Source organism: Mesorhizobium sp. M0816 (assembly GCF_040320005.1).
In the GTDB taxonomy this organism is placed as follows: Bacteria; Pseudomonadota; Alphaproteobacteria; order Rhizobiales; family Rhizobiaceae; genus Mesorhizobium.
In genome coordinates this window covers 1-57,435 of record NZ_JAMYOT010000020.1, presented here as the reverse complement: position 1 = coordinate 57,435, position 57,435 = coordinate 1, and the positions used below count along the sequence as shown (strand labels likewise).

The window sequence follows — 57,435 nt, the reverse complement described above, 5'->3', positions numbered from 1 at the left end:
TGGCGCCTTCTATCTCGGTGATGCCATCGCCGGCTGGATACCGATGCCGCTGGTGGTTATTGGTGTCGTCCTGCTCGGCTGGTTCTGGCTCAAAGGCACACGCTTCGGGACGGCTCTCTATGCGATCGGCAGCGATCCGGATGCGGCCACATCGGTCGGCGTGCGCGTCGTTCTCGTGCGCTTCCTGGTCTACGTCGTAGCCGGCGGCTGCTACGGGCTTGCCGGCGTCTTCATCAGTGCCCAGACCGGCAGCGGCGATCCGCTCGTCGGCAACCCGTTGTTGCTGTCGATGTTCGCGGCGGTCGTTGTCGGCGGTACAAGGCTGGGCGGCGGTCAAGGCGGGCCGGTTGGCACTGTCTTTGGCGCCTACATACTGATGATGGTCGTCAACATCCTGCTCGTACTCAACGTCTCGGCCTATTATTCGACGATCGCCGAGGGCACAATCCTGATCCTTGCCGTGCTTGCCGGCTCGCTGTCGCATGGCTCCGTGCTCGCCCGCCAACTGCGTGCGCTACGGGCGCGGTTGGCCGCATGGCGCGCCGGAATGCTGCCCTCGCAGATCGATCGCACCGACCGGCGGCTGAGAATCGCGCGTGGCAGCACCGACGATCAGCAGGCGCCGCAGCCGGCCTTCCATATCCGCAATGCCGAGACGCTGCGTTATGCGCTGCCGGCCTATGTCTGCCTGGCCATCGTCGTGATCGTCACCCAGATCTGGCTCGGACGCGCCATTGTCAACGTCACCTACTGGAACTCGCTGTTCGTGCTGTCGAGCTTCCTCGCCATCCTGGCGCTTGGGCAAGGTAGCGTAATCCTCACCGGCGGGCTCGACCTGTCGGTGCCGTGGATGATCGGTCTCTCGGGCATCCTGCTTGCCGGCATGGTCAACGGCTCGGATGCTGCACTTGCCTATGCGCTGCCGGCGGTGCTGCTCATCGCTTGCCTGATCGGTCTTGCCAACGGCATCGGCATCGTCTTCCTCGGCATTTCGCCGATCGTGATGACGCTGGCCACCAACGGCATTCTGCAAGGCGTCGCGCTGCTCTACTCGCAGGGTACGCCGGCCGGCTTCTCCTCGCCGATGCTGCGCTGGTTCATGACCGGGAAGGTATTCGTTGTGACGCCGGTGGTGCTGTTCATGATCGCCTTCGTCGTCTTTGCCGTGCTGCTGCTCGGCCGCACCGCTTTCGGCCGCCGGGTTTATGGCATCGGCAACAGCCTGCGCGCCGCCCAGCTCTCCGGCATCGCGGTCGGGCGCACGCTCATCCTCGTCTATGTGCTGTCGGCGGTCTGCGCGGGGCTCGTCGGCATCATGCTGACCGGCTTTTCCGGCCAGGCCAGCCTCGGCATGGGTGACGACTATCTGCTGCCCTCGATCGCCGTAGTCGTCGTCGGTGGTGCGCTGATTACCGGCGGGCGCGGGCACTATCTCGGCATGCTGGGGGGCGTGCTGCTTTTGACCGCGTTGCAGATGCTGCTCGCCGGCACGACGCTGCCTTACGCGACGCGGGCGATCCTGTTTGGGCTGGTGGTGCTCGGTGCCGTCATGGCGCTGCGCGAAAGGCGGATTCAGTGAAAGGAATGGAATAATGAGCTCAAGCGCACCGGCATCGGCGGACGAATTCCTGACCGGGCTCAAAGGCCAGCGCGTGCTGGTGACGGCGGGTGCCGGCGGCATCGGCTTTGCCATTGCAGAGACGCTGTCGAGGCTCGGCGCGCGTGTCGTGATCTGCGATATTTCCGACGAAGCATTGGCTGCCGCTCCGAATAAGATAGCGCTTGCCGCCGCGGTCAAGGCCGACGTCTCGCGCGACGACGATGTCGACCGGCTGTTCGAGACCGTCAAGGAGAAGCTCGGCGGGCTCGACGCCCTGATCAACAATGCCGGCATTGCCGGGCCGACCGGCGGGGTCGATGAGATCGATCCGGCAGACTGGCGGCGCTGCATAGACATTTGCCTGACCGGCCAGTTCCTGTGCGCGCGGCGTGCCGTGCCGCTGATCAAGGCGGCGGGCGGGGGCTCGATCGTCTCAATGTCTTCCGCCGCCGGCCGCCATGGCTACGCGTTCCGCACGCCGTATTCGGCTGCCAAGTTCGGCGTTGTCGGCCTGACCCAGAGTCTTGCCAAGGAACTCGGACCCCATGGGATCAGGGTCAACGCCATCTTGCCCGGCATCATCGAAGGGCCGCGCATCGACAAGGTCATTGCCGACCGGGCAAAGCAGCTCGGCGTTTCAAACGAGGAGATGACGCAGCGTTATCTGCAAAACATCTCGCTGCGCCGCATGACCAGCCCATACGATGTTGCCGCGATGGTCGCCTTCCTGCTTTCCGATGCGGGCGTCAATATTTCTGGCCAGTCGCTCGGCGTCGATGGCAACGTCGAGACACTCTGAGGGGGAGATCATGGCGAAGGTAGCAATTGTCGGAAGCGGCTTCATCGGGCGAGCGTGGGCGATCAGCTTCGCTCGTGCAGGCCATGATGTGCGCATGTGGGACCAGGCGCCGGCCGCGGCCAGCGGTGCGCGCGACTATATCGCTGGCGTGCTCGGCGACCTTGCCGCCAACGATTTGCTGCGGGGACAGGCGGTCGATGCCGTGCTTGGCCGCATCACCATTGTGGAGGAGCTTGGCGAGGCCCTGGCCGATGCCGTCCACGTCCAGGAGAACACGCCGGAAAACCTCGAGGTGAAGCGGGAAGTGTTCTCCCGGATCGACGCAATTGCCGGTCCGCAGGCGGTGATCGCCAGTTCCACCTCGGCGCTGTTGCCGTCGAAATTCACCGATCATCTTGAGGGGCGCCATCGCTGCCTCGTCGTGCACCCGATCAATCCGCCCTATCTCATCCCGGCGGCGGAAGTCGTGCCGGCGCCATGGACCTCCGCCGAAACGGTGGAAAGGACCCGCGCCTTTCTTGTCGAGGCGGGCCACGCGCCGCTGGTGATGAAGCGCGAACTCGACGGCTTCATCATGAACCGCCTGCAAGGCGCGCTGTTGGAGGAGGCGTTCCGGCTCGTCGCCGACGGCTATGCCAGGGTCGAGGACGTCGACACGGGCCTGCGCGACGGGCTGGCGCTGCGCTGGTCGTTCATGGGTCCGTTCGAAACGATCGACCTCAACGCGCCTGGTGGTGTGCGCGACTATGTGGAGCGCTATCAGGCGATCTATTCCAACATCTTCCCGCAGATGCTGCGTCGGGTCGACTGGGCCGGCGAGGTCATGGAAACGGTCGAGGCCGAGCGCCGCAAGCGGCTGCCGCGAGAAGAACTCAGCGAACGGCAGGTCTGGCGCGACCGCCGGCTGATGGCGCTGGCGGCGCACAAGAAAAAGTCGGATCAGGAGTTTGGACGATGACGCAAACAAGCCGCAAGCCCGGCGCCCAGCAACCCAGCGGCAAGGTCATCATCACCTGCGCGGTGACGGGGGCGATCCACACGCCAACCATGTCGCCCTATCTGCCGATCACGCCGGACCAGATCGCCCGCGAGGCGATCGCGGCGGCCGAGGCTGGTGCGGCAATCCTGCATCTGCATGCCCGCGACCCCGAGACCGGCAAGCCCGACCAGACGCCAGAGGCGTTCGCGCGTTTCCTGCCACGCGTCAAGCAAGGTACCAATGCCGCCATCAACATCACCACCGGCGGCAGCCCCTACATGAAGGTCGAGGAGCGTGTGCGTCCCGCCGCCCAGTTCAAACCGGAAGTCGCCTCGCTCAACATGGGGTCGATCAATTTCGGGCTCTATCACCTCGCCGACAAATACGAGACCTTCAAGTTCGACTGGGAAAGGCCGCATCTGGAAGCGACGCGTGATCTCGTCTTCCGCAACTCGTTCAAGGACATCGAATACATATTGGCGACCTGCTACGACAATGGGACGCGCTTCGAGTTCGAGTGCTACGACATCGCCCATCTGTATAACCTCTCCCACTTCGCTGATCGCGGACTGGTGAAACCGCCGTTCTTCGTGCAGTCCGTGTTCGGCCTGCTCGGCGGCATCGGCGCGCACCCGGAAGACGTTGCCCATATGAAGCGCACCGCCGACCGGCTGTTCGGCGATCAGTTTCGCTGGTCGGTGCTGGGTGCGGGCGCCAGCCAGTTGCGCATAGCCGCGCAATCGGCAGCGCTTGGCGGCAATATCCGCGTTGGGCTCGAAGACAGTCTGTGGGCCGGCAAGGGCAGGCTTGCCAAGTCAAATGCCGAGCAGGTGGTGCTTGCCCGCAAGATCATCGAAGGCCTCGGCATGGAAGTGGCAACGCCCGAAGAGGCGCGCGAAATCCTGTCATTGAAGGGCGGCGACCAGGTCGCGTTCTGACCGGTTTCTGCAAGGTTCGAACAGAGGAGGACGGCATGAAGATCGAAGTCGTGGTGGACGTGAAGACCACGCTGGGCGAGGGACCGCTGTGGGACGTTGAACAGGAGCGCCTCTACTGGATCGACAGTTTCGACGGGCGTGTGTTTCGAGCGACCGCCGACGGGAGCGAGATCCGTTGCTGGGACGTGCCGATGAAGATCGGTTCGATGGCATTGCGCAAGGACGGCGGTGGCGCGGTGGTATCGCTGCAGCGCGGTTTCCATCTGCTTGATTTCGCCACCGGCGAGGTGACGCCGATTCACGATCCGGAGCCGGACAGGCCGATGAACCGGCTCAATGACGGCAAGGTCGATCGGCGCGGCCGCTTCTTCGCCGGCTCAATGGACACGATGGAAGAGGGACCCTCCGGCGGGCTCTACCGGCTCGATCCGGATTTCTCCGTTACCAGAATAGATTCCGGCATCATCTGCTCGAACGGTCCGTGCTGGAGCCCGGACGACCGCACCTTCTATTTCGCCGACACCTGGACCGGCGAGATCTGGGCCTACGACTATAATATCGAAACGGGTGCCGCCAACAACCGGCGCACCTTCACCCGCGTCGATACCAGCCGGGGAGGGGCGGCTGACGGCTCGACCGTCGATGCGGAAGGATTCCTGTGGAACGCGCTGGTCTATGACGGCAGGCTGGTGCGTTACGCGCCCGACGGCAGCGTTGATCGCATCATCGACATGCCCGTCAAGAAGATCACCAGCGTCATGTTCGGCGGGCCGAAGCTCGACACCCTGTACGTCACTTCGATGGCCAAGCCGCCGCTGCCGCGCTTTCCAAGCGACGGTGTCTTGCGCGGCAGCCTTTTTGCCATCACCGGCCTGGGTGCAACGGGAGTTCCGGAGCCAAGATTTGCCGCATAAATCGGTGTTTAATGGCGATCATTCTCCCCGCCTCTTGGCGCCACCCCAACCTCCCGCCGCAGGGCAACCGGCGCTGGAAGCTCGTGCCGTGCGGTTCTGGCGTGGGGTCGTGTCAGGAACTAAGAGCACCAATGGCGGCAGCACGGCAGGCGCTGCGCGAGCCATCACCAGTCCCGTGTTGAGGCATGTGGGTTTCCGCCATCAACCGCTTCGTCATCGACCACAAGCTGCACGGATAGCGGTCTCGTCCAGTTCAACGCGATCGAGTGGCTCGGCACCGATCGCGACAAAGATTGCAGTTTTCATTCTCAAATTTCCTCTGATCAGGTTCGGCAACATGCCGGACTTGAGCATTGGATCAGGCGACGGACGCGAATGCGGAAAGGCCGCGTGCAATATTTTTCGACCGATTTGTTGCGGTGGATGCGGCGTCCATTCTCGGCGTCGCAAAGTCCATCGATGACGGAGAGATGGCTAGGCCGGGTCGTTCGGCGCCGCGCAAATCGTCGAGGGCGCCGCATAGGCGCCCCGCATCTGCTCATTTCTCGGCGGCGATCGCAGCGGTCGACCAGGCGCGCGCCGTCGCCGCGATGACTGCGAGCGTTGCCGTGGTTCCGTCCGCCTCGCCTTTTTCAAAGTCGCCTTCACTCCGCGCCATGGCATTGGTTACATGCGCGAAGCAGACGACCGACCGTTTCATCGCGGTTGCAAACGCATACAGGGCGGCAGCCTCCATTTCCACGGCAAACGCGCCCAGCTCCCGTGCAGACGCAATCGCGATCTCGGTTTCGCGATAGGGCGCATCCGTCGTCCAGGTCGCACCGCGATGGACAGTGACGCCGGAAAGACCCGACAAAGCCCTCTCGATGCGAGCGAGAAGCCCTGCGTCGGGGGCTTCGGCGAAGGTCGCTGGCGGAAGATAGTGGTAGCTCGTGCCCTCGTCGCGCAGGGCGCGATCGATCAGCACGAAGTAGGGCGTCGCTCCGTTGTCGGTGACCTGGCCAGCGGACGTAACGCTGACGAGCAGGCGGCAGCCCGACGCAAAAAGCTGCTCGGCCACGAGCACTGCAAAGGGAGCGCCCACCGCGCAGCCGATGATGCCGATCTCGCCGATGTCGTCGAGATCGAAGGCAAGAAGCTCGGTGTGGTAGCAGGCCCACCCCTCATGGATTCGTCCCGTGCCCGTTCGTCTGAGGTGCCGCACCACGTCGCCATCGGGATCGAGGACACACACTGGAGGAACGGCGATGAGCGGCAGTCCCTTCTGTCGACGCGCTTCGCGCAGCAGAGCCTCCGGCCGGAACACGGAGGGAGACGCATGGTCGTTGCCGTTCACGATCGGCCACGCCGCGCCCTCTCTTCCCGTTTCGCCTGCTTTTCGATCCATGGGACTAGCGCGTGTGTCTCGTTTCAGCCAACCGCTTCGACCGGCAGCCCTGCAGCCTTCCATTCGGGATAGCCGTCCTCAAGCCGACGGACGAGATAACCCCGCTCTCGCAAGGCGGCGACCGCTTCGAACGAGAGAACGCAATAAGGGCCGCGGCAATAGGCGATCACTTCCCGATCTGCCGGAAGCTCGCCCAGGCGGCGCTCCAGCTCGGCCAGCGGGATGTTGAGGGCGCCCGGGAGATGTCCGACCGCAAACTCGTCCTCCGGCCGCACGTCGAGAACCGTGACCGCCCCGTCATGCAGCCTCGAGACCAGGTCTTCGCGCGACACCGGCTCCAGCGCATCGCGCGCACGAAAGTAGTCGGCCATCACGCGGTCGACCTCGGCCACGTTTCGCTCGCCGACACGGCCGAGCGCCTTGATCAGTGCCACCACCTCGGCATCACCGGCGAGGTTGTAGAGCACATGCTTGCCGCGGCGCGCCGTCTCGACGAGGCGCGCGCGCCGCAGGATCTGCAGGTGGCGCGACGTGTTGGCGAAGCTCAGGCGGGTTCGCGCGGAGAGTTCCTCGACGCTGCGCACCCCTTGCGCCAGGTGCTCCAGAAGCTCGAGCCGGTGGGCATGGCCGAGCGCCTGCGCCACCTCGGCGAGGCTTTCGTAGATCGCTTGTTTCGGTCCGATGCTTGACACGGCAGCTCCTCAGTGGAACAGTCAGCGGAATGATTGAATGTTTCTAACCCTTCGCAGCAGGGAGTGCAACCCCATGATCCTTCGCCAATTCCTCCACACAGATCCGGTCGGCATCTCCTATCTTTTCGGCTGTGGCGGCAAGTCGGCCGCAGCCGTCGTCGATCCAGTCGGCGACATCAAGCCTTACCTGCGCGCAGCTGAAGACGCCGGCATGCGCATTCATTTCGTCATCGACACGCATGTTCACGCCGACCATCTCTCCGCCGGCCGCGCGCTCGCCGAGGCTACCGGTGCGGAGTACGTGCTGTCGACCGAGGCGGACGTCTCGTTCCCGTTCAGAGGAGTACGCGACGGCGACGTCCTCCCGCTCGGCAACGTGAGCGCGACGGTCATGCATACGCCCGGGCACACGCCTGAGCACATCTGCCTGCTCGTGATCGACCGCACGCGGGCCGCCGAGCCCTGGTTTGTGTTGACCGGCCACACTCTGATGGTCGGCGATCTCGGCCGCACCGAGCTAGCGGTCAGCGCCGAAGAAGGTGCCAAAGACCTCTTCCGGAGCGCCGGCCGCCTCAAGGCTCTTCCCGACCATGTCGAAGTCCTTTCTGGGGCCTATGCCGGCTCGGTCTGCGGCCGGCGTTTGAGCGGCAAGCCCTGGTCCACCATCGGCTTCGAGAAGCGCCATAACGAGGCCTTCGGAATCGAGGACGAGGCCGAGTTCATCTGCTTCATGCTCGCCGAGATTCCGCCGGCCCCGCCGCAGGCCGCGCAGATCAGGACCGCCAATTCCAGCCACACGGCTGCCGCGGCCTGACCGATGAGAGTGGCAAAATCGGATTCTCGGTCGGCGAGCTCGGCAGTCAGGCTGGGCCTTAGAGAGAACTGGCCGCAGTTCGCGCTGCTCATCCTGATCAACGCCTTCGTCGGCGGCATGGTCGGGATCGAGCGCACCGTTGTGCCGCTCATCGGCGCCGAGGAGTTCCACATCACCTCGACGACGCTCGTCGTCTCCTTCATCATCAGCTTCGGCCTGGTGAAGGCCTTTGCCAATCTCGTCTCCGGGCAACTCGCCGATATCTGGGGCCGCAAGCGCGTTCTCGTCCTCGGCTGGCTTGTTGGCCTGCCGGTTCCCTTCATGATTATCTGGGCGCCGAACTGGGAATGGGTCATCGCCGCCAACGCGCTTCTCGGCATCAACCAGGGGCTTGCCTGGTCGATGACGGTGATCATGAAGGTCGATCTCGTCGGACCGAAGTCGCGCGGCTTGGCCGTCGGCCTCAATGAGTTCGCCGGCTATCTCGCCGTCGGCGTGACCGCGTTTCTGACTGGCTATGTCGCCTCGCGATATGGCTTGCGCCCGGCGCCGATCTATTTCGGCATCGGCTATGCAATGCTGGGAGCCGCGTTGTCGATCCTGCTGGTGCGCGATACGCGAGACCATGTCCGGCTGGAGGCCTCCTCGCACACGCAGAAGGCTGCGCCGATCCGTTTCCGGGAAGTCTTCGCGCTCACGTCGTTCAAGGACCGTAATCTCTTCGCCGCCTCGCAGGCCGGCCTCGTCAACAACCTTAATGACGGCATGAGCTGGGGTATCTTCCCGCTGTTCTTCGCCTCCTTCGGCCTCGGCGTCGAGCGCATCGGCATTTTGAAGGCGATCTATCCCGCGACGTGGGGCATCTTGCAGATCGCAACCGGCCCGTTGAGCGACCGTTGGGGCCGCAAGGGCCTGATCGTCGCCGGCATGTGGGTGCAAGCCGCGGGCCTATTCCTCACGGCCGCAACGCGCCAGTTCGAGTGGTGGCTCGTCGGCAGCCTCCTTCTTGGCCTCGGCACCGCCATGGTCTATCCGAGCTTGATCGCCGCCGTCTCCGACGCCTCGCATCCGACCTGGCGCGCCCGCTCGCTGAGCGTCTACCGCTTCTGGCGCGACCTCGGCTACGCGATCGGCGCGCTCTCCGCCGGGCTCATCGCCGATCGCTTCGGTTTTTCGTGGGCGATCGCTTCGATTGCCGCCCTGACATTTCTCTCGGGGTTGGTCGTGGCCGTCGCGATGCGCGAACCCGCTCTCTCTCGCGCGTCTTCGATGCCGCATCCATCCTCGAGGCGGGCAACCTGACGATGATTGCAGATCGAAGTCCGACTGGCCGAGCAGTTGATCCGGCGCAAATTCGCCGCGCTGCTTTTGACCTAGACTGCGGTTCAAATCGCGACCGCGACTTGCCGGTTTTTGCGTTTGGAAGCCGCAGCCGCAAGCGGGTTGGAACGGCTTCCGCTGAGCTCTGCACAAGAAGGAGGTTCCCATGACGTTGACTGCACTATCACGCGCGACTGCGTTAGCTGCCACCATCGCCACCGGCATGACGGCCGCAGACGCCGGGCAAACAACCGCCGTCGACCCGCACCACCCCGATTCGAGGACTGCACAGGCCACCCCACCTGCTGAGCCTGGAGATGCGGCGGGACAGGACCAAGGAGCACAGCCCGCTCAGCCCGGCGGGATGCCTCCTGGAATGATGGGCCAAGGCATGATGGGTCAAGGGATGATGGGAGGCATGCCAATGATGCGCATGCACGGGCACATGATGAAGATCATGTTCGCCATTGCCGACACGAACGGCGACGGCGGGCTTTCCTTCGAGGAGATTACGACCATCCAAAAGCGAATCTTCGACAAGGTCGACGCAGACAAGGACGGCAAAGTGACGCCCGAGGAGGTTCAGACCTTCATGCGGGAGTAGCCGCACGTCGGGCGCGGGCGAGCTTCGCGGCCGCGCCGCCCATCCAATGCTGATCCATGATGAAGGTTCTGGTTCCGATATTCGTCGCTGCGGGCGCGGTCCTCGCGCCAAATGCTCTGTGGGCTCAGGCACTTTCGGACGCCGAACGATACGCACGGGGGGCCTCATATGATGGGGTGGGGTGGAGGCTGGCCCATGATTTTCGGGCCGCTGTTCATGATCCTCTTTCTCGCTGTGCTGATCGCGGCCGGGTCCCTCTCGTCCGCTGGGTCGGCGGCCCGTGAAGACAACGGCGCCACCGCATCACACGCTGCCGGCCGCACGCCGCTCGACATTCTCAAAGAGCGCTTTGCGCGCGGCGAGATCGACAAATAGAGTTCGAGGAGCGGCGCCGCGTTCTCGGCGAATGGGGCGGGCTCGTCGCACGGCTGATGGTTGCGGAAGTCGCCTTTTGATGGAGGCGCATTCGAAGAACCGAAGAAAGGGACACCTGTGCAGATCCGGTTCATCCTGAATGACCCGCCCTATGGCACCGAGCGGTGTTACAACGGCCTGCGCCTGGCTCTTGCTCTCATCAAGAACGAGCGCGGAACCGGAGTCACAGTGTTCCTGATGGCCGACGCCGTGGTGGCCGCAAAGGCGGGTCAGAAGACTGCCGACGGCTACTACAATGTCGAGTGCATGCTGAAGGGGGCAATTGCCGGCAAGGGGCAGATCTTGCTGTGTGGCACTTGCATGGACGCGCGCGGCCTGACTGAAGCCGATGTCATGGCTGATGCAAGCCGCAGTACAATGAATGAACTCGCGGCCGCCATCATCGCCGCCGACAAAGTACTGGTGTTCTGATCCGATGGCTCAGATCTATCTCGACTACAACGCCAGCACGCCGATCGATCCCGCGGTGGCAACGGCAATGCAACCCTTCCTCGACGAAGCCTTTGGCAATCCGTCCAGCGGCCATTGGGCGAGCACGCCGGCAAAGGCCGCACTGGAGCGCGCCCGCGGCCAGGTCGCCACGCTGCTCGGCGCGGCGCCCGACGAGATCGTGTTCACAAGCGGCGGCGGTGAGCCAATTACCTTGCCATCAAGGGCACGTTCTTCGCGCTCAAGCACGAGGGCGAGCACATCATCACCACCGCCGGTCGAGCACCCCGCCGTTCTCGCCCCCCTGTCGGTTTCTCGAGCGCCTTGGCGCGACGGTGACCTATCTGCCCGTCGGCTCGACGGGTGGGGTCGATCCCGAAGCCGTGCGCCGTGCCATCACCCCGCGCACCGTCCTGATAAGCGTGATGCACGCCAACAACGAGGTCGGCACGATCCAGCCGATCGAGGACATCAGCGCCATCGCCCGGGAGCACGACATCCGCGTTCATACGGACGCCGCGCAATCGGTCGGCAAAATTCCGATTAGGGTCGATGCACCCGGCGTCGATCTGCTCACGATCGCCGGTCATAAGCTTTACGCACCGAAGGGTGTGGGCGCCCTCTATGTCCGCCGAGGTGTCGAGTTGGAGCCCCTGATCCACGGCGCCGGCCACGAGCAAGGCCGGCGCGCCGGCACCGAGAGCGCACTGCTCGCTGTCGGCCTCGGCGCGGCCTGCATCTTGGCGCAGGACCTCGCGCCAATGGAACGCGTCCAGGCTCTGCGCGATCGCGCAGAAAAATACAACCGCCTTGCGGCGCTTAAAGCCCGCTTCGATCCTTCAAATCTCTTCCGGCTGAACCAGAATATTGAACCGACGCCTTCACTCGTTGCGCTTCGGTAAGTCTGCTTCCCACCCAATTGATACCTAGAACGCTCGATCGCGGTATAATCCCAGCCCATGCGCCGACCGGCTCGGTCGCGCCACTTCCTGACTTTCACGACAACAGCCGACAAGGTCGTGTTGCACTCCTGCAGATCTTCACGATCGGCAGATGGTGCGGGCGGGGTTTGATGAGCAGGCTTTTCGACGGGACATGATCCTCGTTTGTGTCGAGGCCCGCAAGCGGCCGCGCGCAAGGATGCACCACGAGTTCTGACGGTCATCGACGAATTCCTCGACTTCGTGCATGTCAAACCTCACTTGGCAGGCGATGCCCGAAGAGGCAGCACCAAGCTGCGCAGCACGTCTCTGCCATATCTCGTCATCGGCTCACGAGAAGTTTCGCCAAGGAATCGGTCGAGCGCCGCCTTTCGGGAATCGCGGTCGAGAGCGGAGGTTAGTCTAGTTCAAATCGTAGACCGAACGAAGAAGACCGGTGGCCTCGTCCCGAGAGAGCGGCACATCGAACGCCTTGGGGTCCAGAGTATCGTCGGCTTGAGCAAGTTCGAGGAATTTTCGCAGATCCTCGCGGATCGGGTCGGCTAGCTTGATTGAGGCGTCTCTGCGCAACAACTGGACCAGGCGGAAGACATCGTTGCGATGTTTCTTGATGTTCTTGCCATCGATCTTCTCGCCTGCCTCTGCGCGTTTGGTCAGATCGAGAAAGGCGCGGGACTTGAACGGAATGAGCAGTGTTTCGTCTATGACCGTGACGCCATCCACCTTGCGTTTCGCGGCCTGCAGCGCCTCGTAGTAACCCTCGTCGAGGAGGATCGCCGAGAGACTGACGATGTCCTCTTCGACGGGGATGGGCGTGAGCGCTGCGTCCTCCGGAAGCTCGAGAGCCCCCGGCTTGCGCGAAAAGAGTTCGATCATGAACGGGAAGCTTTGGTTTTTCGGCTTGTGGAAGCGATAGAATTCCTTCTTGCCATCGCTGCGCTCCCGCGCCTGATAGCCGCCTGCATCAAGAAACGCCTGGAAAGCCGCGCCGAATGCGGGATCGACCACCTCGACACAGAGCACCATGTCGATGTCTTTGGTCGCTCTGAACGGAAGACCGGCCGCATCGAAGAGCAGGTCGCACGCGGCCCGCCGATGATCGCGTAGTGATCCTCATGTTGGGCGAAATGCTCCCGGAACTTCTCGATGCCGGTTACCATGCGATGTTCTCCAACAGATGTTCTGCCGCCATGGAGACACGCTCGTCACGGTGGTCCCTGAAGTGCGCATAAAGTGACAGCGGGTCCACGGTGTCGGTATCAGACAAGGCGGCAGGGTCGTACGACCATGTTTCGATGACGAGATCGGCTTGATCGCGGGAGGTTTCAACGAAGCCGGAGGCTTGCGCGATGGCTTTCCAGTTGCCGGCGGCGACGGCGTAGGTAATTATCGACGGCCGGGACAAATCGGTCAGCGCGGCAAGCGCCCATTCGCCCCCCTGCTTGAGCGGTGCCTGGGAGTGATCGCCTCGGACGAATTTCACCGCGCGTACCGGGCTGCGGAGGAGATCGCGCGCTGCCTCGAACAGCTGGCGTCCTTCCGCCTTGAATCGGATGTGTCTTTCCTTGCCGTGCTTTTCGGTGCGTGCGAGGCCCGATGCAGCCAGATCGTCGAAAGCACGACCGATCGACATTGCCGAGTAGCGCAGTCGCGCGGCAATGAGCGACGGGATCATCGCCTCGTCGGCGTGCCGCAAGAGATGGTCGAACAACACAGCTTGCGCCGCCGGTGATAGACCGTCGTCATGCCGCTGTCTGGGGGCCCGAAAATGCTCACGCAAATCCATGGCGAGGTCAGGGATGTAGAGCTGGTTCCCGGGAACGACGAATGGGACGCGTTGACCGATCAGGCGTGCGCGGTTGTGTGCGCTCAGTGATGGAGCAGCGAATATGACGATTGCGTCAATCGAGTTGCGGACCAAACCGACGTGCTTGGTAATGTCGGAAGGGGTAGCGGCACTGTCCAGGGCGGCAAGGAAGACGCACCGTCTTCCCGCTATCCGCGCTTCGTAGAAATGGTAGGCCCGATCGAGGAATGAAGGAAGGTTTTGTGGGGCTGTAGATTCCTGAACCCGAACGTGGTCATGAAGCGTATCTCCGAGATAGCGCTCAAGCGTCTCGGCGAACGCTCCTTCAGTGCTGATCCGGTCACGTTCTAACATTGATCTGCACGCTAACCCTCGTTAGTGTTATTATGCAAGTGTGATGTTAGAAGCAAATCAGGCAGCAGCTCCGTCCTATGGGGATTACATGACCGCATCGATCAGGCGGGCATGCGCACCGAAGTTGCGGATGTCACGGCTTTGGCACGAACTCGAGCAACGGCGCGTAGGGCGGCCCCACCAGCGGCGGATAGCGGCGGTAGGTGTTGTAGACCGCTCCGTCCTGCATCGCGAAGACGCTCCACCCTGCGCTCACCGACACGGCCGACTGGAGGTCCGGCGCACCGACGTCGTCCCGGTAATCCTGCAGCCATTGCGGCGCCTCGCGGAGCAGCTGCCCCATGTCGAACTCGTCGCGGGCGATTCCGGACATCTCCTCCCGGTGGAATGCGAAGCCGTAGTCGAACAGGAAGTCGTCGCCGCAGGCCGACACGTAGGGCATCGTCCACCCGCGCTGTGCCTTAGTTGCCATCAGCTTCTCCAGCGGCGCCAGCGACATCGCGATGAGCGTCACGTCGCGGTCGTTCACGTGCGTGATCATGCCGCCCAGCCCATCGCCGACCGAGGTGCAGCCCGGGCACGCCATCTTCCAGTCCTCCCCGAACATCAGGTGATAGATGAGGAGCTGCGAGCGGCCATCAAACAGCTCCGGCAAGGACTTGGGCCCGTCGTCGGTGGCGAAGGCGTAGTGCTTCTCGACCGGAACCCAGGGCAACTCACGCCGCTGCTTGGTGACGCGCTGTTCGTGCGCCGCCAGCTCCTGCTCGGCCGCCAGCAGCTCCTTGCGGGCGGCCTGCCACTCCTGCTCAGTCGCGACCTTCATCCGATCTTCCTATGTTCGACCTCGTCCTTGTTGAAACCGCGCGGGAGCAGAAATCTCATCGGCACCTGGAAGTCGACGGCCTCCGCGACCCGTCCGTCCTCGAGGTGCAGGACGCACAGGGCGAATGGATGGTAGCCCGGCTCGCCCGGCGGGCACAGGTACACCGCGACGGCGGGCTGTAGGTTCGCCGCGGCGGGGACAAGGAGATGCGGCCCGGGCGCGGCGTGCTTGTCGCTGCCGCGGCGGAAGGCATCAAGGCTGTCGTACCACTGCGGACGCGGGCCAGTCAATTTGCGAGCCGCGATAGTAGCGCCGGCGCTGTCGCCGGCACTCACGCCGACGTTACAAGTTTGCACGTCGTGCATTGCACTCCAACGGTGTTGGACTGATCGATATTGACGACACCCCTCGTGCCGAAATCCAGATCGCTGACAGTCTGAACTTGCATTCAGCTTGGATCATGTTGCGCACGGTCAAGTTGCCGGTCGCCATGGCGGCAAACGCCGGTCTAGCCAGCACAATCGGAGCAAGCGCTGCGATACTTGGCGGGAAAAAGTGGTTCGATCACGCGTTCCAACGCATGGCCAAGTGGAACGAGATTCTCCGGATAGAGGAGCTGATGTTTCAAGCTCGTGCCTGGCGCCCAGTCATGATCTGGCGAACTCAGGCTCGCTCGGATCATCCGGTCACCAAAGCAGTCGCAGCGTTCGCCGCCAATCCAGCGTGGACAGGGCAGGCGGCGTCTTTGCCTGCCGATCCAGTGGTGGCAGGAGGTGGAGTGCCGCGGACTGGAGGGCGCGCCCCGTCATCTGGCGGGGAAGCGGAGCGGCCGTTCAGGCCTCTACTACTATTGTCGGCGCGCCGGGTCTGGCATGGCCGATGATGCGAGCCAAAGGATAACCTTCCGCGACGATCCTCTCGACGAGCGCCGCTGCGCGGTCGGTCTCGCAAGCAACCAGCAACCCGCCCGAAGTCTGTGGATCCGTGAGAAGATGGCGTCGCCACTCGGGCATGCCGGGAGGTAAGCTTACCGCGTCGCCATAGCTCGCCCAGTTGCGCCGCGATGCGCCGGTGACGTGGCCGTCGACCGCGAGCGAGGCAGCTTCGGAAAAGAGCGGCACGTCGTGGCTGCAAATTATCAGCGTGCACCCGGAACCGCGTGCCATCTCGAGGGCATGTCCGAGCAAGCCAAATCCGGTCACGTCGGTGACGGCGTGGACGCTCGCGTCCTGCGCCAGCTCCGATCCGATCCGGTTGAGAAGGGTGGTGGAGGCGATCATTTCGCGATAGCCGCTCTCGGAAAGCGCCTGCTTCTTGATGGCGGCGGAGTAGATGCCGACGCCGAGCCCTTTCGTCAGGATCAAGGCGTCACCCGGCCTGGTGTCAGAATTGCGTCGGATATCTCCGGGTCGGCATGTGCCGATGACTGCGAGGCCATAAATCGGCTCCGGCGAGTCGATCGAGTGGCCACCTGCAACCGGGATTCCGGCGTCGGCGCAGACAGCTTCGCCACCTTTCAGGATTTCGCGGACCATGAGCATCGGGATCTTGTCGAGAGGCATCCCGAGGATCGCCAGCGCCATGATCGGCCGGCCACCCATCGCATAGATATCGGACAGGGCGTTGGTTGCGGCAATCCGGCCGAAATCGTAGGGGTCATCTACCATAGGCATGAAGAAGTCGGTGGTCGCGATGACGCAAGTCGCGCCGTCGAGTTGCCAGACTGCCGCATCGTCGCCGGTCTCCGTGCCGACGAGAAGCTGATGATAGGGACTGGCAGCCGCCGGATTAGCGAGAAGCTGCTGCAGCACTGACGGTGCCAGCTTACAGCCGCAACCGCCGCCATGGGCGAGGCTGGTCAGGCGCACAACGGGCGCATCGGTTATTTCGGGCGAGAGGGCGATTGCCATAGTCGTCGAGCCTCCTCTGCTGGCACGCTTTAGTAGGGATCAAGGTCAACCGGAATGGAAAATACGATCGCGCCAACGCACGGCGCGTTTGGAGCACGCTTGCTCTCAGCGGATTTCGTTAAGTTAGGAAAGGCAAGCACCGTATCCGGCGTGCGAGGCATCGCCGTCATTGGGTATCGATCGAAAGGCGCCCCGACCCGCGGGAGCTGTTTCATCACCACGCTTTACTGTATGGTAATGCGTTCGTTTTCGTCAATCGCAGTCGCGGTCACGAAAAGATGACAAGAATATTCAACAATAATACACAAAGCCGATTTGCGGGCACAAGCCTGTTGCAGGAAGGCGGTTCGGAGGGGCACTTTTGCTGCACCATACGCACCTCGTTCTTTGGCATTGATTTTATTTGGTCCGAGACTAGTTAGTCGGCTTGAACCGTTGGTTCGAGTTGCCTTGTGGGGCATCGGCTTCGGGAGGAACCCATGAACATCGATCTTTCTCGACGCGCGTTCCTGCAAACAGCAGGCGCGGGTCTCGCCGGTACTACGCTTGGAGCCCTCGGCTTCGGCGATAGCGAGGCCGCACACGCGGCGGCTATACGGCCCTTCAAGCTCGCGAACACCACCGAAACACGCAACACCTGTCCATACTGCTCGGTGGCTTGCGGCATAATCTTGTATTCGAAGGGCGATCTCAGAAAGGGCGAGCCGGCCGAGATCACCCATATCGAGGGTGATACTGATCATCCGACCAATCGCGGCACCTTGTGCCCCAAAGGGTCGGCCCTGCTCGGATTTGTCAAGTCGCCGACCCGTCTGCAACATCCGATGATCCGCAAACCGGGCTCGGACAAGTTCGAGCCGATAAGCTGGGAAGACGCGCTCGGCCGCATCGCCCGCCTGATGAAGGACGATCGCGACAAGAACTTCGTCGCGACGAACAATGACGGCGTGACGGTCAACCGGTGGATCACCACCGGCTTCCTCGCCGCCTCGGCTTCGACCAATGAAACCGCGTTCGCGACCTACAAGGTGGTCCGCAGCGCGGGCATGCTGGTGTTCGACAACCAGGCACGTGTCTGACACGGCCCGACGGTGGCGAGTCTCGCCCCAACATTCGGCCGCGGCGCAATGACCAATTCCTGGACCGACATCAAAAACACGGATCTCGTCGTCATCATGGGCGGCAATGCCGCGGAAGCGCATCCTTGCGGCTTCAAATGGGTCACAGAGGCGAAGGCCAACCGCGGCGCCAAGCTCATCGTCGTCGACCCGCGCTTTACGCGCTCAGCTTCGGTGTCGGATCTTTACGCGCCGATCCGCCAGGGAACGGACATCGCCTTCCTGCTCGGGCTGATCAACTACTGCATCCAGAACGACAAGGTGCAATGGGACTATCTGAAGGCCTTCACCAACGCGACGTATGTCGTCAAGGAGGGCTTCACCTATCAGGACGGCCTCTTCTCCGGCTATAACGAGGCGAAGCGAGACTATGACAAGTCCAGTTGGGACTATGACATAGGCACGGACGGCTTTGCCGTTGTCGACGCGACATTGGCCAATCCGCGCTGCGTCTGGAATCTGCTCAAGAAGCATGTCGCGGTCTACACGCCGGAGATGGTCGAGCGCATCTGCGGCACACCGAAGGACCGGGTCCTGAAGGTGGCCGCGATGGTCGCCGAGACGTCGTCTCCGACCAAGGCGATGACCTCGATGTACGCGCTCGGCTGGACCCAGCACTCGAAGGGCTCGCAGAACATCCGCGCCATGGCGATGCTGCAGCTTGTTCTCGGCAATATTGGTATACGCGGCGGCGGCATGAACGCGCTTCGCGGTCACTCCAACATCCAGGGGCTGACCGACCTCGGGCTGATGTCGAACCTGCTGCCTGGTTATCTGACGCTGCCGACCGAGAAGGAGGTCGATCTGGCAGCCTACATGTCGACCCGAGGCTTCAAGCCGCTCCGGCCGAACCAGATGAGCTACTGGCAGAACTACAGGAAGTTCTTCGTAAGCTTCCAAAAGTCAATGTGGGGCAACGCGGCAACGCCGGAGAACGGCTTCGCCTACGACTACCTGCCGAAGCTCGACCTGCCGGGCTACGATCTGCTGCGGGCTTTCGAGCTGATGCACCAGGGCAAGATGAACGGCTATTTCTGCCAGGGCTTCAACCCGCTACAGGCAGCTCCGAACAAGAAGAAGGTGATCGAGTCCCTCTCGAAGCTCAAATACCTCGTCATCATGGATCCGTTGGACACGGAGACGGGCCGGTTCTGGGAGAACCACGGGCCGTACAACGATGTCGATCCGTCGCAGATTCAGACGGAAGTCTACCAGCTTCCCTCCACCTGCTTCGCCGAGGACGACGGCTCGCTGGTCAATTCGGGGCGCTGGCTGCAGTGGCATTGGGCCGGCGGCACGCCCCCCGGCGAGGCCAAACGCGATACCTGGATTATGGCGCAGCTCTATCTGCGCCTGAAGGAGCTCTACACCAAGGAAGGCGGCGCCTTCGCCGAGCCGATCGTCAAGCTCAACTGGCCTTATGCCGATCCCGGCGATCCGACGGCCGAGGAGCTTGCCCAGGAGATCAATGGTAGGGCGCTCGCCAGGGTAACCGACACGGCCGACCCGACAAAGGTGCTGGCCGAGGCCGGAAAGCTCTTGCCGGGCTTCGCCGCGCTGCGCGACGACGGCTCCACCTCCTGCGGCTGCTGGATCTATTCCGGCTGCTTCAACGAAAACGGCAACAACATGGCCAGGCGGGACACCACCGATCCTGACGAAACCGGCGCCTATTCCAAATGGGCGTTCTCATGGCCTGCCAACCGCCGCATTCTCTACAACAGGGCGTCGGCTGACCTCACGGGAAAGGCTTGGGATCCAAGCCGCAAGGTGATTGAATGGGACGGCACGAAATGGTCGGGCTACGATGTCCCCGACATCTTGCCAACGGCAAAGCCCGATCAAGTAGGCCCGTTCATCATGAATCCGGAGGGCGTCTCGCGCCTCTTTACCCGGGGCATGATGCGCGACGGACCATTCCCGGCGCATTACGAGCCATTCGAGTCGCCCATCGCGAACCCGATAGCTCCCAAAGTCCGCGGCAACCCCGCAGCGCGGGTGTTCGAAGGCGATATGGCCCAGTTCGCCGAATCGGCTTCGCAGGAGTTCCCCTACGCGGCGACCTCCTACCGACTGACCGAGCATTTCCACTTCTGGACCAAGCACGTCATCACCAATGCGGTGATGCAGCCGGAGTTTTTCGTGGAAATTTCGGAACAGCTTGCGGCCGAGAAGGGCATCACCAAAGGCGGCTGGGTGCGCGTCTGGTCGAAGCGCGGTTCCGTTGTGGCGAAGGCCATGGTGACCAAGCGGATCAGGCCGCTCACCTGCGATGGCAAGACCGTCCACATCGTCGGAATACCGCTGCACTGGGGCTTCACGGGAGCGGCGAAGAAAGGCTTTGGCCCGAACATGCTCACCCCCTTTGTCGGCGACGCCAACATCGAGACGCCGGAATACAAGGCGTTCCTTGTCAACATCGAGCCCATCGCCGGGCCGGTAGCGTAGGAGGAGTAAGCGATGTTTCCTCCACTTCCAAATCCTTCGACGACGGATACCGCACCGCGTTTTTCCGACAAGGACCTCATCCGCCGCTCTGCCTCGACGGTTCCCGCGCCCGAGCAGCAATTGACGGAAGTCGCCAAGCTCATCGATGTTTCGAAATGCATCGGCTGCAAGGCGTGCCAGACGGCCTGCATCGAGTGGAACGACACGCATCCGGAGATCGGCTTCAATGCCGGCGTCTATGAGAATCCTGCCGATCTGACGCCGGACATGTTCACGCTGATGCGCTACAGCGAATGGGACAATCCCGAGACGAACGAACTCGAATGGCTGATCCGCAAGGATGGCTGTATGCACTGCGCTGACCCGGGCTGCCTCAAGGCTTGTCCGGCACCAGGCGCCATAGTGCAGTATTCGAACGGCATCGTCGATTTCGTCCATGAGAACTGCATCGGCTGCGGCTATTGCATCAAGGGTTGCCCGTTCAACATTCCGCGGATCTCCAAAGTCGATCACACGGCCTACAAATGCACGCTCTGCTCCGACCGCGTGGCTGTCGGCCAGGGACCAGCCTGCGCCAAGGCCTGCCCGACCCAGGCAATCGTGTTCGGCACAAAAGACGAGATGAAACAGCACGCCGACGGCCGCATCAAGGACCTGAAATCGCGGGGCTATTCGAATGCCGGCCTCTACGATCCGCCCGGCGTCGGAGGGACGCATGTGATGTATGTGCTGCACCATGCCGACCAGCCGGAACTCTATTCTGGTCTGCCGAAGGAGCCGAAGATCAGTCCGCTCGTGGAGGCGTGGAAGGGCGTGACCAAATATGCCGGCCTCACCATTCTCAGCGTGGCGGCCGGCGTCGGCCTGCTTCACCATCTGGTCATGGGACCGAACAGGGTCTCCGAGACGGATGAGGAGCATGCCGAAGAGCTGACGGAAGGCGACAACGATGGCCGCGTATGACGTGAAGCCGAACGAGCAGGTACATCCCGGCAAGCCAGTCATCGTGGACCGCTACACGGTGGGCGCGCGGATCAACCATTGGATCACGGCGGCCAGCCTGATCCTGCTCGCCTTGTCCGGCCTTGCCATGTTTCACCCGAGCCTGTTCTTCCTGTCGGGGCTGTTTGGCGGCGGCCAGTTCACGCGCTTCATTCACCCATGGATCGGCGTCTTGCTCTTCTTCAGCTTCCTTGGGCTTTTCCTTCGGTTCTGGAAGGCCAATTTGTGGAGGCCCGAGGACGGAACGTGGCTCGCACGCTTCCGTGACGTATTGTCCAATCACGAGGACAACGTCCCCGACGTCGGCAAGTACAATGCCGGCCAGAAGCTCGTCTTCTGGTCAATGTCGATCCTCATCATCATCCTGATTTCGAGCGGCATCGTCATCTGGCAACAATATTTCGCCGCTTACACCACGATCGGTCAGCAGCGGGTGGCGCTGCTTGTTCATTCGATCGCTGCCGTGGCGATCATCGGCGTCTGGATTATCCATTTCTATTCCGCCATCTGGGTACGCGGCACCATTCCCGCCATGACGCGCGGACGGGTGACCGGCGGCTGGGCTTGGCGGCATCATCGCAAATGGCTGCGTGAACTGATCGCAGGCAAACCGGACGGACGTTCGGGATCGAATCCCGCCGAATGAGCGGGTATTTGTTTTTACGCAATTCCGGACGGAAAACCGTTATACACTTTTCGTGGAATTGCTCTGGAGCAGTATCAAGCCGACCACGTGGCCCGTGAGGTTCGTGAGGTTGAAATGCCAAAGCAACAAGATCCGTCACGCCTTGACCCGACTGTAATCGGCGAGGTCTCGGCCCCACCCTTTGCGCGCCTGCCTGATCCGCGGACCTTGTTCATTCGCCGCTCCGAGCGATTGGATGTGTTGGCGGATGACCACCAGCTCGGCCCCTATCTCCGCTTCCTCTCTGCACTGACGGATGCGCAGCACCGCATCCAGGACGGCTTGCCGGAGATCGAATTGCCGACCGCGGAGGCGCGCGAGCGCGCACGAACCTTCGGTATGCCGCCGCTCGATCGCAACCAATCCACTTCGGATGCCGCCCTTGGAATGACGCTCGGCCGCCTGTTCGAATTGGCAGCCACGATCGAAAAACCCAAGGCGGCCGGAGCCGCCTTGGACAGGCTGGCGAATATCGATGCGTCCGGGGTCGACTCCATGGTGCGCAATGTGCTCACCGATGCGATCCCAATGAACGCGCTTGCCGAGCATGTCTATGTCGCGGCCGCGCTGCAGGTTCACTTTGCCCGCCTCGCGGCATGTCTCGACAGCTCGAAGCTGGTTCCGGTTGCCGACGGCGCCTGTCCGGCCTGCGGTGGGCCGCCCGTATCCTCGATCATCGTCGGTTGGCACGGCGCACACGGGGCGCGGTTCTGCGTCTGCGCGCTGTGTGGAACATTGTGGAACCACGTCCGTGTCAAATGTACGCTGTGCGGCTCGACCAAGGGGATAGGCTATCAGGAAATCGAGGGAGGCCCTGGCACGGTCAAGGCCGAGACCTGCGATGCATGCGGCTGCTATGTAAAGATCCTGTACCAGCACAAGGATCCGGCGCTCGATCCGGTCGCCGACGACGTGGCGACGCTCGGCCTCGACCTGCTCGTCCGCGAGGGTGGCCATCGCCGCGGATCGTTCAATCCGTTCCTTGTTGGCTATTGAGGATACGATGACCGCTTCATCGGCAAACCCTTTGCGCAATCTTCCGTCGGTCGACCAAGTGCTGAGGACCCCGCTGGCGGCGGCCGCAATCGAGCGCTTCGGACGGCAGGCCGCGACGGAGGCCATTCGCCGAGCCGTCGCCGATGCACGAATGGCCTCCCGCAATGCCGCAGCCGTCGTGCCGGAGGCAAACGATCTTGCCGGCGACGCGCTCGTGCAGCTCAGGGACGGCGAACGCTCTTCCCTGCGCCCCGTTTTCAACCTGACCGGAACGGTGCTGCATACCAATCTCGGACGAGCCCTCCTCGCGAAAGAGGCGGTCGAGGCTGTTCGGCTGGCGATGCGCGAAGCGGTGGCTCTCGAATTCGATGTCGAGAAAGGCGAGCGCGGCGAACGGGACGATCATCTTCGATCGCTCGTTTGCGAGCTGACCGGAGCCGAGGATGCAACCGTCGTCAACAACAACGCGGCTGCCGTCCTTCTCGTGCTCAACACGCTGGCGCTCGGTCGCGAAGCGATCGTTTCGCGAGGCGAGTTGATCGAGATCGGCGGCTCTTTCCGGATGCCCGAGATCATGACGCGCGCCGGCGCCAGGCTTGTCGAGGTCGGCACCACCAACCGCACGCATCGCAAAGACTATGTCGCGGCGATCGGCCCGGAGACCGGGCTCATCCTCAAGGTGCACACGTCGAACTACCGGGTCGAAGGATTCACGGCCGAGATCCGGGCACCCGAGCTCGCTTCAATCGCAAAGGCGCATGGGGTACCGCTGGTCCATGATCTCGGTTCGGGCACGCTGGTCGATCTAGCCCGCTACGGCCTTGGGCGCGAGCCGACCGTGCGCGAGGCGGTCGCCGACGGCGCCGATCTCGTCACATTCTCCGGCGACAAGCTGCTTGGCGGTCCGCAGGCGGGTTTCATCGTCGGCCGCAGGGACCTGCTCGCAGCGATCAGCCGCAACCCGATGAAGCGGGCGCTCAGGGTCGACAAGCTTCGTCTGGCCGCGCTCGAGGCGACGTTGAAGCTCTACCGCGACCCCGACCGCCTGGCCGAACGCCTGCCGACGCTAAGGCTCCTCTCGCGCTCGGTGAGGGAGATTGCAGCGCAGGCAAAGCGCCTTGCTCCCCTGGTTGCTGACGCCGTGGGCGAAGCCTTTGCGGTCGACACGGTGGAGTGCCGGAGCCAAGTCGGATCCGGCGCGCTGCCGCTCGAAACTGTGCCAAGCGCCGGGCTTGCTCTCAAGCCGCGCTCAGGGAGCGGCCGGGCGCTCGAAGCGCTTGCGGCTGCGCTGCGTGGGCTGGGCGTCCCCGTGATCGGGCGCATCGAAAACCAGGCGCTCGTGCTCGATTTCCGCTGCCTGGAAGACGAGGCGAACTTCATCGCCAATCTAGCCGGCTTAAATCTGGGAGGAACCGATGCGCTGGCTTGACCGCCTTGCGCGCCGCCCAGCCGAGACGCCTGTGGCCGCACGCATGACCGAGGCCCTCGAAGCCGCGCGGCGAGGCGATCATGCCGTGGCTCTCTCCATATGGGAGCCGCTGGCTCACCAGGGCGTTGCCCGCGCTCAGAACAATATCGGCGCCTGCTTCGCCGAAGGGCTCGGCGTCGAGCGTGATGCGGATATGGCCTTTCGCTGGCTGGCGCTCGCCGCCGAGGCAGGAGATCCTGTCGGGCAAAGGAACCTGGCGTCGCTCTATTTCCGCGGCGAAGGCGTTCAGCAGGACTTTCGCCGGGCGGCCGAGCTCTATCGGGCCGCAGCGGAAACTGGCGACGGACCGGCGCAGGATATGCTGAGCTGGATGCTGCTGGAGGGCGAAGTGATGGCTCCCGATGCCGGCGAGGCGCGACGCTGGGCGCTTGCCGCGGCCGATCAGGGCATCGCATCCGCTATGACCCGGATCGGCATGCTTTATCACAATGCGCTCGGCGTGCCGCGCGATCCGGACGAGGCTGTCCGCTGGTGGCGCCGTGCTGCCATGCGAGGAGACGCCGAAGGGCAGGCAATGCTCGGCGCCGCCTGCCATCTTGGTACGGGCGTGCCGGCTGACGCGGTCGAGGCGCTGGTTTGGCTCCTGCGTGCCGAGGCAGGCGGCAGCGCCCTTGCCCGCCGCTATCTGGCTGCGGTGCGGGCCGAATTGAGCGCGGGCGATGCCGCCGAGGCCGAGCGTCGCGCCGCCGCGCCGTTGCCGGAGACCGCATCATGATCGTCGGCACGGCGGGACATGTCGATCATGGCAAAACTGCGCTGGTGCATGCGCTGACCGGTATAAACACCGATCGTTTGCAGGAGGAAAAGACACGCGGCATGACCATCGATCTCGGCTTCGCCTATTTGCCGGTGCCGGGTGGGGATAGCATCGGTTTCGTCGATGTTCCCGGGCACGAGCGTTTCGTACACACGATGCTCGCCGGCGCCAGCGGCATCGACTTCGTGTTGCTCGTGGTGGCCGCCGACGACGGCGTCATGCCGCAAACCCGGGAGCATCTCGCCATCGTCGATCTGCTCGGTGTCAAGCGCGGCGCCGTCCTGCTCACGAAATGCGATCTGGCCGGTCCCGAGCGCCGCACCGCGGTGGCGAGCGATATCCGCTCGGTGCTTGCCGGGAGGATGCTTGCCGAGGCCCACCTGATTCCCGTCTCGGTCGTTACAGGCGAAGGTATCGATGAACTCAGGTATCTCTTGTTCGAGGAGGCGTCGCATCTTGCCCGGCGTGCAGTTTCGGGCCGTTTTCGATTAGCGGTGGACCGCTCTTTCACGCTGCGCGGCGTGGGCACCGTCGTGACGGGCACCGTGCTTTCGGGTTCTCTCGGTATTGGGGACAACGTGGTCGTAAGCCCGTCGGGATTGCTTGCGCGGGTTCGATCGATCCACGCCCAGAACCGGCCGACTGAACGTGGTCGGTCGGGAGACCGTTGCGCGCTCAATCTGACCGGCGAAAGGGTTTTCAAGGAGGCGATCCGGCGCGGCGACGTAATTGTCGATCCGAAGCTTCACGCGCCGTCGGACCGGATCGATGCAAGCCTTCGCGTTCTGCCGGGTGAACGCAAGCCGATCGGCCAATGGTTTCCGGTGCGGCTCCACCATGCCGCGACGGAGGTCGGGGCGCGCATCGTACTCCTCGGAGACGAACCGATCGAGCCTGGCGGCACGGCCAATGTTCAATTGGTGCTGGACAGTCCGATCGCGGCCGCTGCCGGCGACGTTTACGTGGTGCGCGACACCTCCGCGCAGCGAACCATCGGCGGCGGACATTTTCTCGATCTGCGGGCGCCCAGCCGCAAACGCCGCGCGCCGGAACGGCTGGTCCAACTCGATGCCCATGCGCTATTGGCGCCCGAACTGGCCGCCGCCGCACTCCTTGATGCGCCGCCCCACTATTTCGACCTGAAGGCTTTCGCGCGCGACAGGGCGCTTAGTGACTGCGAGACGGAAGGCCTGATCGATCAACTCGGGCTTGTCCGTTTTGCCGTCGGAGAAATGCTCCTCGTGCTGTCGCCGGAGCGCTGGTTGCGATTCAAGCGCGACTTGGCCGTGACCCTGGAGACCTTCCATGCCGACAATCCGGATTTGCCAGGCGTAGGAATGGAGAGACTGCGTATTGGGCTTGATCCACGTCTGCCGGCGCCCGCTTTCACGGCAGTTCTGCGGAGCCTTTCGCACGCTCGAGAAGTTGCCTTGGACGGCGCCTGGGTGCGGCTGCCCGGTCATGAGGCGCACCTGACGGCAAAGGATGAAACTCTCTGGCTGCAAATCCAGCCTCTCATCGGCGGACCCGAACGGTTCCATCCGCCGAGAGTGTGGGATATTGCCGAGGTGCTGGCCGCGCCGGAGACGGAAATCCGGCGGCTTCTGAAGCTTGCCGGCCGCATGGGGAAGGTCCACGAGGTCGCTCATGACCACTTCTTCCAGCGCGAGGCGTTGGCGCAGATCGTGGAGATCGCGCGCGACCTCGCTGCGTCGATGCCCACAGAGCAGTTCACCGCTGCTCAATTTCGCGATCGCGTGGGCAGCGGACGCAAGGTCGCCATCCATATCCTCGAATTTCTCGATCGGCACGGCGTGACGCTGCGGCGGGGAGACTTGCGCCGTCTGAACAGGCGCAGGCTGGACCTGTTCCGCCTGACAGGCGAGGGTGAGCCGCCGATGGCGCAAATTTCTGGAGGAGCATCGTCCCCGGTGGGGCGTCCGGACTTCAAATCCGGGAGGGGCCGCGAGTCGGTCTCTGGTGGGTTCGACTCCCACTCTCTTCCGCCATCCTAGTGAGCCAAGATGAACCCGACGGCTTCCTTTCTGAATGACCTGAAAACGACGGCTGAGACCGCCAGGACAACCGAGGCAAGCTTCAGGCGACAAGCGGCCAATCAGATCGCGGTTCTGGAACAGGAGCGCGCTTTCGCCTTTAGGCGGCTCAATCTCATGCAGGCGATCTCGGACGCCGTGGCCTCAGCCGAAAGTGAGGAGATCGCCGTGGCCAGCGCTTTGGCCGTCCTGCGCTTGCGGCTCGGCTGGAATGCGGACAGCGAGGCGCGCACGGAAGCGATCACGCATTTTGGCCCCGTTGCGCTTGCGTTGTTCCAGGCTGCGAGGCTGCCCGAGGACGAACCCGCCACCAATATCGGCGAGGCCCTTGCGATTTTTGAGCATTGGTACTCCGAATCCCGGGGATCGCCGTTCTGGTTGCTATTCGAGCACCAGATCGTGGACACGCCGCTGGTCGACTTTTGACCGACGGACTTTTCGGCATACCCGGATGTGAAAGCAGAGAGCGCAACGTCGCTTTATTACCGACGACACGATGCGGTAACCGGCGCGTCGGTCACCGCCGCAAGCAGCTGCTTTGGGGGCGGACGCCGGAAGGCGTTCACTCCCATGACATAGGAGCCATATTCGAGCCTTATGTCGTCGAGGTTGACAAATTGACCGGCTACCTAGAGATCGCGCGCGCTCTCAAGCCAGGGGATATGTCACAGAACGAAAGGCGCTCGGCGCCAGGAACGGCGCGCAAGAAGACAGAGAGCAATCAGCAGGCGGCCCGCGGAGCGCGGCAGCATGGCCACTCGCACTTCCTCTTTGGTGTCGAAACCCGGCCGAATCCGGCTAACTGAGCCAATGGTGCGTGGCATTTGGGCATTGACAGGCGATGTACGCGGAAAGGCGAGCTGGCCGACCATGCACCAGGACATAGGTGGTTGAGTTTGTTCGGTAAGTGACAACAACGTACGTCCGACGTTCACTTTGTGAGGCATTCGCATCAGATTCGCGACAAACAGATAGCCAATGCCGCCGACGCTATCCCTTGACCGCCGAGCCGACGATCGAATCCACGAAGAACCGCTGCAGCAAGACGAAGAGCACCAGTGGCGGGAGCACGGCAAGCGTCGCCCCAGCCATCACCAGTCCCGTGTTGAGAGCGCCTCGATTGTAGCTGAGCAGGCGACTAAGGCTGATGACGATCGGATATTCGTGTGCATTGCCCTGTAGAACGGTCAGCGGCCAGAGATAGCTGTTCCAGTGATAGACGAAGGCAAACAGCGCCAGTGCCGCGATTGCCGGCGCCACGCTCGGCGCGACGATCTTGAACAGGATCAGGAGTTCCGACGCCCCATCCATCCGTGCTGCGTCGATCAGATCGTCGGGCACGCCGGCTATGAACTGGCGCATCAGGAAGATGCCGAACGCATTGGCGAGATTGGGCACGATGATACCGGCAAGGCTGGCGTTCAGGCCGATTGATCCGACGAGACGGTAAAGCGGGATCAGCGTGACGATCGGCGGCAGGAACATGGTGGCGATCAGCACCGAAAACAGCAGTGAGCGGCCGGGAAAGTGATGCTTGGCGAAGGCGTAGCCAGCCATCATGCTGGTGACCAGAATGCCGGCGGTGGTGATCGTGGCGATCACGAGCGAATTCCACATCGAGCGGCCGACATTGATGACGCCGGACACTTTCTCGTAGGCTTCGAGGGTCGGCGTGCGCGGTATCCACACCGGCGGCACCTGCATGGTTTCGGCCGGCGTTTTCAGGCTGGAGAGCACCATCCACAACAGCGGGAAGGCGGAGGCCACGGCAACCAGCAGCATCAGCGTGGCGAGCAGCGCTCCGCGGCCCGCCAGGCGTTTGCGCGCCAACCGGCTCGATGCTGAGCGGCCCGGCGCGCTCATTCGTCATCCTTCCGGTTGGCGAATGCAAACAGCGCACACACAATGACGATCAGCGCCAGCATCAGCATCACTGCCATGGCCGAGCCCAGGCCGCCTTGTGCCCGCTCGATGCCGACTCGGCGGATATGGTAGGTCAGCACGTTGGTCGAGCCGACCGGCCCGCCTTGGGTGATCAGCGCCACCGGCTCGAACACCTGCACGGCGTTGATGATGGCAATGACGGCGCTGAACAAGAGCGTGCGGCTCAATAGCGGCAAGGTGATGAAGCGGAACTGTTCGCGCCGGTTGGCGCCGTCAAGCGTCGCCGCCTCGTAAAGACTGCCCGGGATCTGGGTCAGCCCGGCAACGGCCAGCACCGTAAAATAGCCGATCTGCTGCCAGACATTGAGGACGACGATCGAGATCAACGCCGATCTTGGCGAGGACAACCAGAGTTGCGGGCCGATGCCGGCGAGACCGAGCACCTGGTTGAGCGGCCCCTCGCTCGGCGAATAGAGCTTCGACCAGACCAGCGTCACGGCGATCATCGGCACCATGTAGGTGGAAAACAACACGGTCCGCAGCGCCGTGCCGCCTGCGACATCGCGCTGGTGGACCATCAAGCCGAACACTACCGAAAGGGGCAGGATGAGCATCACCGACAATGCCGTGTAGATGGTGGTGTTGAGCAGCGCTCGCTTGAAATCCCGCCCGACCGAGGTCGGCCCGAATATTTCGCGAAAATTGTCGAAGCCGATGAAGCTCGCATTGGAAAAAGGCGTCTGCGTCGACCAGTCCTGGAATGACAGCCAGATGGTGAGCAGCATCGGCAGCAGGATGAAAACGCCGATCAATGTCACGGCGGGCGCCAGCATGATGCCCGCCGAGGCACGATAGGTCTTGATCATCGCTCTGCTTCCAAAGCGTCGGGCTCTCGAAACGGCGCCTTCGCTATTTGGCGGCACGCTCCAGGATCGAGACGGCATCGGCCTGCGCGTTCGCCTGCGCATCCTTGGCCGAGAGCTGCCCATACTGCAACGCCTCGAGCGTCTGCTGCAGCGATTCGCTGAACTCCTGGCCGCCCGGGACGACAGGGAAGGGCTTGGCGTCGGCAAGCACGCTGACATAGCCGGACAGGAACTCGGAGCCGAGCTTGTCCTTATGGGCTTCGATGTCGGAGGTCCGCGTCGGCAGGATGCCCATCGACATCAGAATATCCGACATTGCCGATGCGCCGTTCTTGCCGGACTTCGGACTGTTCAGCCATACCAGGAAATCCCATGCCGCTTTTTGTTCGGCCTGACCGGCATTGGCGTTGACGACGGTCATCCATGAATAGGAGATCGAGTGCGGCTTGTCGCCGCTCGGACCGACCGGGATGGGTGCGGTGGCGATATTGGAGAACTTGTCGCCCATGCCGCTCTTCAATGCGCTTTCCCACCAGTTGGCCATGATGATCATGCCGGTCTTGCCGGAGACGAAATTGTCTAGGAAGGGGCCGGTTGTGTTGGCGTCGGCCGTGGCCATCGCCGGATCGCTGGCGCCGGACTTGATCAGGTCCTCGTAAAGCTGGAAAGTCTCACCGGCTTGAGGACTGTCGAGCATCGGTTTGCCGTCCTTGACCAGCTCGCCGCCATTGGAGACCAGCAGCGAGGCGAAGGGATGGACGACGCCCGCCGCCCAGGAATTGATCATGCCGAAGCCTTGCTGGCCGGCATCTTTCCTGGTCAGCTTCTGGGCCGCATCCTTCAATTCGGACCAGGTCTTCGGCGCGGCTGTGATGCCTGCCCGTTTGAACAGCTCCTTGTTGTAGTTCAGCGCATAGACGTCGATCTCGTTTGGAATGCCGTAAAGCGTGGCGCCAACAGAGGCCGCACTGACGACACCGGCCGGCCACGCACTCTTGACCTCGCCGGCAACCGCATCGGGGGCCGGCGCGACCAGCTTGTCTCGCGCCAGTTCGGGCAGCCACAAATCATAGATGCCGCCGATCGTCGGCCCTTCCGAGCTGCCGCCCTGGGAACGCAGTGTCGTCAGGAGATCGCCGAAGGGGACGGCGCGCACGGTGACGGTCACATCCGGATTGCTCTTGGCGTAGTCCTTGGCCGCGGCGTCCAGCAAAGCGACCGTTTCGGGCGACCAGTGGGTCAGATAGGAGATGTTGACCGATTGGGCCCAACCAATGGTGGGCGAGGCCAGCAACCCTGCAGCCAGTGCCAGTTTCGAAATCCAAGCCAAAGACATCCGACCCTCCGCATAGCCACACAGCGATGTCCATGACGTTATGACAACGTGAAGCAACGATGCAAGCGCTATCTTCGTGGAGGGCTCCTGCCGGTGTTGCGGCGTTTTCTTACTGCGGTCCACAAAGCATGCGAGATTACTTTGTAAAAACAAAGAATTAGCTGATACAGTTCGAGCTGATTCTCCCCTGCCGGCCATGCCCGACTTACTGCAAGGCACTTGCGGTCGAGATCATGTCGTTATAATGACATGAGAAAAGCTTATGACTGCCTCTCGGCTTTTGAACCGCCGTGGGAATGACAATCGACAAGAATGGGAGACTGAGTATGTTTTCAATTCATCGACGCGCCGCGCTCGGCCTGATCGGCGGCTTTGCCGCAGTCTGCACCGGGGTCTTCACCGCACTGCCGGCAAAGGCTGACGACACCGTGACCCTGTGGAGTTGGCGCACCGAGGACGAGGCTGCGATGCGCCGCATCTTCGACGCCTTCGAGGCCAAGACTCCCGGCATTAAGGTCAACATCCAGTTCACCCCCGACGCCGACTACCAGAACCGGCTGAGCACGGCGCTGCGTGGCGGCCGCGGGCCTGATATCGCCCAGCTCAAGGCTTACGGCGAACTGCAGCCGTTCATCGAGGGCGGCTATCTCGACGCGCTCGACGACAGCGTGCCGGAGCTGAAGAGCATGCCCGATAGCGCGCTGGGCGGCGCTCGTGGCCGCGCCGACGGCAAGATCTATGGCGTGCCCTATTCGGTGCCGATGATGGGTGTCTTCTACAATCAAGACATCTTCGCCGCCCAGGGCATCGAAATCCCCAAGACCCACAAAGATTTCGTCGCCGCCTGCGAGAAGCTGAAAGGGGCGGGGATAACGCCAATAGCCGCCGGCGGCGCCAACGGCTCCGCCTGGGCGCTGGAGATCGGCGTCGGCGTCGTCGGCCCGACCATCTATGGCCCGGGCTTCTACGACGAAATGATGAGCGGCAAGGCGACCTTCGAGGATCCGCGCTACGTGGCTGCCCTGAAACGCTATGCCGAGTTGAAACCGTATTTCTCCGACGGCTTTGCCGGGGTCGATTACACCACCTCGACACAGCAATTCATCGGCGGCAAGGCGGCCATGTTCTTCGGCGGCTCGTTCGAGAACGGCAGCTTCAAGGCGCAGAACCCGAAGCTGAAATTCTCGATCTTCCCGTTCCCCGCCGACGATCCTGCCACCAAGCTCTACACCTCAGCCTTTTCAGACGGCTCCTATGGTCTGGTCTCTGAAAGTACCAACAAGGAGGCAGCGATCAAGGTGCTCAACTTCATGGCTTCGGCCGAGTTCGCGCAGCTCTTCGCCGACGAGTTGGGCTGGCCGCCGGCCCGTACCGACGTCACCGTGAAAGACCCGGTACTCGCTACGATGATGGAGATGTCGAAGAATTCCACCCCCTATCTGACGCTTGTCGGCTTCCGCTGGCAGACGCCTACGGCCTCCTCGATCCTGCAGTCCGAGATCATCGACATGGTCGAAGGCAACATCACGCCGCAGAAGCTGGCGGCCGACATGCAGGCCGCCGTCAGCAGCTGGTTCAAGCCGAAGCAGTAGGCGCTCACACTCTGCGCGAAACAGCACATGATCGCCCGTCGCCGCAAAAGCAGCCTCCAGCGCACCCAGCAGCGCATGGCCGTGCTGTTCATCCTGCCGGCATTGGTGGTTTATGCGCTGTTTGTCCTTTATCCGCTGCTGATGTCGCTGTGGGGCAGCTTCTTCGTCTGGAGGGGCCTGCGCATGCTGGAGTTCGCCGGCCTGTCGAATTTTACCCGCCTGTTCGTTTTCCCGAGCGGTGGGCGGCTCTACGGAGCGCTCTGGCACAACGTCGCCTGGTTCTTCGGCATCATGCTGTTCCAGAACGGCCTTGGTCTGCTGTTGGCCTGGCTGCTGTTCCTGCGCGCCAAAGGAGCGGCCTTCTTCCAGTCGGTCTTCTTCTTCCCGGCAGTGCTGAGCCCGGTCATCGTCGGCGCCCTGTGGCGGCTGCTGCTGGCGCCCGGCGGCACCATCGAATGGATGCTCAACGGCCTTGGCCTGCATCAAGGCAGCCTGACGGTTCTCGGCAACAGCCACACGGCACTCGTGATGCTGATCGCCGTCGACGCCTGGAACTGGATGGGCCTGCCGGTGCTGATCTACACCGCCGGTCTCAGGCAGATTTCGTCCCAGATATTCGAGGCTGCCAGGCTGGATGGCGCCGGCAGCGGCCGCATGCTGGTCTCGGTTGCCCTGCCTTTGCTGATGCCGGCCGTCGGCACGTTGACGACGCTGTCATTCATCAACACCTTCAACCAGTTCGACATCGTCTATGTCATGCAAGGCGTGCAGGGCAATCCAAGCTATTCGACCGACACGCTGGTAACCTATTTCTACCGGCTCGCTTTCGGCGCCGAAGGCGCGGTCGGTATCACCGATATAGGCCTGGCGCTGGCGCTCGGCACGCTGCTGTTCCTGATCCTGAGCATCGGCACGCTTTTGATGTTGCGCTTCTTCGACCGCCGCACGGTGCAACTGTGAACATGCTCGCCGTTCCTCAACAGCTTGCTCGGCTGCCCGGCTGGACGGCGCTCGTCTTGTGGACCGCGGCGGTGCTGCTGCCGCTCTACATTCTCGTCGTCTCCTGTTTCAAGACCACGGCGGAGATCTACGACAACAGGCTCGGCCTGCCGCAAAGCTTTGCCTTCGACAATTTCGTGGCGGCCTGGACGCGCGCCGATCTCGGCCAGAATTTCGTCAACAGCCTGATCGTCACCGGCGGCGCGGTGATCCTGACCATTGTCGTGTCGGCAATGGCCGCCTATCCGCTGAGCCGCTACCGGCTGGGATGGAACGGCATCATGCTCGGCCTGTTCCTGGCCGGCATCATGCTGCCGATCCGGCTTGCCTCGGTGGAGCTGTTCACGCTGATGCGCAACCTTGGCCTGCTCGATTCGCTGACCGGCCTGATCCTCGTCTATTCGGCCATCCGCATTCCCTTCGCCGTCTTCATCTTCGCAAACTTCATGCGGGTGCTGCCGTCCGAGCTCGACGAGGCTGCGCGCATGGATGGGGCCGGCGAGGCGCGCATCCTGTTCCAGATCGTGCTGCCAATGGTGAAGCCAGCCGTATCGATCGTTGCCATCTTCACCGCTATCGCCGTCTGGAACGACTTCTTCTTCCCGCTGATCTTCATTTTCGACGACCGCTACAAGACTGTTCCGCTGGCGATCAGCGTGTTTGTCGGCCAGTTCCGCACGGATTGGGGCCTGGTGTACGCCTCGCTTGCCATCTCCATGGCGCCCATCCTGATCATGTACTGTCTGCTTGCCCGCCAGATTCGCGAGGGCGTTGGCTCAGGGGGAGGCGCGAAATGATCGAGGACAAGGTCTATGCCGCACGCTCGATCCTGGTCGTCGGAGCGCACGCCTTCGATGCCGAGGTGATTGCCGGTCCACTGGCGGCGACGGTGGTGCAAGGCGGTGCCGAAGTCACCTTCCTGCATCTCAGCATGGGCGAGCAGGGCCATCCAAGCCTCGCCCCCGAGCACTATTGCGTCCAGAAGGAGGAGGAGGCCGCAAAGGCAGCCGCGCGGCTCGGGGTCGGCATGCGCAGTCTCGGGCTGCACGACGCCTTCTTGCCTTGCGACGACGAGACGGCGCTCAAGGTTTGCGATGTTGTGCGCGAGTTGAAGCCGCAAATCGTCATCACCCACTGGCATGGCAGCTGGCACAAGGACCATCGCGCCGCGGCCCGACTGACACAGACCGGTATTTTTTTTGCGGCATTGCCTACGCTGAAGCGCGACCATGGCGCATACACGCCGCAACTGCTGCTGTTCGGCGAGAACTGGGAGGACGACGAGGGCTTTCGTGCCGAGCATCTCGTCGACGTCAGCGACGGCTTCGACGCCTGGAGCGAGGCGGTGCAGGAATACGAACTTGCACGTGGCCTGAGCAGTTTCCCCTATGTCGATTATTACAGCGCACTTTATCGGCTGCGCGGCTGCCTGCGCGGCACGCGCTACGCGCAGGGTTTTGTGACAGCGTCGCAATCCTGGCATGCCGGCAGCGGGCTGTTCGCGCCGGCTGCCAATCGGAGCCGCTCTCGATGACACGCGTTCTGGCCATCGATCTTGGCGGCACCAATTTGCGCGTCGCAATCCATACCGGCGATGTTCGCTGGCTGGAGATGCTGAGCCGCGAGCCTGCGCCGGCAAGCCTTGATGCCTTCGTCGCCCGAATCGGTGCCTTGCGCGCCGAGGCCGGTCCGGTCGAGGCACTTGGCCTGGCGGTGCCGGGGCTTGTCGAGGGCTCGATCTGCCGCTGGGTTCCGAACCTGCCCTATTTCGATGGTGTCGACGTCGCGACCTTGTTTCCTCGTCTGTCTGTTGCCATTGGCAACGATGCGCAGATCGCCATGCTGGCCGAGGCGGTCGAAGGTGCCGCAAAAGGCCTGTCTGATGCCATCCTGCTGGCGATCGGCACCGGCATCGGCTCCGCCGTTCTGGCCAACAACCGCATCGTCGCCGGCGCACGGGGCGGCGCCTGCTCATTCGGCTGGGCCTGCGCCGACATCGAGGATGAAGGCGAGGACCGCAGCGGCTGGCTGGAGCGCTTCGCTTCCGGGCGGGCGTTCGACGCCGCGGCGCGCCAGGTCGGGCTGGCCAATGGCGGCAGGCTTGTCGAGGCCGCGCGGGCTGGCAACACGGCCGCAATTGACGCCTTGGAACTGCCGGCGCGCCGGCTGGGCACTGCCCTTGCGGGTGCGGTCGCGCTGCTCGATCCGCAGGCGATCCTGATTTCCGGCGGGCTTGCCGATGCGCTGGACGTGGTCGGACCGCCGCTGCTTGCGGCATTGCGGCGTCAGCTGCCGCCGCATCTGCGCGATGTCGTGCTGCGGTCCGGCGAATTCGGCTCCCGCGCCGGTCTCGTCGGCGCCTCGCTGGCCGGTCTCGCCGGAGCACAGTGGAGGCAGATAAGATGAGCCAAGTCAGCTTCCAGCTGCCCGACCGCCGAAGGCCCGAGCCGCTCTGGTATCAGGTGGAAGAGGCCATCCGCGCCATCGTCAAGAGTGGCGAGTGGGCGACTGGCGACCAGATTCCGGCCGAAGACAGACTGTGCGCCCTTTTCGGGGTGAGCCGCATCACGCTGCGCCACGCGCTGCGCAATCTGGAGGAGCACGGGCTGCTCAGGCGCGAACATGGCCGTGGCACCTTCGTGCGCTCCACCACGCTGGTCGCTGGCACCCGCGAACTCACCAGCTTCACGCAGGAAATGGGCAATATGGGCGTGGTCGCCGGCTCGCGCTTGCTCGACTGCAGCCTGACCACCGCCAATGCCGCTGCGGCCGGAGCGCTGGAGATCGAGGAGGGCGACCCGGTGGTGCGCATCCGGCGGCTCAGGCTCGGCAACAACGAACCGATCGGTATTCAGACTGCGCAGCTCTCGGCCGCGCGCGTGCCCGGCTTTCTCGATGCCGGCCTGTTGCAGGGCTCGCTCTACGAAGCGCTGGAACGCCATTACGGCATCGTGCCGGTCGCGGCACGCGAAAACTACCGTGTTGGCGCGGTCGGGGCGGCGGATGCCGAGTTGCTCGATCTGCCTGCGGGGAGCCCCGCTTTCGTGGTCGAGCGCATCACCACCGACGAGCGTGGCGCATTCGAATTCACCGTCTCGGTCATGCGTGGCGACCGCTACGAAATCCGCTCGACGCTGCGTGCCGGTCGCGCCGCGCCAACCGCAAGAAGCTGAGCCATACCCAAGCCGACCCATAACAGGAGTACCGACGTGTCCGATCTTTACATACCTCGCCTTGCCGCCCTCATCGAACAGGCCTCGAAAGCCAATGCCGAAGCCTTTGGCGAGGCGGCCAGCCGCTTTGCCGACACGCTCGAGAGCGGCGGGTTGGTTCATCTTTACGGCTCGGGTCACTCGGTGTTGCCGGTCCAGGAAGTGTTTCCGCGCTACGGCAGCTATGTCGGCTTCAATCCGCTGACCGACCCGCGTGTCATGTGGCATAACGTGCTCGGCGCCGGCGGCGTGCGCGAACTTCTGTGGCTGGAGCGGACCGAGAAATACGCCGAGAAATTCCTCGACCACCAGCCGCTGAACAAAGGCGATTCGATCATCATCTTTGGCCACAGCGGCCGCAATTCGTCCGGCATCGACACCGCGCTTTATGCAAAAAAACGCGGCATCTTCGTCGTTGCGATAACTAGCAAGAACAATCTCGACAAGCCGGCGACGCACTCTTCCGGCAAACGGCTTGCCGATGCCGCCGACCTTGTCATCGACACCTGCTCGCCGATCGAGGATGCCATCGTGCCGGTCGAGGGCTGGAGCCGACCGGTCTCCGGTTCGTCGACCGTGCTTGCCATGATCCTGGCGCATGAGCTGATCGCCCGCACCGCCGAGGCGCTTTCGAAACGCGGCATCGAACTGCCGGTTTTTGCCTCGCCGACAATTGCCGGCGTCACACTGCACGACACCGACGTCATCTATGGCGTCTATCGCGAGAAAATGCTCGAGGCACAGAAGAAGCACCTGCCGACCTTCCAGGCGACCATGCGCGGCGAATGACAACCGGGGAGGGCACGCAAAACGCCAGGACGTAGACTCATTACCGCGTAGCCAGATGCGAGTTGAGACGAGTCTCAGGGCAGCAAGGTAGTTTTCTGCCAGCTTGTCATATCGAGTTGCGATGCGACGCAACTGCTTGGCCTTGTTGAAGAAGCGTTCGACGAGGTTGCGGGCCCTGTAGAGGAAGGGGCTGAAGCACATCGGGTCCTTGCGGTTGGCCTTGGGCGGGATGTTGGCCCATGCCTTTTGCTCGGTGACGGCATTGCGCAAGGCGTTGGCATCATAGCCCTTGTCGGCGAGCAGCATGGCACCCTCGGGCAAATCCTTGATCAAGTCCGCTGCGTAGGCGATGTCACTCATTTGACCTGCCGTGAGCGTCAGCTTGATCGGCATGCCTTCGGCGTCGACAAGAGCATGGATTTTGGTCGTCAGCCCGCCTCGGGAACGACCGAGACAATAATCTCGATCCCCCTTTTTGCTGTCGCGCCATGCTGATGGACGCGAACAATGGAGGTATCGATCATCTGCATCGTTGCATCATGGGCTTTGGTGATGCCATGCATGAGGCGGTCCCACACACCTGCTTTCCGCCATCGAACGAAGCGATTGTAGCAGGTGGTGCGTGGGCCGTATCGCCCCTGGCAGATCGCGCCATGGCGCACCCGATCGCAGCACCCAGAAGATGCCGTCTGCCCGCTGTGCCTGGACGGTGATCGTGCCGAAGAAAACCAGTGCTGCAGCGAACGTTCCTCGTAATATTGCGTTTAACCATGAAAGACGACGATTCGCCCAAAGCATGCAAAAGGGCCCATCGGCTCTCGCGCCGCGATGCAAGGCCAGGAAAGCCTTACGCCAGATCAGTTTGTGAAAAGTCATTGCCCTTGTAAAGCAGGGCAAGCCGGTGAGCCTTCGCGCAAGCGTAGGCAAAACAATCGCCGAAATTGAGATCGGCTTTGTGCCCGACTGCTTTGCCGTATTTCATGCTGGCTTCGATCGCCCGGTCGCCGATGTCGCCGGATATCATGATTTCTTTGCCGGCGATCTCGATCAAAAAGGCGTCGACGGTATCACGGGCTTGCGCCAGCATGTCGGCCGTGGGCTTGGCGTTCTTTTTGATGGCTTCGGCCGACGCTCGCGCGAGACCCTGGACTGCCTCGAACCGGACGAGCGGGGAGATATACAGCGGCTTGGTCGCGGCCGCGAGCCGCTTTTCCAGTTCTTCCGCGCCAGGTTCCTCGTTCAGGATGGCAACGATCACCGAGGCATCGACGAACATCAGTCGTCGCTCCACATTTGGTCGGTGAATTTCTTCATATCGAAATCAGGGTTGGCCGGCCCGATCCGCCGCGCCATTTCCTTGACTTTGGCAAGTCTCTCGCGCAGCGGGACGCTGCCGCGGTTGCGCTCGATCTCGTGGCGCAAGGCGGTTCTGACGGCCTCGGTCTTGCTGCGCGCGTTGGTAATGTGCTGCAGCTCGACGGCCATGGCGTCGACGTCGGGATCGCGAATGAAGAGCGGCATTTTGTATATCCTCATGAGTGATATATGTATATCATACCGGAGATATACTCGCCAGCGAATTCGCGAGCGGCGGTTTTGATAAGGAGGGGAGGGAGGAATGCAGCTCGCGAAAATCCGTCGGGAGGTTCGGTTCTGGTGCTCAGTCCTTGGAATTGCTCGGCGTCTGAAACACGTCGCTCCGGCCATGTCACTGTCAACGCCGACATGCCCAAGGCGTATCGACGCTACGTGCGCCGACGCATGCGCATCCCAACATCCGCGGCGACCGATTGATGTCGATAGACCGCCCACGCGCCCGACGAGGCCAGCGCCAGCTGCATCGATTGCGTCAGGTTCATAACGGCCATAATCCCGGCCCAGCGAACTCTCTCGTTAGGGCAGCTCGGGGAATGCTACGGCTGGATGCTCTTGGGAACATCCCGAGCGCATGATCCGGCGGCGAGGATAAACAATCTGAACCACGCGCTGCCTCCACATGATGGCGCCGGCGAACTTAACGAAGCCGTGCCGCCATTCGTGGTGAACTGGATAACACGGCCTATCTTCTCGCTCGAAAATTCGGCGGCCTCGACAATCATTGCCGGGGTTACCTCGACCGATCCCTTCGCCGTCTATCCGCGTCTCATCGGCTGTCGCTGATCCGGATTGACAGCCACCCGCAATTAAAGGGCCGTTTGATGACACCTAGGCCTCCCCAGCAGTATTAGTTCACAAAGCAGGTCGGCACCTCTGCGATCCGCTGGATCCGGTCAGCGTGTGCTTCGGGTTCGGGGTGCAAGATCAGGCGGTGCCATTTGCACGGATGGCAGCGAACCAACCACCACGGCAGGGGCGCCAGATTGCTCACCACGTTGGCTCTCTAGTTCGCGGCTCATACTTTGGTGAGCAGCTTGCATCTCCGGAACGGTGAAAACCGGCACCTCGCCCTTGAAACCCTGGAGTTCAAAGGCGCCCGCCTGGACGACCGGCATCGATGCTCCTTCGGCAAAGCCGGGGCCAAGCACCAGGGGGATGCCCAGCTTCTTGGTCGTCGACTCGAGCCGTGCCGTGCGGTTCACCGGGGAGCCGATCGCGGTGTAATCGAAGCGCCGTTCGGAGCCGAAATTGCCTACCGAGCAAATGCCCGTCTCGATGGCGACGCCGATTGCGATGGAGGGGTGGCCGTCCGCGCTGAAGGCGGCGTCTTCACGCTTCACCCGTTCGATCAGGGCAAGCCCCGCGTCGAGCGCGCGCTCGCGATGGTCCGGCTGATCAAGCGGCGCGTTCCAGAAGGCGAGCACCGCATCGCCCATGAACTTGTCGATAGTGCCGTCGCGCTTGAGGATCTCATCGGTCGCAATGCTGAGGAAGTGGTTGACCACCTTGGCGATTTCCTGGGTATCGAGTTGTTCGCTCATTGTCGTGAAGCCGCGTATGTCGCTGAGCAGGATCGTAATCTCGCGCTTCTCGCCGGACAGGATTGCCTCGGTGTCCGAGCTTGCGAGACGCTGCACCACGGAGGGCGACAGATATTGGGAGAACTGTCGTGCCAGGGTGGACCGGCGCTGCTCGCTGCGCCGGTAGAGGACATAGCCTTCGAAGCCGGCTACCAGGATCGTCGCAAGCGCCGGCTGCAGCGGGTCATAGAGTGCACCCTGCAGGCTGTATTCGAGAGCGCCGAACACGAAAGGCGTGACGGCCAGCAGCGCGAGAGCCAGGGCACCAAGCACGACACGCCCGGCGAGCACTCCGGAAAGCCCGATGAAAACGATGGCGCCGAGGACAAACCAGAGCCGCTCAAGCGTACGTGCGTGCGTTGGCTCTGCAAGGTAGCGCCCGGCAAGCATCTGGCCGATCGCATCGGCGTGGATGTCCGCCCCTGGTCGCGCTGGACGCGTCGGGGTGGGCAGGTACTGCGTCAGTCCCACGGCCGACAGATCGACAATAGCGATGGCCTCCCGCAGCCGCGGATCGCCATGGCCCGAAAGGATAGTGCTGGCAGATATACGCGGCGTATCCGTGGCGGTTTCCCAGAGGCGGATGCTCCCCTCCGGCTCGAGCCGCACAATGGCGCCGGCCATCCTGAGTGCGTCGAACCCGGCTGCATTCATCCGGGCTATGTAGCCGTCCTGTCCGGCGTAAAGGCGCAGGAGCTCGAGTGCGAAGGACGGCCACAGCTGCACGCCTTGAGCGGTGTTGCGAAGCCACAGCAGCGGCACATGGCGCAGTACGCCGTCGGGATCGGGCAAGGTGCGAATCACGCCGAGGCCCGCGGCGGCGTTCGAGAATTCGGCAAGCGAGCCGGTCAGGCCGGTGAAGCCGGGAAGTGTGTCGGGTACCTGCCCGACGATCGACCAGCCGGCTTTGGGTTCTGCTTCTGAAACCGTCGCCTCATTGCCTAGGCTGACGGCAAGCGCCGTTCGATTTTTGGCCAGCGCCGCTGCCAGGCGCTTGTCTCCGGCGATGCCCTCAGGCGAGGTGTCGGCCTCTGGCAGTACCAGCGCAAGCCCGATCACCGCCGCGCCGGATTCGGTGATGCCATCGACCAGATCGGCCAAGAGGCCACGGTTCCAGGGCCATCGCCCATGTGCCTTGAGGCTGGCGTCGTCTATCGAGACGATCACGACAGGATTGCTCGTCGCCTGGCGTGGGGCGAGAAACTGGTAGAAGTCGTACGTCCGCTCACGCAGGCGCGACAACGGCCCGTCAAAAGCCAAATGGCAAGCGAGCAGCAGGAGCACGACCACAAGGCCGGATATTTTGCGCCTGCCAGCTTGCCGCCAATCAGCCCAGCGCCAACCGACCAAGAGGCTCATGTCGTGCGGCCAGGCCTAATTGCAGTAGTAGCAGCAACCCTCACCCTCACACTCGCCCTTATCCACGCCCCCGCCCACAGGTGGCGTTAGGCTGTCGGGGAACTCCATGACCACTCCTGGCAATGCGCCGTCCGTGGACTCACAGACTTTGAGCGAGCCGCCGAGTGCCGACGCACAAATCGCGCTTACGTCCAATCCAGGACCCGGTGCGCCTGGCAGGCCGGTGCCGGCTATCCGGTCGATGCTGTCCAATATCGGGAAGGTGTCGATTCCGCCGTAGCCGGTCAGCAGCTTGCCATCTTCCGATGTGCAGGCGTAGCCCGGGTTTGTGATGACCAGCCGTTTGCCATTGATCGTGCAGGTCATGCGGCCGGCGCGCAGTATGCCGACGGTCTGGCCGGCTGCCACCAGCACTTCGATGATGCCGCCTCTCGCCCCCAGCACCATGTGCGGCGTCGCAACCTGCATGACGCCCCCTTTCGAAACCTGGCCGCCATAAAAACGGGCCAGGCCGCTGTTCATCCCGATGTCGATCTTTCCCGATCCGGAGCCCGGATTGTAGACGAACTCGTCGATCGTCAGGCTAGTGTTCGGACCAATCTTGGCGCTCGATTCGTCCCGGAACACCAGCATTCCAAGACCGGTGGGATTGCTGCGCAGCTGGTCGCCGAGTTCGACGCCGGCCCCAACGTTCATTGTCCCGCCGTTGTTGCGCACGATGTTGGTCTGGTAGGCCGTCATCGACCCGACCGTCTCAGCGGCGGATGGTGCCGCGAAGGCAAGGCAGGCGACAAAAATGGCGATCTGACGGTACGGGGTCCTCATCGCGGCCTCTTTCAATTGAGCGTCAACGTGTAGCTCATGAGCATTTCGAACGATTTTCGGTCGCGGTTGGCGATGTCGAAGTTGGTTTCGCGATAGGCGAGATCGACGCTGATCTTCTGCGCCTCCGTCAGCTGAAAATCGCTTTCCGAGGCAATGCGCCAGAAGTCGCTCTTGATATTTGTGCCGATGCCGACGGACAGATCGGGAGTGTTGCTGTGGCCGGCCGAAAAGGCGATCTGGTGCGACCATGCGAAAAGATCCGGTACGTTCATCAACAGGCCGCCATAGCGGACCTCGCCCGTGTAGCTGTGGCCGATTTCGCCAGATCCGGAGGCGAAGTCATTCGAGCCGACCAGCCGCAGTCCGAGCGCCTGGCCATTGCGGAAGCGGTAGCTGCCGCCCGCCTCATAGAAAACCCTGCTATCGGCGAAAATGCCTTGCGAGGCGCTTAGATCGATGTAGCCGCCGCCTGCGAAAAGCGTCGTTTCGACCGTCGGGCGCACAAGAAAGCGCCCACTGACGCCGATGCCGGTCTCGTGGATATCGCTGTCGAAACGATCCGTAACTGTGAACGCCGAAAGCAACAGGCGCAGCGAATCGATCCCACTGTTCGGCAGCCCCTTGTCCCAGGTGATCGCGGCGTTGCCGTGGATGAAGGTCTCCTCGCTACCCGGAACCGACAGGTCTTCCGTGAAAAAGCGCTGTGTCGCGGTCAATGAGCCTGAAAGGACGAGAGCGTCGGCGCTTGGCGTGCCGAGGTCCCACCGGACAAAGCCTTCCGCCCGCCCATAGGGCGAGACGAAGCTGTCGTCGTCCTGCGCCCCGCCTGGCTCAAAATCGGTAAATGCGCTGAACACGCCGCCGGTCAGGGCGAGTTCCCAGGTGACGCCACGCAACGCGCGCTCGATGCGGGCGAGCAGGCGAACGGCTTCCTGCTGCTCACTTGCGGTCAAGCCGCCGACTTCGATGCCGTACTGCACCTGCCGCCGGGCCAATTCATAGGAGCCGACATGATAATACAACCGGCTGGCCGCGAGTCGGGCGCGCGCATCGCGGGGATATTTGATCAGATACTGCTCGATTGAGGAGATCGCCTGATCGTATTGTCCCGCGTTGACGGCAACTGTGACGAACTGGGCGAGCGTTCCGTTGTCGGCCGGACTGGCGATGCGGGCCGAAAACGCATCGTCATATGCCGTAAAAAGACCTTGTGCGCCGGCCGGCAATACGCCGGTACAAAGCAGCGCCGCGGCGCAGCCGAAGATCGTTCGAAACGAAGATTGCATGCCGAGAACCCACCCCAAACCCGACTAGTGCGAACGACTTAGCACGACCACAAGAAAAAGGCGACTGAACTGTCACGAGACCATGCGAGTCTCAGCAGCTGTTGCAGCTGCGCAACAAACTATCGCGTTTATTCCTATTTCGGCTGCGCTGGTTGTCAAAACATCTTCTCAGCGTTGCTGTACATAATTGAAGTATTCGGCACCAGCGGCAACTAACTCAAATCATCATCAGTGGCGGATCGCACAGCCGACAAGATTAATATTGTTTGCGCGATTCTGCGCGTATCTGGTCACCGAATGAGGCTTCAAGGTCACCCACGGCTCATCCAAAGGTCTTCCGTCGCGTTGCGCAAGGGGTCGGAGAGCTGCCGGAAGGTGCTTCTCACGACGCGTGCGCGATGCGGCCTGGCTCTTGCTATTTCGTTGAACGCGACGAGGTCAGCTTATCGCCCCCGACTCCCAAGGACGCGTCACCGGACGCGTCTTTGCTATAGCACGAGCATGGTGGCCAGCCCCAGCATCAGGCCCATGCCTACAATATCGGTCACGGTAGTGAGGAAGATCGCCGAAGCGACCGCCGGATCGGCGCCGACCCGGCGCAGGCCCAGCGGGATCAGCACGCCGGAGATTCCGGACATGAGGCACGATCCGGACATGGCAAGCAGGATCACAAGTGCCAGCATGGGCGCCTGGGCCGCCGACTCCGGTTGCCGCGAGGCGTAGAACCACATCGCCGCAGCCGCAACAAGGCCGACGAGCACGCCGTTGGCGATCCCGAGCGCGCCCTCCCGCATCACCAGGTGCAGCTTCGATCGTTTGTCCACATCCCCCAGGGCAAGGCTACGCAGCGTCATAGCGAGTGCCTGGCAGCCGGTGTTTCCGCTCTGCCCGGCCAAGACCGGGAGGAACGCCGCCAGTGCGACGATCTTCTCGATCGTGCCCGTGAACGAACTGACCACGAAAGCGGCCATGAAGGCCGTCAGCAGGTTCAGCTGCAGCCATGGATGCCGCTTCAAGAAGGCTGAAAACAGCGGCGTAAAAGAACGCTCCTCCTTCTGGACGCCCACCATCTGGCCAGACTGGGCGGAAATCTCGATGATTTGCTGCTCGAACAAGCGCCAGCCGCGAACCTGCCCGAGCAGCCGGTTCTCCGCGTCCACCACCGGATAGACAGGGTACTGACGGCGTACTGCTGCCTTGCAGGCGTCGCTCAAAGACAGACCGACATTAAGGGCGAACGGCCTGGGCAGCATGATCTGATCCACCGTCGCGTCCGCTTCGCTCAGCATCAGATCGCGCAGGACCACCAGGCCAACCAGTTTATTGCCCTCGTCCGTGACGTAGAGATAAGTGAGCTCGGTCGGCACCTGGGCGCGTCTGACCGCCTCCACTGCGGCGGCAACCGTCGTCGCGACAGGAACGCTGGCCGGAATCGGGTCCATCAGCTCGACGAGCGAGTCGGGGACCGCGAAATCCTTGCCACCGCCATGAGACCTGATGGGCCGCATATGCGGTGGCAAATGCTCCGCCACCTTACGGGCGTGCCCGTCCGGCAACAGCTTTAGTGTGTCCCGGATGAACTCGGGAGATTCTCGGGCCAGCAATTCAGCCGCGTCATCAGGTGCTCGAGCACGCAGCGTGCGCACCAACTTCTGAACGTCGTTCTCTTCTTTCATTTGCTACGGCCCCCAAATTGCTGGTGTCTTGCCTCTGACAGTATGACACGGATCGGATCGCTCTGTCTGGCGCGCAGTGGCCCAAGCGCCTCGATCCCGAAATCTTCGCCTCTCGGCGCGCCTAGTGGACCGAGCCCAGACAGATCTGAGCCATTGCGGGGTGCATACAGGCGGGCTGTAACGTCTGCGTGTCGCCGAGAATTTACCGTGTTGCGAACTTCACCGATCTTTTGTTGGGCTCCTGCGAGCACGCCGCACCAATGAAACTTAAACCCGGAAGCACTGCAGAGGCAGTGCCTCCGGCGTTCGAATTGATTTGCCTCATGCGGCGCATCTTGCCAGTTTCACCAGCTCTGGAGGCGAATGAATTCGCCAGGATGTACAAGGTGATCTGCGTGAAACCGTAATTTAGCCTGAGAAAGGGATTCTCTGTATGAAGTCTGTCACGAACGAGAGGTGCTCTTGAGAGCTTACAGGTTTGGGGGCAGGCAGTCTGATTTATGAGACTCGAGCTCGTCGCGGTCCGATCCGAGTTAATGTAGGCCCACTGATCACAGCGGTAGACCGCTCGATCGCACCTGGGGGCGAACGAAACTCGTTTCGAGAGTGGCATCGGTTCGGCACTTGCCGTCTCACCTGGCAGTGATCCGGAGGGCCTGGGATTCCTGGCCGCCCGTCATCGGGGGATGCATATGAGCAACATTATCGCCTCAGGTTTTAACTCAATTTCTGCCAATGCCGGGTTGGAGAGCCTTGCGGCGGACTTTCGCAGCTTTGCCGATATGGCGTCGAAGCCGTCGAACTGGGACTGACGACCCCCGACCTCATAGCCGGTGACCGTATAGTCCCTGAAAAAGCCGAGAGGCTTATCGCGCTGACGAGGCAGTTCGATTTCCGCTATACGGTGCACCGCGTCGTCTCATCGAACCTCACGGACCCGGCGGTCTACCGTTACCAGATTGATGCTGCCAAGGCCCTGGGGGTGGCGCAGACGGCAAAGGCGGATAGCCATCTGAACCTGGTGGTGCTCATCGATTTCAGTCACGCTTATAGTGAATCGACCCATCGCGGCCTGAACTTCCGTGAGCAGCTGCGGGCCATGCCGCCGGTGACGGGCCACCTGCATGTCCATGGTTCCTTCGGGCGCCCACAGGGCTTCCACAGAACCTATCTCCCGCAGGAGGATGCAGCGCTAGGGATAGGCGACCTGCACATGCCGCTCGGCTGGGGCGATATCGAATGGGATGATATCTTCAGCGAGTTAGTCTTCTTGCCAGGGACCGTCCGCATCATGGAAATTGGACCCCGCTATCGCAACGAGCAGCCCGATTGCCTGGCCCGGGTAAAAAACCTCATCGCCTTAAACAATCGCGCTGAGCGCGGAGTAAAGGTCCGGCCTTACGCAGCAAAAGCACCAACAGGCAAACGAGGCGGTGCAGAGCCTCGTTGACGGCTTCAGTGACTGCTATGGCGTTGATAGCTGGTTCAGTTTTACAGTCCGCCGGAATATAGCGTTTGGAGGGGCGGTCGCGTATCCGCCCTCCGCTTTTTCAACATCATCAGCGTGTGTTGTGACAATTACCCGGCCGCGTGTGATCTTGGTGCGCTCTTGTTTGAAGATGTCATGGTATCGAACGACCGAGAACAAATACACCTCAGACCTACCTTCGAATACGGCAACGATTTGATCCCGGCTTACGCCGTTTCTGCCAAAGGTATCGGAGATACCGCCATCGAGAGGAAGCAGCAACGAGTCGCTTCCTCGTTCCTCGATTCCTCGATCTGGAATGGGAGCGCCTTTTGGCACAGACTCGAAGGTTAATGAATGCGTCTTTGATAAGTGCGGGGTAGATCGGGTTTCTTGAGACGAAGATGGAATTGGACGCCGCCCGATGCGCGACGACGGACTTGCCGCGAACAGATGACAAACCGGTCAGCGGCAGCGTAGGACCGTTCATGGCGGGTGAATTCATTTGCCGTCAGATCGGCGGGCGAGCCGAACTCCAGGCCCGCCGCCATTCTCGGGGATGAACTCGACGCCAGCGGCCTCGAGGGCACTGCGTATTGCATCAAGGTTGTTCCGATGTGGAATGCGCGCCCCACGTTCGAAATCAACGACGGTTGCTCTGGAGACGCCGGCTGCCGTTGCAAGTTCGCTCTGGCTCCAATCCAGCATCGCCCTGGCTCCCCTGCATTGTTCCAAGGAAATTAAGCTCATCGGCTGATGTCAGTCTTTTTGGTTGACTTTCGCCTGAGAAATCAGGCAAAATGGGAGACGCTAGGACGGCTGAGCAGGTGTTGCTGCACCTACCCAGCCTGACCGCAACCCAAGCTGATTGGAGCTCGGATCATGGCTGATTCCGACAATACCACGACTCTGCTTCCGTCACCCGCAGGCGAGTGCTTGCGGGAACAGTTGTGGCTACTACCGCGTGGACGCTCGAAGGTAACGCCTCCGCAGATGGCGCCGGAAGTACGAATCTACGATCTGATCCTGCACTGGCGCTTTGGCGGGAATGGCAGAAAGCCGACAAATTGGCCGGGCAGCTCTGCCGCATGCAGCAGCACCTGGAGACGAGGCTTGCTGAGAGCATCGGCTTTCCATGTGTGACCGTCCGCCTGCCAGAGGGAGAGGACGTGACCGTCCACTCGATCGGGGCGGTCAATGATGTACTGGGCAAAGGGCCCGATATGGCGGCTCTCCGCGAGAAGGCCGCAGCTGATTTCGCGGCACATCAGGCCCGCTGGGATGCGGCTGCCGAGGAGATCGGTTACAACGCTGCACTCACGGCCGAACGCGAGGCTGCCGACCAGACGAAGGATCTTCTGGGAGCCTTCTCAACCACCCACGCTACCACTCTTGCCGGTGTGGCGGGCAAGCTCGATGCCGTGTTACGGGAGGGCGAAGCCTGGGAAGAATGCTCCGAGTTTCCATGGCCGCAACTCCGCTCAGCGCTCCGTGATCTGGTGCGCATCTCCGAAGAGTTTGATGCTGACCGGGTGCCGCGTCTAGGTATGCGGCATGACCAAGCTGAAACTCTCCGCCATTCCCGATGGCCGGCCGGTCAAGATCACGATCGAACTGCTTGACGCCGTTCATCGCGATCTCATCACCTATGCTGAATTGCTCGGCCGCAGACCGGATAGATAGTCGCCGATCCGGCAAAGCTGATAGCGCCGATGCTGACCCGGTTCATGACAACGGACAGAGCCTTTGCCAGAGCCGACGAACCCTGAAGCCGGGATGACTTTTCGGATCATTGTGGTCGGAGGGCCGTCAGGACCAATACCGATCGCGCAGGAATGCGATGAAGACCGTGAGGGCAGGATTGACATTGTCCGGGCGCCAACGGGCAAAGCTGGAGATTTGGATTGGCTTGCCCCCGATCCGCAGCTTACGGCAGACGGCGCCTTCAGGAACGCTGTCGGCGTCTCCAGCGTGGATCAGAGCGACACCGAGGCCATTTCCGACAAGGCGCAGAAGGATGCCCGCAGTGACGTGATGTTCGACAATTGCGGGAAGCTGCACGCCATTTCCAACAGCGTCGGCGAGCAGAAATGCTTCGCCCCTACGCATGAGCAGCGTCTCTTGGCCCAATTCCGACCACTCGATTACGGGACGGCTTACGAGAGGATGATTCGGAGCGAGAACAACGGCTAGAGTATCCTTCCACAATTTCAATTCGAATGCGCCGCCAATGGATCGGGAGGAGGAAGTGACGGTAACGTCGACCTCCGCCCCGCCCAACATAGCCCGTGGTTCAGGGTGAGACCCTTCGATCAAGCTGATGGTCACATTTGGATGACATTGCCCGAACTCGATGACCGCATCCAGCGCTCGCCCGGCGAGGATGAGTCCGTTGGAGCCGATGGAAAGCCTTTGTTGTTCATCCTTGATCCCCGTCCTGGCCAGCGTCAGAGTATTGTCCAGTTCGAGTAGCACGGAGCGCAGACGACCCAGGAAACGCTCGCCGGCCGGGGTTGCGCCCACGCCGCGGGCATGGCGATGAAATATCCTCGTTCCCATCGCATATTCGAGATCGCGTATGCGCCGGCTGAGCGCGGAGTGATCGATACCGGCGCGCCGCGCCGCGCGCAGGAAGCTGCCCTCCTCGGCGACCACAAGCGCATAATTAAGTGTCGAGAGTTGAATGGAGCTCCGCATCTCTGCTCAGGTAAGTAGCGACGTTCGCAAGACGTTTGAGCGTTTTTGACGACTGCGGCTATACCCAAATCTCAGTATTGACACCAGATGAGCTGTCCAACCCGTTCCTTTTAGATCACAGTCACAAACGGCATGTGCTTGATCCGCTTCCACTGCTCCTTTGCCGGGGTTCCTGAGCAGCCATGGCGAAATGCACTCTCGGTACGCTTCCGCAGGCTCTTAGTCCGGGCAAGGGCGAGTCTGCGGCACCCGTCGGGTTGGCCAGGCGTCTGACATGCCTAGGCTCGGCACGGGTCGACTTCTGCTTGGTGAACTGCGCAAAACCAGGATGCGACCTATAATCGCCGGATCACGGCATGAGGGAGGATTCGTGTCAGACGGCAGTCAGCGCGGCCGGCAAGGAATTCATCGGTCGCCGTCCGGCATCCCCCGTAGTCATTGTAATCGTCCAAGATCATGACGCCTCCTGGGCTCAACACCTCGAAGGTTCGCTCAAGACAGAACTTGACCGGATCGTGCCAATCGCAATCGAGATGGGCCAACGCTATTCTGGTTTTCGGATCAAGATCTACCGTGTCTTCGAACAGGCCCTTATGAAGGACGATCCTTTCGCCATCGACCGGGACGCCAAAACCCGTGAAGCTGGCACTCACCTTATCGAATAGGTTGCCTTGATACCGGTAATAGGTGTCACCGCCAATTCCTGTGGATCGTCCCGACCGGATGGTCTCGTAACGGGCCTTGGATTTTTCGTCGTCCTGTTCTGTCGGGCTCGGGATCATGCCAAACACATCGTAGCCGTGGAAATGACGGTTTCCGTCGAGTTCGGACGCAATGTAGATTGCCGAACCACCGAGTGCGATCCCGTATTCTATGAAATCGCCGGGTACCTTTTCACGCCCCAGCTGCCTGATCGCATCGCGAAGGCTGATAAACTTTGCGTCCGAAAGATACGTCAGCCTACTCTAAGCCTGTTTGCATTCTTCAGTACGCGTAGGGTCACTCTCGACAACATCTTGTGGTCCCCTCCAAGATCGCAAACGCCGTGTCGCTCCAAGTTGAGCGCGGCAAACACTTAGCACAACCACCGACTATCTCAACCTCCCTGCGAGGGCGGACAGGAACTGCCATGGACAGCACGTTCAATGGGCGCTGCGAAGCGCATTAGCGATCTCGACATTCCGCGCATTGGCGCGACGATCGGCGTCGGCGAGGACGAAGTTCACGCCTTCATGGATATCGAGGCGGCAGGGTCCGGTTTTGATAGCGAGGGCCGGCCGAAGCTGCTGTTCGAGCCGCATGTCGTCCATCGCAACCTGTCCGGCGCCAAGCGTGCCGCCGCGGTGAAGGCCGGGCTCGCCTATGCCAAATGGGGCGCGAAGCCCTATCCGAAGGACAGCTATCCGCGCCTGGTCGCGGCCATGGCGATCGAAGAGGCGGCGGCGCTCAAGTCGGCATCATGGGGCCTGACGCAGATCTTGGGCGAGAACTTCAAGGCCGCCGGCTTCCCGTCCATCCGGGCCATGGTGCAGGCGTTCATGGATGACGAGGCGGCGCATCTCGAGGCGACGGTGAAGCTGCTTGTCGCCTGGAAGGTGGACGACGATCTCCCCGCATCGCTGGCCGGTTGTCGCCGAGACCTGGAACGGCCCCGGCTAGAAGAAGAACCGCTACGATTTCGAACCTCGCCACGGCCTATCCCAAGTGGCAGAGGCTTCACGCACCGACGTCGAGAACGAGGCGCGCCCGCGCCATGGCGCTAATCGAACAGAGGAACCACGACATCCGGAAATCACCGATCTGGATGCTGCTCATCTGTGCGGTGAGCTCGGCGGTCGCTGGGTGCCAAACGAAGACCGCTGCGACTGAGGGCGCCGGCTTCTCGCTGCTGACACCAGCATCCGCGACACGCGACTTTATCATCAAGAACGACCGGCCATTCGCCAATCAGGTGGCCGGCAATAACCGGACGTGCCAGCGCGCGCCGGCCTGCACGAAGTAAGGATGGCCGGCAGCATGCGCATTTGGCTTGGCCCGGTCCTGGTCACGATCAACAACGGTCGGACGTTGCCCGTCTTCGCCGACGCTTCGAAGCGGGCCGTCGTGCTGGTCTCCAGATCCCGACATGCCTGCGCAAGGTCGTGGTGAGCGCCAGCCCGAGATGAAGTCGATATCGTTGGCCACCAGTCGATGACCTGCGGACTGCAATAATGGCTGTCGGCCCGGATCAGGATCCGGGTGTTCGGCCAATTGCTCCGGATCGCCCGCACCAGGCGTCGCAGGTGGGAGGCGGATTTCTGCCCCAGTCGGCCGCTTGTCCGGTCGCAGGGTCGCGCTGGCGAAACGTCCCGCACCATCGAACACCACGATCAGCCGGAAGCCGTATTCGTCGTAATGGGCATTGAACAGCCGCAATTGCTGGCTGCCATGCACGGCGTCAAAGGTGTCGTCAATGTCGAGCACGATCCGCTTGGAGCCTGGCGGAAGGACCAGTTGCCGCACCCCGGGGCAAGTTCTCCAGCCGGCACATCGTCGACCGGGAGGCCAGATCCCGACCCGAAGGCAGCGCATCCTGGGCGATCTTTAAGATCGGATCGGAGCGCGGCCGGTTGGCGTCGTTGCCATCCTAATAACTGGCGGCAATCATCTTGCCGTAAGAAACCAAATCCTGCGTCATTTCAACAGCCTACACCAAATTCGCCAACCCCCATGAATTTCTCAGGGTAGACAGCAGTCTCAGGATTCACAAGCGCAATCTGAAGATTGCTTGACGGCCCGCCGCACTTCTTGTCCACATCAGAAATCAGCCTCTGGTCTCCTGAGCAGGCCGATCCGCGGCTGTTTACGAGGGCGGCAAATCCAGTTTAACAGCGAGATTGGCGGGGGAAATGGCGTTTTCGAAAATGGCGGCGAGAAGATGGCCCCCTGCTTTCGAAAGGTGTGTCTTGTCCTGGTATAAAATCTCGTCGCCCGCTTTCAACCGGCAATCACTTGGCCCGCACAACGCCGGCACGATCGGGATGAATTGAACCGAGCGCGGAAGCAGATCGGACAGGAACTTGTTGTCATTCCAGTGCGGTTCGGCCGGCATGGTCGAACAGGGCGCGTCGGCCGTTCCCATGAAATAGGCGCGGATCAGGCAGACTAGCACATCGGTCGGGGGTTCTGGCGCCGGTCCAACGACAGCGGTCTTGATGCCGCGTGCCGCCAGCCTGTAGGCGGTGCTCCGTATAGACGACGACAAGTTGGCCCTGGAAACCTCCGGCGAAGGCCAGGTGCCATCCCTCGAAAGAAGGCTTCTGTCGCTTCTAGAATAGGTGTTCCACCGCCCGGCCAGGATCACGAGGGAGACGTTCGGGTCGTCAAGGATTCCCTTCAGCGCGGCCGAGTTGAAGGCCGGACAATCGGCCCGCATTGGGCTTGAAGGGAGCATCTGTAACTCGGGCAATGGTGCGCACCCGGCCTTTGTAATCTGCCTGACGCGCACACCTATCGCTTTGCCAGCCTCATCGAGGGATGACGCCAAATGTGCGGCGTGGGAATCGCCCCATAAAACGATCGTAGGTGACAGCGTGTCTTCGCTGCCGAGTATGCATTTGCTCCCGGCGGGAATAAGTGCACCGCGCATGAGGCACGGCGAAGCCTGAAACGTGGCTCTCTCTGCCATCATAGCCGCAACCGATGGGGCCATGGCTGGCCCTCTGTTTGGGAACCCTTGGCCTTTGATGATGACTAGGGATAGGCAGCAAGCAACCACCATGGCGCTGGCAGCCGGGACGGCCCACCTCCAAATCGCCGTTTCCTGCTTCTGACGGAATGGGCGCTCCACAAACCGCCAGGAAAGAGTGGAGATGAGCAGTGCTGCAACAACGATGCTCACCCGCTCCGAGACAAACAGGTCCCGGTCTTTGTAGATCCCTAAGAAGACCAGCAGCGGCCAATGCCAAAGGTAAAGCGAGTAGGAAATCAGCCCGACGAAAGCGGCCGGAGAAACGGATAGCGCTCTCGAAACTGCGGTCTGATGGCGGATGCCGGCGGCGATCACAAGGGCGGCTCCAATGCAAGGGCCGAGTGCAGAGAGGCCGGGGAACGGCGTATCGCTGTCGATTATGAATAGCGAAGCGACAATGAGCGCAAGACCGGCGAGAGCGGCGATTTCGGCCGGTCTCCGCTCGAGCCGAGCGGCCATCGCTTTAACCGACGGCAGCGCGATGATCCCGCCAAGGAGCAGTTCCCACGCCCGCGTCGGGAGCATGTAGAACACGAAGGGCTGATCGACTGGAAGCCAATACTGGCCGGCGGCAATCGAGGCGACGCCGAGCGCTGAGACGATTATCAAAGCCCACGGCCTCAGCCATGCCATCAGGATCATTAGCGCCAGCGGCCACAGCAGATAGAACTGCTCCTCGACCGCGAGCGACCACGTATGCAGAAGCGGGAGCGATCCGGCGGCTGCGGTGAAATAGTCCGTGTTTCGATAGAAAAAGATGTTCGCGCCGGACAGCGCAGCGGCAATCGCACTCTTGCTGAAGCTAATGAATTCTCCCGGCGGCAGCACAAACCACGCCATCACAAAGCAGGCACCGAGCATCGCGAACAGGGCCGGGAAAATCCGGCGAACGCGGCGATGGTAGAATTCTACCAGCGAAAATGTGTCGTTCTTGATCCGCTCGATGATGTCGGAAGTGATTAGAAACCCGGAGATGACAAAGAAAATATCGACTCCGATAAAGCCGCCGCTGATCGCAGAAAATCCGGCGTGGTAGAGGACAACAGGAACAACGGCCACGGCCCGCAGTCCGCTGATGTCGGGTCTATAATTCATGCTGCGTCCCCCTAGGGTCGCGGCAATCTAAACGTCTTCCGGGACGTCAAAGTCAACCCACAACTCAGAGACTACCATGGACCTTTTATTCAAAGGCGCTGCCAAGCGCCTCGATGATCTCGATTTGCCACCGCTCAGCGCTCGGATCGGCGTCGGCGAGGACGAGATCCAAATGGTTGTCCAGGCAGATTGCCCTTCAGCAGCCGGCTTGAGCGGTACGACTGCGAGTACAAACGCAACGGTACCGCCAACCTGTTCGTCTTCCTGACGCGCACCGCTCCTGGCGCAAAGTCAAGGTCACCGAGCGACGCGCGGCACAAGACTTTGCCTACTGCATGCGCGACCTCCTCGATATCCATTACCCAAAGGCCGAACGCGTCAGGGTGGTGCTCGATAATCTGTCAACCCACTCGGCCGCTATGCTCTACCAGGCCAGGCCCGCTTCAGAGGCGCGACGCATCCTTCGACGGCTGGAATTCCACTACACGCCCAAACACGCCAGCTGGCTCAACATGGTCGAGATCAAAATTCGGCGTTCTGCGCGGCTAGTCTAGTGCCTCGATCGTCGGATCGACAGCTACGATCGCCTCGTCGCAGAGACCGCTGCCTGGGAGCATCTGCGAAACACGAGCCGCGCCCGGACCAACTGGATGTTCTGTACCGAAAACGCACGCCTTAAGATGGCCAAAGCCTAGCCCAAGCCGACTTCCAAAGGAGTCATAACCTCTGTGCAGAGATACTAGCGTTTTGATGACGTTCGCGAGGTGCGCGTGCCGAGCACAGTACGTGACCGATCTTCGTACTGAGCGGATTCGTTGGTTCATTCACACACTTGGTCCCAGGTGCGAGACTTCGACTACCGCTCGAGGCTCTCGCCGTGATTGTAGGCGCCCCGCTCGACCCAAGGCCGGGCCCCACCGATACAATAGTCAAGGAGATGGTGGGATCCAAGCGACAGAGGCTCAACCATGCCAAAGCCCTCGGCCTCCACAGCCAGAAAGCTGGGGTTACAACAACCCCAATGGCACCCACGAAAAACGGTTAGGGCTCAAACCGAGAATGGCTTGAAGCGGGCCGGACTTCGAAGCAACGCCTGAAGCCGTCCGCGCTCGCTTGACAGGTACCAAGCCACGTATCCGCGCGCCGGCCGAAACGCGACAGGTGGCGTGATGGATCCCAAAACATTGTCGGCTGACGAACGTAGCGCCTTTCTTACCAACATCGAGATGAGATGTGAAAGCGTGGTCGAACACATCGCGCACATTCGGCGAGTTCAAGAACACTGGCGCGCCGTTCGCGCTGATTACCCTATAGTCAATTGCTCGGGGGTGCTGCTCACAGTCCGCACCACCCGCCCCCGCGGGGGCACACGCAAAGGGCGCGCGGATGTCTGCGCCAAGCGACGGTTCCTATAGCAGGCGTGTGGATCGGCTTCGCCTCTTCACCGGCACGCCGATGTAATCCCGGGTAAACGTCAGCCCGAAGGCGGTACCCACGTCCGAACATCAGGTGCTTGAACAAAGACGGAGCGGCGGACCGGCTCGAAGGTCCGCCGTCCTGGGTCGTTCAGATCACAAGGAATGAACCTGCCGTAAGCGACAGACCTGGGGAGAGAGTGGCGAACTGTATTTGAGCTGCGCCGCCGATCCCGTCGCTATCGAAAGAGAGCGCTCCGGTTGAACTGTTGTAGATGATATGATCGGAGCTATCATGCGCAGCCGTGCCAGCAAAGAAAGCATCGGATGAAAGGCCGCCCAACTTAAGCCCGGCAAAAACGGCGTCGTCGAGGTGGATCTTGTCCTGGAGCTTGTTGAAGTCGGTGACCTTGTCGATATTGCCGGCTCCAAGAGCGCTGTTGAACACGAAAGCATCATTGCCTCCGTTACCGGTCAAGATGTCGGCACCGCCGCCACCGTTGATGATGTTCGCGCCGGAATTGCCTTGGACAGTCTGGGCAAAGGCGTTGCCGGTCAGGTTGATTGCAGACGTACCGGACGGATTGGTGGTGGCGAGAAACTGGATCGACGAGCCAGCGGAAAGGGCATAGCTCACCGCGCTGAGCACTTTGTCGGTGCCGCCGCCCACCGCCTCAATCACCTTGTCGCCGGCATTGTCGACATTGTATGTGTCGTTGCCGCCATAGCCGGCCATCGTGTCGGCTCCGCCGCGGCCGTTGATAACATTGGCTCCGGCATTGCCCTGGATCGTCTGGGCGAACTCATTGCCGGTCAGGTTGATGGCTGTGGTGCCGGACGCGTTCGCGGTCGCGAGAAACTGGATCGACGAGCCAGCGGAAAGGGCATAGCTCACCGCGCTGAGCACTTTGTCGGTGCCGCCGCCCACCGCCTCAATCACCTTGTCGCCGGCAT

49 protein-coding genes, 1 tRNA gene and 7 pseudogenes (1 of these 57 only partly in view) are annotated in these 57,435 nt (G+C 62.1%); 34 read left to right on the top strand and 23 right to left on the bottom strand.

The features are described 5' to 3' along the window. The 5 genes in view from NKI17_RS26035 to NKI17_RS26015 are tightly spaced (at most 35 nt apart) and all read left to right on the top strand, a layout consistent with a single transcriptional unit that may run on beyond the window. Positions 1–1,579 carry the 3' portion of an ABC transporter permease gene (locus tag NKI17_RS26035; protein WP_352906994.1) on the top strand. 494 nt of this gene lie to the left of the window's left edge, so only the last 1,579 of its 2,073 coding nucleotides appear in the window; the start codon falls outside the window, past its left edge; it ends in the stop codon at positions 1,577–1,579. Between the two features lie 13 nt (positions 1,580–1,592). Continuing rightward, the gene (locus NKI17_RS26030; RefSeq protein WP_352644326.1) at positions 1,593–2,399 is read left to right on the top strand and encodes an SDR family oxidoreductase; all 807 of its coding nucleotides are present in this window, start codon (positions 1,593–1,595) and stop codon (positions 2,397–2,399) included. Between the two features lie 10 nt (positions 2,400–2,409). Then, on the top strand, positions 2,410–3,357 hold the full coding sequence (locus NKI17_RS26025; protein ID WP_352678607.1) for a 3-hydroxyacyl-CoA dehydrogenase: 948 nt from the start codon (positions 2,410–2,412) through the stop codon (positions 3,355–3,357). Then, positions 3,354–4,316, top strand: a complete 963-nt coding sequence (kce, locus tag NKI17_RS26020; RefSeq protein WP_352906993.1) for a 3,5-dioxohexanoate:acetyl-CoA acetone transferase — start codon at positions 3,354–3,356, stop codon at positions 4,314–4,316. Before NKI17_RS26025 ends, kce begins: the two co-directional genes overlap by 4 nt. 35 nt (positions 4,317–4,351) lie before the next feature. Next, complete coding sequence (locus NKI17_RS26015; protein ID WP_352579365.1) at positions 4,352–5,230, top strand: SMP-30/gluconolactonase/LRE family protein; 879 nt, start codon at positions 4,352–4,354, stop codon at positions 5,228–5,230. 538 nt (positions 5,231–5,768) lie between these two features. Here the strand turns inward: NKI17_RS26015 and NKI17_RS26010 are convergent. Beyond that, a complete protein-coding gene (locus tag NKI17_RS26010; protein WP_352906992.1) occupies positions 5,769–6,617 on the bottom strand; it encodes a nucleoside phosphorylase in 849 nt (282 codons plus the stop codon). A gap of 23 nt (positions 6,618–6,640) precedes the next feature. Continuing rightward, positions 6,641–7,309, bottom strand: coding sequence for an ArsR/SmtB family transcription factor (locus NKI17_RS26005; protein WP_352644317.1), 669 nt, complete (start codon positions 7,307–7,309; stop codon positions 6,641–6,643). A gap of 73 nt (positions 7,310–7,382) precedes the next feature. Between NKI17_RS26005 and NKI17_RS26000 the strand changes: the two genes are divergently transcribed. The 7 genes and pseudogenes from NKI17_RS26000 to NKI17_RS25970 all read left to right on the top strand — a co-directional run bounded on the left by NKI17_RS26000 (position 7,383) and on the right by NKI17_RS25970 (position 11,813). After that, positions 7,383–8,123, top strand: coding sequence for an MBL fold metallo-hydrolase (locus NKI17_RS26000; protein WP_352906991.1), 741 nt, complete (start codon positions 7,383–7,385; stop codon positions 8,121–8,123). A gap of 9 nt (positions 8,124–8,132) precedes the next feature. After that, on the top strand, positions 8,133–9,425 hold the full coding sequence (locus NKI17_RS25995; RefSeq protein WP_502894609.1) for an MFS transporter: 1,293 nt from the start codon (positions 8,133–8,135) through the stop codon (positions 9,423–9,425). Positions 9,426–9,609: 184 nt separating this feature from the next. Next, the gene (locus NKI17_RS25990) at positions 9,610–10,047 is read left to right on the top strand and encodes an EF-hand domain-containing protein (protein WP_352644312.1); all 438 of its coding nucleotides are present in this window, start codon (positions 9,610–9,612) and stop codon (positions 10,045–10,047) included. A gap of 195 nt (positions 10,048–10,242) precedes the next feature. Continuing rightward, positions 10,243–10,422, top strand: coding sequence for an SHOCT domain-containing protein (locus tag NKI17_RS25985; protein ID WP_352877083.1), 180 nt, complete (start codon positions 10,243–10,245; stop codon positions 10,420–10,422). A 117-nt stretch (positions 10,423–10,539) separates the two neighbouring features. Further along, on the top strand, positions 10,540–10,893 hold the full coding sequence (locus tag NKI17_RS25980) for a DsrE/DsrF/TusD sulfur relay family protein (RefSeq protein ID WP_352906989.1): 354 nt from the start codon (positions 10,540–10,542) through the stop codon (positions 10,891–10,893). Then, positions 10,844–11,068 (top strand): annotated as a pseudogene (locus NKI17_RS25975) (aminotransferase class V-fold PLP-dependent enzyme); the annotation flags it as partial. The gene NKI17_RS25980 and the pseudogene NKI17_RS25975, both read left to right, overlap by 50 nt. A 178-nt stretch (positions 11,069–11,246) precedes the next feature. Then, the gene (locus NKI17_RS25970) at positions 11,247–11,813 is read left to right on the top strand and encodes a cysteine desulfurase family protein (protein WP_352877089.1); all 567 of its coding nucleotides are present in this window, start codon (positions 11,247–11,249) and stop codon (positions 11,811–11,813) included. A gap of 441 nt (positions 11,814–12,254) precedes the next feature. Here NKI17_RS25970 and NKI17_RS25965 read toward each other — a convergent pair whose 3' ends face one another. The 5 genes from NKI17_RS25965 to selD all read right to left on the bottom strand — a co-directional run bounded on the left by NKI17_RS25965 (position 12,255) and on the right by selD (position 16,746). Next, positions 12,255–12,878 (bottom strand): hypothetical protein, encoded by a 624-nt coding sequence (locus tag NKI17_RS25965; protein ID WP_352906988.1) that lies wholly within the window; start codon positions 12,876–12,878, stop codon positions 12,255–12,257. 127 nt (positions 12,879–13,005) lie between these two features. Continuing rightward, positions 13,006–14,013, bottom strand: a complete 1,008-nt coding sequence (locus tag NKI17_RS25960; RefSeq protein ID WP_352906987.1) for a hypothetical protein — start codon at positions 14,011–14,013, stop codon at positions 13,006–13,008. A gap of 133 nt (positions 14,014–14,146) precedes the next feature. Beyond that, complete coding sequence (locus NKI17_RS25955; protein WP_352906986.1) at positions 14,147–14,836, bottom strand: DUF899 family protein; 690 nt, start codon at positions 14,834–14,836, stop codon at positions 14,147–14,149. Further along, positions 14,833–15,201, bottom strand: coding sequence for a sigma-70 family RNA polymerase sigma factor family protein (locus NKI17_RS25950; protein WP_352637127.1), 369 nt, complete (start codon positions 15,199–15,201; stop codon positions 14,833–14,835). The genes NKI17_RS25955 and NKI17_RS25950 overlap by 4 nt, the downstream gene beginning before the upstream one ends. Before the next feature lie 468 nt (positions 15,202–15,669). Beyond that, positions 15,670–16,746, bottom strand: a complete 1,077-nt coding sequence (gene selD, locus NKI17_RS25945; RefSeq protein WP_352637125.1) for a selenide, water dikinase SelD — start codon at positions 16,744–16,746, stop codon at positions 15,670–15,672. A gap of 479 nt (positions 16,747–17,225) precedes the next feature. Here selD and fdnG point away from each other — a divergent pair, with 479 nt between their 5' ends. The 9 genes and pseudogenes from fdnG to NKI17_RS25900 all read left to right on the top strand — a co-directional run bounded on the left by fdnG (position 17,226) and on the right by NKI17_RS25900 (position 27,721). Further along, positions 17,226–20,312: a formate dehydrogenase-N subunit alpha gene (gene fdnG / locus NKI17_RS25940; protein ID WP_352906985.1), complete on the top strand. Its 3,087-nt coding sequence runs from the start codon at positions 17,226–17,228 to the stop codon at positions 20,310–20,312. A 12-nt stretch (positions 20,313–20,324) separates the two neighbouring features. Continuing rightward, a complete protein-coding gene (gene fdxH, locus NKI17_RS25935; protein ID WP_352906984.1) occupies positions 20,325–21,275 on the top strand; it encodes a formate dehydrogenase subunit beta in 951 nt (316 codons plus the stop codon). Continuing rightward, entirely contained in the window at positions 21,262–21,960 is a 699-nt protein-coding gene (locus tag NKI17_RS25930) for a formate dehydrogenase subunit gamma (RefSeq protein ID WP_352906983.1), read from the top strand. Before fdxH ends, NKI17_RS25930 begins: the two co-directional genes overlap by 14 nt. Before the next feature lie 114 nt (positions 21,961–22,074). Further along, entirely contained in the window at positions 22,075–22,995 is a 921-nt protein-coding gene (fdhE, locus tag NKI17_RS25925; RefSeq protein ID WP_352906982.1) for a formate dehydrogenase accessory protein FdhE, read from the top strand. A 7-nt stretch (positions 22,996–23,002) separates the two neighbouring features. Continuing rightward, complete coding sequence (selA, locus tag NKI17_RS25920) at positions 23,003–24,424, top strand: L-seryl-tRNA(Sec) selenium transferase (RefSeq protein ID WP_352854753.1); 1,422 nt, start codon at positions 23,003–23,005, stop codon at positions 24,422–24,424. Continuing rightward, entirely contained in the window at positions 24,411–25,199 is a 789-nt protein-coding gene (locus NKI17_RS25915) for a tetratricopeptide repeat protein (RefSeq protein WP_023678709.1), read from the top strand. The genes selA and NKI17_RS25915 overlap by 14 nt, the downstream gene beginning before the upstream one ends. Beyond that, a pseudogene (gene selB / locus NKI17_RS25910) lies at positions 25,196–27,031 on the top strand (selenocysteine-specific translation elongation factor); the annotation flags it as partial. The gene NKI17_RS25915 and the pseudogene selB, both read left to right, overlap by 4 nt. Before the next feature lie 123 nt (positions 27,032–27,154). Next, positions 27,155–27,250, top strand: a tRNA-Sec gene (locus tag NKI17_RS25905). Between the two features lie 162 nt (positions 27,251–27,412). Then, entirely contained in the window at positions 27,413–27,721 is a 309-nt protein-coding gene (locus tag NKI17_RS25900; RefSeq protein WP_352456088.1) for a hypothetical protein, read from the top strand. Positions 27,722–28,285: 564 nt separating this feature from the next. On the opposite strand, the gene NKI17_RS25895 is transcribed toward NKI17_RS25900, so the two are convergent. From NKI17_RS25895 to NKI17_RS25885, 3 genes are read right to left on the bottom strand one after another with little or no spacing between them, the layout of a single operon-like run. Next, complete coding sequence (locus tag NKI17_RS25895; RefSeq protein ID WP_023678712.1) at positions 28,286–29,158, bottom strand: carbohydrate ABC transporter permease; 873 nt, start codon at positions 29,156–29,158, stop codon at positions 28,286–28,288. Further along, a complete protein-coding gene (locus tag NKI17_RS25890) occupies positions 29,155–30,045 on the bottom strand; it encodes a carbohydrate ABC transporter permease (RefSeq protein WP_352637112.1) in 891 nt (296 codons plus the stop codon). The genes NKI17_RS25895 and NKI17_RS25890 overlap by 4 nt, the downstream gene beginning before the upstream one ends. A gap of 43 nt (positions 30,046–30,088) precedes the next feature. Continuing rightward, positions 30,089–31,381, bottom strand: a complete 1,293-nt coding sequence (locus NKI17_RS25885; protein ID WP_352906981.1) for an ABC transporter substrate-binding protein — start codon at positions 31,379–31,381, stop codon at positions 30,089–30,091. A gap of 326 nt (positions 31,382–31,707) precedes the next feature. Here NKI17_RS25885 and NKI17_RS25880 point away from each other — a divergent pair, with 326 nt between their 5' ends. From NKI17_RS25880 to NKI17_RS25850, 7 genes are read left to right on the top strand one after another with little or no spacing between them, the layout of a single operon-like run. Next, positions 31,708–32,973, top strand: coding sequence for an extracellular solute-binding protein (locus NKI17_RS25880; protein ID WP_352906980.1), 1,266 nt, complete (start codon positions 31,708–31,710; stop codon positions 32,971–32,973). 27 nt (positions 32,974–33,000) lie between these two features. Next, the gene (locus NKI17_RS25875; protein ID WP_352877136.1) at positions 33,001–33,933 is read left to right on the top strand and encodes a carbohydrate ABC transporter permease; all 933 of its coding nucleotides are present in this window, start codon (positions 33,001–33,003) and stop codon (positions 33,931–33,933) included. A 2-nt stretch (positions 33,934–33,935) separates the two neighbouring features. Then, positions 33,936–34,769 (top strand): carbohydrate ABC transporter permease, encoded by an 834-nt coding sequence (locus NKI17_RS25870; RefSeq protein WP_352644276.1) that lies wholly within the window; start codon positions 33,936–33,938, stop codon positions 34,767–34,769. Continuing rightward, complete coding sequence (locus NKI17_RS25865) at positions 34,766–35,506, top strand: PIG-L deacetylase family protein (protein WP_352906979.1); 741 nt, start codon at positions 34,766–34,768, stop codon at positions 35,504–35,506. Before NKI17_RS25870 ends, NKI17_RS25865 begins: the two co-directional genes overlap by 4 nt. Further along, the gene (locus NKI17_RS25860) at positions 35,503–36,378 is read left to right on the top strand and encodes an ROK family protein (protein WP_352906978.1); all 876 of its coding nucleotides are present in this window, start codon (positions 35,503–35,505) and stop codon (positions 36,376–36,378) included. The genes NKI17_RS25865 and NKI17_RS25860 overlap by 4 nt, the downstream gene beginning before the upstream one ends. Next, positions 36,375–37,145 carry a GntR family transcriptional regulator gene (locus tag NKI17_RS25855; protein ID WP_352644270.1) on the top strand — a complete coding sequence of 257 codons (771 nt, stop codon included), beginning with the start codon at positions 36,375–36,377 and terminating at the stop codon, positions 37,143–37,145. The genes NKI17_RS25860 and NKI17_RS25855 overlap by 4 nt, the downstream gene beginning before the upstream one ends. Before the next feature lie 36 nt (positions 37,146–37,181). After that, complete coding sequence (locus NKI17_RS25850) at positions 37,182–37,973, top strand: sugar isomerase domain-containing protein (protein WP_023722251.1); 792 nt, start codon at positions 37,182–37,184, stop codon at positions 37,971–37,973. A 51-nt stretch (positions 37,974–38,024) separates the two neighbouring features. Here the strand turns inward: NKI17_RS25850 and NKI17_RS25845 are convergent. The 3 genes and pseudogenes from NKI17_RS25845 to NKI17_RS25835 all read right to left on the bottom strand — a co-directional run. Then, positions 38,025–38,663: pseudogene (locus tag NKI17_RS25845) on the bottom strand (IS5 family transposase); the annotation flags it as partial. A 157-nt stretch (positions 38,664–38,820) separates the two neighbouring features. Continuing rightward, the gene (locus NKI17_RS25840) at positions 38,821–39,249 is read right to left on the bottom strand and encodes a type II toxin-antitoxin system VapC family toxin (RefSeq protein WP_352451707.1); all 429 of its coding nucleotides are present in this window, start codon (positions 39,247–39,249) and stop codon (positions 38,821–38,823) included. Beyond that, on the bottom strand, positions 39,249–39,494 hold the full coding sequence (locus NKI17_RS25835) for a type II toxin-antitoxin system VapB family antitoxin (RefSeq protein ID WP_023678723.1): 246 nt from the start codon (positions 39,492–39,494) through the stop codon (positions 39,249–39,251). Before NKI17_RS25835 ends, NKI17_RS25840 begins: the two co-directional genes overlap by 1 nt. Positions 39,495–39,902: 408 nt before the next feature. Here NKI17_RS25835 and NKI17_RS25830 point away from each other — a divergent pair, with 408 nt between their 5' ends. After that, positions 39,903–40,133, top strand: a complete 231-nt coding sequence (locus NKI17_RS25830) for a hypothetical protein (RefSeq protein WP_352906977.1) — start codon at positions 39,903–39,905, stop codon at positions 40,131–40,133. A 110-nt stretch (positions 40,134–40,243) separates the two neighbouring features. On the opposite strand, the gene NKI17_RS25825 is transcribed toward NKI17_RS25830, so the two are convergent. From NKI17_RS25825 to NKI17_RS25810, 4 genes are all read right to left on the bottom strand, one after another. After that, the gene (locus NKI17_RS25825; protein WP_352906976.1) at positions 40,244–42,214 is read right to left on the bottom strand and encodes a CHASE2 domain-containing protein; all 1,971 of its coding nucleotides are present in this window, start codon (positions 42,212–42,214) and stop codon (positions 40,244–40,246) included. Positions 42,215–42,304: 90 nt separating this feature from the next. Then, a complete protein-coding gene (locus tag NKI17_RS25820) occupies positions 42,305–43,129 on the bottom strand; it encodes a FecR family protein (protein WP_352622619.1) in 825 nt (274 codons plus the stop codon). Next, a complete protein-coding gene (locus tag NKI17_RS25815) occupies positions 43,126–44,400 on the bottom strand; it encodes a tetratricopeptide repeat protein (protein WP_352906975.1) in 1,275 nt (424 codons plus the stop codon). The genes NKI17_RS25820 and NKI17_RS25815 overlap by 4 nt, the downstream gene beginning before the upstream one ends. Before the next feature lie 488 nt (positions 44,401–44,888). After that, entirely contained in the window at positions 44,889–46,076 is a 1,188-nt protein-coding gene (locus NKI17_RS25810; RefSeq protein ID WP_352906974.1) for a magnesium transporter, read from the bottom strand. A gap of 692 nt (positions 46,077–46,768) precedes the next feature. On the opposite strand from NKI17_RS25810, the pseudogene NKI17_RS25805 reads away from it, so the two are divergent. After that, a pseudogene (locus tag NKI17_RS25805) lies at positions 46,769–47,526 on the top strand (apurinic/apyrimidinic endonuclease family protein). A 519-nt stretch (positions 47,527–48,045) separates the two neighbouring features. Here the strand turns inward: NKI17_RS25805 and NKI17_RS25800 are convergent. Next, positions 48,046–48,294, bottom strand: a complete 249-nt coding sequence (locus NKI17_RS25800; RefSeq protein ID WP_352750123.1) for a helix-turn-helix transcriptional regulator — start codon at positions 48,292–48,294, stop codon at positions 48,046–48,048. A 200-nt stretch (positions 48,295–48,494) separates the two neighbouring features. Between NKI17_RS25800 and NKI17_RS25795 the strand changes: the two genes are divergently transcribed. Together NKI17_RS25795 and NKI17_RS25790 are read left to right on the top strand one after the other, a co-directional pair. Next, positions 48,495–49,166, top strand: coding sequence for a hypothetical protein (locus NKI17_RS25795; RefSeq protein WP_352906973.1), 672 nt, complete (start codon positions 48,495–48,497; stop codon positions 49,164–49,166). Further along, a pseudogene (locus NKI17_RS25790) lies at positions 49,099–49,313 on the top strand (DUF2274 domain-containing protein). Before NKI17_RS25795 ends, NKI17_RS25790 begins: the two are co-directional and overlap by 68 nt. 40 nt (positions 49,314–49,353) lie before the next feature. Here NKI17_RS25790 and NKI17_RS25785 read toward each other — a convergent pair. Then, entirely contained in the window at positions 49,354–50,241 is an 888-nt protein-coding gene (locus NKI17_RS25785) for a LysR family transcriptional regulator (RefSeq protein WP_352750121.1), read from the bottom strand. A 335-nt stretch (positions 50,242–50,576) separates the two neighbouring features. Continuing rightward, complete coding sequence (locus NKI17_RS25780; protein ID WP_352907004.1) at positions 50,577–51,146, bottom strand: TylF/MycF/NovP-related O-methyltransferase; 570 nt, start codon at positions 51,144–51,146, stop codon at positions 50,577–50,579. A gap of 240 nt (positions 51,147–51,386) precedes the next feature. Between NKI17_RS25780 and NKI17_RS25775 the strand changes: the two genes are divergently transcribed. Continuing rightward, positions 51,387–52,004, top strand: coding sequence for an N-acetylmuramidase domain-containing protein (locus NKI17_RS25775; RefSeq protein ID WP_352906972.1), 618 nt, complete (start codon positions 51,387–51,389; stop codon positions 52,002–52,004). A 297-nt stretch (positions 52,005–52,301) separates the two neighbouring features. On the opposite strand, the pseudogene NKI17_RS25770 reads toward NKI17_RS25775, so the two are convergent. Both NKI17_RS25770 and NKI17_RS25765 read right to left on the bottom strand, forming a co-directional pair. Continuing rightward, positions 52,302–52,867: pseudogene (locus tag NKI17_RS25770) on the bottom strand (transposase); the annotation flags it as partial. A gap of 216 nt (positions 52,868–53,083) precedes the next feature. Further along, positions 53,084–55,066, bottom strand: coding sequence for an acyltransferase family protein (locus tag NKI17_RS25765; RefSeq protein ID WP_352906971.1), 1,983 nt, complete (start codon positions 55,064–55,066; stop codon positions 53,084–53,086). Positions 55,067–55,270: 204 nt separating this feature from the next. Here NKI17_RS25765 and NKI17_RS25760 point away from each other — a divergent pair. Next, positions 55,271–55,761 (top strand): annotated as a pseudogene (locus NKI17_RS25760) (transposase); the annotation flags it as partial. An 871-nt stretch (positions 55,762–56,632) separates the two neighbouring features. Here the strand turns inward: NKI17_RS25760 and NKI17_RS25755 are convergent. Beyond that, entirely contained in the window at positions 56,633–57,409 is a 777-nt protein-coding gene (locus tag NKI17_RS25755) for a calcium-binding protein (RefSeq protein ID WP_352906970.1), read from the bottom strand. Positions 57,410–57,435: the final 26 nt, after the last annotated feature.

Excerpts from the sequence above, each read along its gene's own strand:
- NKI17_RS26030 (WP_352644326.1), top strand. The coding sequence starts at position 1,593 with ATGAGCTCAAGCGCACCGGCATCGGCGGACGAATTCCTGACCGGGCTC.
- NKI17_RS26025 (WP_352678607.1), top strand. The coding sequence starts at position 2,410 with ATGGCGAAGGTAGCAATTGTCGGAAGCGGCTTCATCGGGCGAGCGTGG.
- kce (WP_352906993.1), top strand. The coding sequence starts at position 3,354 with ATGACGCAAACAAGCCGCAAGCCCGGCGCCCAGCAACCCAGCGGCAAG.
- NKI17_RS26015 (WP_352579365.1), top strand. The coding sequence starts at position 4,352 with ATGAAGATCGAAGTCGTGGTGGACGTGAAGACCACGCTGGGCGAGGGA.
- NKI17_RS26010 (WP_352906992.1), bottom strand. The coding sequence starts at position 6,617 with ATGGATCGAAAAGCAGGCGAAACGGGAAGAGAGGGCGCGGCGTGGCCG.
- NKI17_RS26000 (WP_352906991.1), top strand. The coding sequence starts at position 7,383 with ATGATCCTTCGCCAATTCCTCCACACAGATCCGGTCGGCATCTCCTAT.
- NKI17_RS25990 (WP_352644312.1), top strand. The coding sequence starts at position 9,610 with ATGACGTTGACTGCACTATCACGCGCGACTGCGTTAGCTGCCACCATC.
- NKI17_RS25985 (WP_352877083.1), top strand. The coding sequence starts at position 10,243 with ATGATTTTCGGGCCGCTGTTCATGATCCTCTTTCTCGCTGTGCTGATC.
- NKI17_RS25965 (WP_352906988.1), bottom strand. The coding sequence starts at position 12,878 with ATGGTGCTCTGTGTCGAGGTGGTCGATCCCGCATTCGGCGCGGCTTTC.
- NKI17_RS25960 (WP_352906987.1), bottom strand. The coding sequence starts at position 14,013 with ATGTTAGAACGTGACCGGATCAGCACTGAAGGAGCGTTCGCCGAGACG.
- NKI17_RS25955 (WP_352906986.1), bottom strand. The coding sequence starts at position 14,836 with ATGAAGGTCGCGACTGAGCAGGAGTGGCAGGCCGCCCGCAAGGAGCTG.
- NKI17_RS25950 (WP_352637127.1), bottom strand. The coding sequence starts at position 15,201 with ATGCACGACGTGCAAACTTGTAACGTCGGCGTGAGTGCCGGCGACAGC.
- selD (WP_352637125.1), bottom strand. The coding sequence starts at position 16,746 with ATGGCAATCGCCCTCTCGCCCGAAATAACCGATGCGCCCGTTGTGCGC.
- fdxH (WP_352906984.1), top strand. The coding sequence starts at position 20,325 with ATGTTTCCTCCACTTCCAAATCCTTCGACGACGGATACCGCACCGCGT.
- NKI17_RS25930 (WP_352906983.1), top strand. The coding sequence starts at position 21,262 with ATGGCCGCGTATGACGTGAAGCCGAACGAGCAGGTACATCCCGGCAAG.
- fdhE (WP_352906982.1), top strand. The coding sequence starts at position 22,075 with ATGCCAAAGCAACAAGATCCGTCACGCCTTGACCCGACTGTAATCGGC.
- selA (WP_352854753.1), top strand. The coding sequence starts at position 23,003 with ATGACCGCTTCATCGGCAAACCCTTTGCGCAATCTTCCGTCGGTCGAC.
- NKI17_RS25915 (WP_023678709.1), top strand. The coding sequence starts at position 24,411 with ATGCGCTGGCTTGACCGCCTTGCGCGCCGCCCAGCCGAGACGCCTGTG.
- NKI17_RS25900 (WP_352456088.1), top strand. The coding sequence starts at position 27,413 with ATGCAGGCGATCTCGGACGCCGTGGCCTCAGCCGAAAGTGAGGAGATC.
- NKI17_RS25895 (WP_023678712.1), bottom strand. The coding sequence starts at position 29,158 with ATGAGCGCGCCGGGCCGCTCAGCATCGAGCCGGTTGGCGCGCAAACGC.
- NKI17_RS25890 (WP_352637112.1), bottom strand. The coding sequence starts at position 30,045 with ATGATCAAGACCTATCGTGCCTCGGCGGGCATCATGCTGGCGCCCGCC.
- NKI17_RS25885 (WP_352906981.1), bottom strand. The coding sequence starts at position 31,381 with ATGTCTTTGGCTTGGATTTCGAAACTGGCACTGGCTGCAGGGTTGCTG.
- NKI17_RS25880 (WP_352906980.1), top strand. The coding sequence starts at position 31,708 with ATGTTTTCAATTCATCGACGCGCCGCGCTCGGCCTGATCGGCGGCTTT.
- NKI17_RS25875 (WP_352877136.1), top strand. The coding sequence starts at position 33,001 with ATGATCGCCCGTCGCCGCAAAAGCAGCCTCCAGCGCACCCAGCAGCGC.
- NKI17_RS25870 (WP_352644276.1), top strand. The coding sequence starts at position 33,936 with ATGCTCGCCGTTCCTCAACAGCTTGCTCGGCTGCCCGGCTGGACGGCG.
- NKI17_RS25865 (WP_352906979.1), top strand. The coding sequence starts at position 34,766 with ATGATCGAGGACAAGGTCTATGCCGCACGCTCGATCCTGGTCGTCGGA.
- NKI17_RS25860 (WP_352906978.1), top strand. The coding sequence starts at position 35,503 with ATGACACGCGTTCTGGCCATCGATCTTGGCGGCACCAATTTGCGCGTC.
- NKI17_RS25855 (WP_352644270.1), top strand. The coding sequence starts at position 36,375 with ATGAGCCAAGTCAGCTTCCAGCTGCCCGACCGCCGAAGGCCCGAGCCG.
- NKI17_RS25840 (WP_352451707.1), bottom strand. The coding sequence starts at position 39,249 with ATGTTCGTCGATGCCTCGGTGATCGTTGCCATCCTGAACGAGGAACCT.
- NKI17_RS25835 (WP_023678723.1), bottom strand. The coding sequence starts at position 39,494 with ATGCCGCTCTTCATTCGCGATCCCGACGTCGACGCCATGGCCGTCGAG.
- NKI17_RS25815 (WP_352906975.1), bottom strand. The coding sequence starts at position 44,400 with ATGCAATCTTCGTTTCGAACGATCTTCGGCTGCGCCGCGGCGCTGCTT.
- NKI17_RS25810 (WP_352906974.1), bottom strand. The coding sequence starts at position 46,076 with ATGAAAGAAGAGAACGACGTTCAGAAGTTGGTGCGCACGCTGCGTGCT.
- NKI17_RS25800 (WP_352750123.1), bottom strand. The coding sequence starts at position 48,294 with ATGAGCTTAATTTCCTTGGAACAATGCAGGGGAGCCAGGGCGATGCTG.
- NKI17_RS25785 (WP_352750121.1), bottom strand. The coding sequence starts at position 50,241 with ATGCGGAGCTCCATTCAACTCTCGACACTTAATTATGCGCTTGTGGTC.
- NKI17_RS25775 (WP_352906972.1), top strand. The coding sequence starts at position 51,387 with ATGGGCGCTGCGAAGCGCATTAGCGATCTCGACATTCCGCGCATTGGC.
- NKI17_RS25765 (WP_352906971.1), bottom strand. The coding sequence starts at position 55,066 with ATGAATTATAGACCCGACATCAGCGGACTGCGGGCCGTGGCCGTTGTT.